General features: G+C 63.8%; 55 protein-coding genes (1 of these 55 running past the window's edge). 18 read left to right on the top strand and 37 right to left on the bottom strand.

Annotated features, from left to right (window positions below):
- Positions 1–194 carry the beginning of a glycerol-3-phosphate 1-O-acyltransferase PlsY gene (plsY, locus tag AB6Q56_RS15055; protein WP_434513895.1) on the bottom strand. The gene continues 400 nt to the left of window position 1, outside the view, so only the first 194 of its 594 coding nucleotides appear in the window; the start codon lies at positions 192–194; its stop codon lies off the left edge, out of view.
- Between the two features lie 69 nt (positions 195–263).
- Between plsY and AB6Q56_RS15050 the strand changes: the two genes are divergently transcribed.
- Complete coding sequence (locus AB6Q56_RS15050; protein ID WP_434513894.1) at positions 264–614, top strand: dihydroneopterin aldolase; 351 nt, start codon at positions 264–266, stop codon at positions 612–614.
- A 46-nt stretch (positions 615–660) separates the two neighbouring features.
- Here the strand turns inward: AB6Q56_RS15050 and AB6Q56_RS15045 are convergent, their stop codons facing one another.
- The 9 genes from AB6Q56_RS15045 to AB6Q56_RS15005 all read right to left on the bottom strand — a co-directional run bounded on the left by AB6Q56_RS15045 (position 661) and on the right by AB6Q56_RS15005 (position 9047).
- Positions 661–1101 (bottom strand): CBS domain-containing protein, encoded by a 441-nt coding sequence (locus AB6Q56_RS15045; protein WP_434513893.1) that lies wholly within the window; start codon positions 1099–1101, stop codon positions 661–663.
- A gap of 92 nt (positions 1102–1193) precedes the next feature.
- Positions 1194–2069: a ZIP family metal transporter gene (locus AB6Q56_RS15040; RefSeq protein ID WP_434513892.1), complete on the bottom strand. Its 876-nt coding sequence runs from the start codon at positions 2067–2069 to the stop codon at positions 1194–1196.
- 98 nt (positions 2070–2167) lie between these two features.
- On the bottom strand, positions 2168–2656 hold the full coding sequence (gene ybaK / locus AB6Q56_RS15035) for a Cys-tRNA(Pro) deacylase (RefSeq protein WP_434513891.1): 489 nt from the start codon (positions 2654–2656) through the stop codon (positions 2168–2170).
- A complete protein-coding gene (locus tag AB6Q56_RS15030) occupies positions 2653–4503 on the bottom strand; it encodes a response regulator (protein ID WP_434513890.1) in 1851 nt (616 codons plus the stop codon). The genes ybaK and AB6Q56_RS15030 overlap by 4 nt, the downstream gene beginning before the upstream one ends.
- 78 nt (positions 4504–4581) lie before the next feature.
- The gene (locus AB6Q56_RS15025) at positions 4582–4800 is read right to left on the bottom strand and encodes a hypothetical protein (protein ID WP_434513889.1); all 219 of its coding nucleotides are present in this window, start codon (positions 4798–4800) and stop codon (positions 4582–4584) included.
- Positions 4801–4912: 112 nt separating this feature from the next.
- A complete protein-coding gene (gene xerD / locus AB6Q56_RS15020; RefSeq protein ID WP_434513888.1) occupies positions 4913–5818 on the bottom strand; it encodes a site-specific tyrosine recombinase XerD in 906 nt (301 codons plus the stop codon).
- A complete protein-coding gene (locus AB6Q56_RS15015; RefSeq protein ID WP_434513887.1) occupies positions 5799–6296 on the bottom strand; it encodes a methylated-DNA--[protein]-cysteine S-methyltransferase in 498 nt (165 codons plus the stop codon). Before AB6Q56_RS15015 ends, xerD begins: the two co-directional genes overlap by 20 nt.
- Positions 6297–6316: 20 nt before the next feature.
- Entirely contained in the window at positions 6317–7492 is a 1176-nt protein-coding gene (locus tag AB6Q56_RS15010; protein WP_434513886.1) for an acyl-CoA dehydrogenase, read from the bottom strand.
- A gap of 298 nt (positions 7493–7790) precedes the next feature.
- The gene (locus AB6Q56_RS15005) at positions 7791–9047 is read right to left on the bottom strand and encodes a glutamate-5-semialdehyde dehydrogenase (protein WP_434513885.1); all 1257 of its coding nucleotides are present in this window, start codon (positions 9045–9047) and stop codon (positions 7791–7793) included.
- 113 nt (positions 9048–9160) lie between these two features.
- Here AB6Q56_RS15005 and AB6Q56_RS15000 point away from each other — a divergent pair, with 113 nt between their 5' ends.
- Complete coding sequence (locus AB6Q56_RS15000) at positions 9161–9409, top strand: hypothetical protein (protein ID WP_434513884.1); 249 nt, start codon at positions 9161–9163, stop codon at positions 9407–9409.
- A gap of 47 nt (positions 9410–9456) precedes the next feature.
- On the opposite strand, the gene holA is transcribed toward AB6Q56_RS15000, so the two are convergent.
- The 4 genes from holA to AB6Q56_RS14980 form a co-directional block, all read right to left on the bottom strand.
- A complete protein-coding gene (holA, locus tag AB6Q56_RS14995; RefSeq protein ID WP_434513883.1) occupies positions 9457–10467 on the bottom strand; it encodes a DNA polymerase III subunit delta in 1011 nt (336 codons plus the stop codon).
- A complete protein-coding gene (lptE, locus tag AB6Q56_RS14990) occupies positions 10467–11003 on the bottom strand; it encodes an LPS assembly lipoprotein LptE (protein ID WP_434513882.1) in 537 nt (178 codons plus the stop codon). The genes holA and lptE overlap by 1 nt, the downstream gene beginning before the upstream one ends.
- A 9-nt stretch (positions 11004–11012) precedes the next feature.
- Positions 11013–13829, bottom strand: coding sequence for a leucine--tRNA ligase (gene leuS / locus AB6Q56_RS14985; RefSeq protein WP_434517165.1), 2817 nt, complete (start codon positions 13827–13829; stop codon positions 11013–11015).
- Between the two features lie 250 nt (positions 13830–14079).
- On the bottom strand, positions 14080–14430 hold the full coding sequence (locus AB6Q56_RS14980; RefSeq protein ID WP_434513881.1) for a hypothetical protein: 351 nt from the start codon (positions 14428–14430) through the stop codon (positions 14080–14082).
- Between AB6Q56_RS14980 and AB6Q56_RS14975 the strand changes: the two genes are divergently transcribed.
- From AB6Q56_RS14975 to AB6Q56_RS14945, 7 genes are all read left to right on the top strand, one after another.
- Positions 14420–14653 (top strand): hypothetical protein, encoded by a 234-nt coding sequence (locus tag AB6Q56_RS14975; protein ID WP_434513880.1) that lies wholly within the window; start codon positions 14420–14422, stop codon positions 14651–14653. The genes AB6Q56_RS14980 and AB6Q56_RS14975 overlap by 11 nt on opposite strands.
- A 176-nt stretch (positions 14654–14829) precedes the next feature.
- Positions 14830–15594, top strand: a complete 765-nt coding sequence (locus AB6Q56_RS14970) for a hypothetical protein (RefSeq protein WP_434513879.1) — start codon at positions 14830–14832, stop codon at positions 15592–15594.
- A 218-nt stretch (positions 15595–15812) separates the two neighbouring features.
- Positions 15813–17960, top strand: a complete 2148-nt coding sequence (locus AB6Q56_RS14965) for a UvrD-helicase domain-containing protein (protein WP_434513878.1) — start codon at positions 15813–15815, stop codon at positions 17958–17960.
- 25 nt (positions 17961–17985) lie between these two features.
- A complete protein-coding gene (locus tag AB6Q56_RS14960) occupies positions 17986–18744 on the top strand; it encodes a YdcF family protein (RefSeq protein WP_434513877.1) in 759 nt (252 codons plus the stop codon).
- An 85-nt stretch (positions 18745–18829) separates the two neighbouring features.
- Positions 18830–19804 carry a quinone oxidoreductase family protein gene (locus AB6Q56_RS14955; protein ID WP_434513876.1) on the top strand — a complete coding sequence of 325 codons (975 nt, stop codon included), beginning with the start codon at positions 18830–18832 and terminating at the stop codon, positions 19802–19804.
- Entirely contained in the window at positions 19801–21126 is a 1326-nt protein-coding gene (locus AB6Q56_RS14950; protein ID WP_434513875.1) for a TAXI family TRAP transporter solute-binding subunit, read from the top strand. The genes AB6Q56_RS14955 and AB6Q56_RS14950 overlap by 4 nt, the downstream gene beginning before the upstream one ends.
- On the top strand, positions 21123–21749 hold the full coding sequence (locus tag AB6Q56_RS14945; RefSeq protein WP_434513874.1) for an AAA family ATPase: 627 nt from the start codon (positions 21123–21125) through the stop codon (positions 21747–21749). Before AB6Q56_RS14950 ends, AB6Q56_RS14945 begins: the two co-directional genes overlap by 4 nt.
- 31 nt (positions 21750–21780) lie before the next feature.
- Here AB6Q56_RS14945 and AB6Q56_RS14940 read toward each other — a convergent pair whose 3' ends face one another.
- Positions 21781–22692 (bottom strand): LysR family transcriptional regulator, encoded by a 912-nt coding sequence (locus AB6Q56_RS14940; protein WP_434513873.1) that lies wholly within the window; start codon positions 22690–22692, stop codon positions 21781–21783.
- A gap of 105 nt (positions 22693–22797) precedes the next feature.
- Here AB6Q56_RS14940 and AB6Q56_RS14935 point away from each other — a divergent pair, with 105 nt between their 5' ends.
- The 3 genes from AB6Q56_RS14935 to AB6Q56_RS14925 all read left to right on the top strand — a co-directional run bounded on the left by AB6Q56_RS14935 (position 22798) and on the right by AB6Q56_RS14925 (position 24969).
- Entirely contained in the window at positions 22798–23505 is a 708-nt protein-coding gene (locus AB6Q56_RS14935) for a pirin family protein (RefSeq protein WP_434513872.1), read from the top strand.
- A gap of 29 nt (positions 23506–23534) precedes the next feature.
- Complete coding sequence (locus AB6Q56_RS14930) at positions 23535–24089, top strand: flavodoxin family protein (protein WP_434513871.1); 555 nt, start codon at positions 23535–23537, stop codon at positions 24087–24089.
- Positions 24090–24168: 79 nt separating this feature from the next.
- Positions 24169–24969: a response regulator gene (locus AB6Q56_RS14925; RefSeq protein WP_434513870.1), complete on the top strand. Its 801-nt coding sequence runs from the start codon at positions 24169–24171 to the stop codon at positions 24967–24969.
- Between the two features lie 108 nt (positions 24970–25077).
- On the opposite strand, the gene AB6Q56_RS14920 is transcribed toward AB6Q56_RS14925, so the two are convergent.
- From AB6Q56_RS14920 to AB6Q56_RS14865, 12 genes are all read right to left on the bottom strand, one after another.
- Positions 25078–25626, bottom strand: a complete 549-nt coding sequence (locus AB6Q56_RS14920; RefSeq protein WP_434513869.1) for a hypothetical protein — start codon at positions 25624–25626, stop codon at positions 25078–25080.
- Positions 25623–26753 (bottom strand): exo-alpha-sialidase, encoded by a 1131-nt coding sequence (locus AB6Q56_RS14915; RefSeq protein WP_434513868.1) that lies wholly within the window; start codon positions 26751–26753, stop codon positions 25623–25625. Before AB6Q56_RS14915 ends, AB6Q56_RS14920 begins: the two co-directional genes overlap by 4 nt.
- A gap of 109 nt (positions 26754–26862) precedes the next feature.
- On the bottom strand, positions 26863–27927 hold the full coding sequence (fba, locus tag AB6Q56_RS14910) for a class II fructose-bisphosphate aldolase (protein WP_434513867.1): 1065 nt from the start codon (positions 27925–27927) through the stop codon (positions 26863–26865).
- A 42-nt stretch (positions 27928–27969) separates the two neighbouring features.
- Positions 27970–29403 (bottom strand): pyruvate kinase, encoded by a 1434-nt coding sequence (pyk, locus tag AB6Q56_RS14905; RefSeq protein ID WP_434513866.1) that lies wholly within the window; start codon positions 29401–29403, stop codon positions 27970–27972.
- A 76-nt stretch (positions 29404–29479) separates the two neighbouring features.
- Complete coding sequence (locus AB6Q56_RS14900; RefSeq protein WP_434513865.1) at positions 29480–30664, bottom strand: phosphoglycerate kinase; 1185 nt, start codon at positions 30662–30664, stop codon at positions 29480–29482.
- A 39-nt stretch (positions 30665–30703) separates the two neighbouring features.
- Complete coding sequence (locus AB6Q56_RS14895; RefSeq protein ID WP_434513864.1) at positions 30704–31735, bottom strand: type I glyceraldehyde-3-phosphate dehydrogenase; 1032 nt, start codon at positions 31733–31735, stop codon at positions 30704–30706.
- 196 nt (positions 31736–31931) lie between these two features.
- Complete coding sequence (gene gap, locus AB6Q56_RS14890) at positions 31932–32960, bottom strand: type I glyceraldehyde-3-phosphate dehydrogenase (protein ID WP_434513863.1); 1029 nt, start codon at positions 32958–32960, stop codon at positions 31932–31934.
- Between the two features lie 34 nt (positions 32961–32994).
- The gene (gene tkt, locus AB6Q56_RS14885; protein ID WP_434513862.1) at positions 32995–34998 is read right to left on the bottom strand and encodes a transketolase; all 2004 of its coding nucleotides are present in this window, start codon (positions 34996–34998) and stop codon (positions 32995–32997) included.
- Between the two features lie 225 nt (positions 34999–35223).
- On the bottom strand, positions 35224–35913 hold the full coding sequence (locus AB6Q56_RS14880; RefSeq protein ID WP_434513861.1) for a hypothetical protein: 690 nt from the start codon (positions 35911–35913) through the stop codon (positions 35224–35226).
- Between the two features lie 43 nt (positions 35914–35956).
- The gene (locus AB6Q56_RS14875) at positions 35957–36973 is read right to left on the bottom strand and encodes a class 1 fructose-bisphosphatase (protein WP_434513860.1); all 1017 of its coding nucleotides are present in this window, start codon (positions 36971–36973) and stop codon (positions 35957–35959) included.
- A 33-nt stretch (positions 36974–37006) separates the two neighbouring features.
- Positions 37007–39499, bottom strand: a complete 2493-nt coding sequence (locus AB6Q56_RS14870) for an EAL domain-containing protein (protein WP_434513859.1) — start codon at positions 39497–39499, stop codon at positions 37007–37009.
- Between the two features lie 84 nt (positions 39500–39583).
- Positions 39584–40141, bottom strand: a complete 558-nt coding sequence (locus AB6Q56_RS14865; protein ID WP_434513858.1) for a thioredoxin family protein — start codon at positions 40139–40141, stop codon at positions 39584–39586.
- 41 nt (positions 40142–40182) lie between these two features.
- Here AB6Q56_RS14865 and AB6Q56_RS14860 point away from each other — a divergent pair, with 41 nt between their 5' ends.
- The 5 genes from AB6Q56_RS14860 to AB6Q56_RS14840 all read left to right on the top strand — a co-directional run bounded on the left by AB6Q56_RS14860 (position 40183) and on the right by AB6Q56_RS14840 (position 44838).
- A complete protein-coding gene (locus AB6Q56_RS14860) occupies positions 40183–40923 on the top strand; it encodes a 16S rRNA (uracil(1498)-N(3))-methyltransferase (RefSeq protein WP_434513857.1) in 741 nt (246 codons plus the stop codon).
- A 3-nt stretch (positions 40924–40926) separates the two neighbouring features.
- The gene (gene pap, locus AB6Q56_RS14855; protein ID WP_434513856.1) at positions 40927–42435 is read left to right on the top strand and encodes a polyphosphate:AMP phosphotransferase; all 1509 of its coding nucleotides are present in this window, start codon (positions 40927–40929) and stop codon (positions 42433–42435) included.
- Positions 42432–43751 (top strand): amino-acid N-acetyltransferase, encoded by a 1320-nt coding sequence (gene argA / locus AB6Q56_RS14850; protein WP_434513855.1) that lies wholly within the window; start codon positions 42432–42434, stop codon positions 43749–43751. Before pap ends, argA begins: the two co-directional genes overlap by 4 nt.
- A 146-nt stretch (positions 43752–43897) precedes the next feature.
- Positions 43898–44170, top strand: coding sequence for an oxidative damage protection protein (locus AB6Q56_RS14845; RefSeq protein WP_434513854.1), 273 nt, complete (start codon positions 43898–43900; stop codon positions 44168–44170).
- 92 nt (positions 44171–44262) lie between these two features.
- A complete protein-coding gene (locus AB6Q56_RS14840) occupies positions 44263–44838 on the top strand; it encodes a 3'-5' exoribonuclease domain-containing protein (protein WP_434513853.1) in 576 nt (191 codons plus the stop codon).
- Positions 44839–44844: 6 nt separating this feature from the next.
- Here the strand turns inward: AB6Q56_RS14840 and AB6Q56_RS14835 are convergent, their stop codons facing one another.
- From AB6Q56_RS14835 to AB6Q56_RS14820, 4 genes are all read right to left on the bottom strand, one after another.
- Complete coding sequence (locus tag AB6Q56_RS14835) at positions 44845–45012, bottom strand: hypothetical protein (RefSeq protein ID WP_434513852.1); 168 nt, start codon at positions 45010–45012, stop codon at positions 44845–44847.
- A gap of 177 nt (positions 45013–45189) precedes the next feature.
- Complete coding sequence (locus AB6Q56_RS14830; RefSeq protein WP_434513851.1) at positions 45190–47124, bottom strand: PhoX family protein; 1935 nt, start codon at positions 47122–47124, stop codon at positions 45190–45192.
- Between the two features lie 80 nt (positions 47125–47204).
- Positions 47205–47654: a GNAT family N-acetyltransferase gene (locus tag AB6Q56_RS14825; RefSeq protein ID WP_150427092.1), complete on the bottom strand. Its 450-nt coding sequence runs from the start codon at positions 47652–47654 to the stop codon at positions 47205–47207.
- A 3-nt stretch (positions 47655–47657) separates the two neighbouring features.
- A complete protein-coding gene (locus AB6Q56_RS14820) occupies positions 47658–47897 on the bottom strand; it encodes a hypothetical protein (RefSeq protein WP_434513850.1) in 240 nt (79 codons plus the stop codon).
- A gap of 146 nt (positions 47898–48043) precedes the next feature.
- Here AB6Q56_RS14820 and AB6Q56_RS14815 point away from each other — a divergent pair, with 146 nt between their 5' ends.
- Positions 48044–49879, top strand: coding sequence for a GGDEF domain-containing protein (locus AB6Q56_RS14815; RefSeq protein ID WP_434513849.1), 1836 nt, complete (start codon positions 48044–48046; stop codon positions 49877–49879).
- A 63-nt stretch (positions 49880–49942) separates the two neighbouring features.
- On the opposite strand, the gene phoR is transcribed toward AB6Q56_RS14815, so the two are convergent.
- Genes phoR through pstC form a run of 6 tightly spaced genes read right to left on the bottom strand, consistent with a single transcriptional unit; the run spans position 49943 to position 55324 of the window.
- Entirely contained in the window at positions 49943–51235 is a 1293-nt protein-coding gene (gene phoR, locus AB6Q56_RS14810; RefSeq protein WP_434513848.1) for a phosphate regulon sensor histidine kinase PhoR, read from the bottom strand.
- A 6-nt stretch (positions 51236–51241) separates the two neighbouring features.
- Positions 51242–51928, bottom strand: a complete 687-nt coding sequence (gene phoB / locus AB6Q56_RS14805) for a phosphate regulon transcriptional regulator PhoB (protein ID WP_434513847.1) — start codon at positions 51926–51928, stop codon at positions 51242–51244.
- Entirely contained in the window at positions 51925–52614 is a 690-nt protein-coding gene (phoU, locus tag AB6Q56_RS14800) for a phosphate signaling complex protein PhoU (protein WP_434513846.1), read from the bottom strand. The genes phoB and phoU overlap by 4 nt, the downstream gene beginning before the upstream one ends.
- Before the next feature lie 13 nt (positions 52615–52627).
- Positions 52628–53407, bottom strand: a complete 780-nt coding sequence (pstB, locus tag AB6Q56_RS14795) for a phosphate ABC transporter ATP-binding protein PstB (protein ID WP_434513845.1) — start codon at positions 53405–53407, stop codon at positions 52628–52630.
- Between the two features lie 41 nt (positions 53408–53448).
- Positions 53449–54387, bottom strand: coding sequence for a phosphate ABC transporter permease PstA (gene pstA / locus AB6Q56_RS14790; RefSeq protein WP_434513844.1), 939 nt, complete (start codon positions 54385–54387; stop codon positions 53449–53451).
- 1 nt (position 54388) lies between these two features.
- Entirely contained in the window at positions 54389–55324 is a 936-nt protein-coding gene (gene pstC, locus AB6Q56_RS14785; RefSeq protein ID WP_434513843.1) for a phosphate ABC transporter permease subunit PstC, read from the bottom strand.
- Between the last annotated feature and the right edge of the window lie 73 nt (positions 55325–55397).

Raw genomic sequence — 55397 nt, 5'->3', positions numbered from 1 at the left:
GCGCCCTTCAGCGCATCGCCGATCAGGGTCATCAGCGCGGCTTTCTTGTTGCCGCTGCGCAGCACGTTGGTGGCGCCCGGGTTGCCCGAGCCGTAGGTGCGCGGATCGGCCAGCCCGAATACCTTGGAGGAGATCATCGCGAAGGGAACGGAGCCGAGAAGGTAGGCAGCAAGAATGGCGAGGGCGGTTTGCATGGGTGAAATGGCGCGCAAGAGGGGTACAATCGCGGCGAATTTTACACCTGAGCAGCGGTCGACCGTCCCATGGACATCATTTTCATCGAAGAATTGCGCGCCGAAACGTGGATAGGCATCTATCCGCGCGAAAAGGCCATGTCCCAGACGGTCGAGATTTCGCTGCAGATCGGCGTGTCGACAGCTTCGGCCGGGGCCAGCGACGATATCCGCGATACGGTCGATTACGCCGTCGTCGTCGAGCGCCTGCGCAACGACTTGGCCGGCAGCCACTTCAACCTGCTGGAAAAACTTACCGAGCACATTGCCACTTTCCTGCTCGAGAATTTCGCCGCCCAGTGGGTGCGCGTTTCCGTCGCCAAGCTGGGCATGATGCCGGGCGTCAAGCGCGTCGGCGTGATTATCGAGCGCTCGGTCTGAACCGGTCGGAAGCCGCTCGGCTTCCGACCCTACTGATTACTACGGTTCAGAGAATTTCGGTCAGCGCATCGCGCTGTCCAAGTTCCTGGAGGAAGTGAAAGGCTTCCAGCCCGAGTGCGTCGCGGGCCGACAATACGCCGATCGGGCGGCCATCGGACAACACCACCGGTAGGTGACGGAAACCGCCTTCGTGCATGAGATGCAGGGCGTGGCCGAAGGGTTTTTCGGGGCCGACCGTTTGCGGATTGGCCGTCATGATCGAACGTACGGGCGTCGTATTGGCGTCGAGCCCCGCAGCCAGCGCTTTGAAGGCCAGGTCGCGCTCGGTGCAGATGCCGAGCAGATGGCCATCGTCGGGGGCGACGACGAGCACCGCGCCCTCGCGGTTGTCGCGCATGTGGGCGGCCACCGCGCGGATGCTTTTTTCCGGCGTGGTGGTCAGGAAATGGCGATTCTGGATGATCTTGATTGCAGGTCGGTTCGGCATGCCATGTCTCCTCGGGTGGGTTGGTGCTTCCTGTCAGGAGACAAACGCTGTTTGAAAAAAGTTCGCGGCGATAAATATTCGTTCTGCCAGCATCAATAAATACCGGCCAACGCGGTCATCACGGCGAACCCGGCGGCGAGCCCGGCCGTCCCGGCGCCGATGCGTCCGGGGCGGTGCGAGGCGGGAATCATCTCGTGGCTGACCACCCACAGCATGGCCCCGGCGGCCGCGGCGAGCGCGAGCGGCAGTGCGGCGCCGGCCATGCTGCTGGCGACGACGCCGAACAGGCCGCCGAGTGGCTCGACGAGGCCGGTGCCGAGCGCGATCAAGGCTGCCCGCAACGGCGCCGAGCCCAAGGCAACCATGGCGCTGGCCACGATCCAGCCTTCCGGAATGTTCTGCAGGGCGATGCCCAGGCTCATGCCGTGGTCGGCTCCGGCGGCTGCCGCGACACCGACGGCGAGGCCCTCGGGAATGTTGTGTAGCGAAATGGCGGCGACGACGAGTGATACGTTGGGCATCATGCCGTCCGCTTCAACCGTTTCGACGTGTGCGTGCGGCAGGCGGCGGTCGAGCGTCTGCATGGCGCCGACACCAGCCAGCAAGGCGGCTGCGGTGGCGATGCCGAGCGCCCATGGCGTGCCGCTGGCGGCAACCGTCTGGACGGCCGGGACGAGCAGCGAAAAGAGGCTGGCGGCGAGCATCATGCCGCCGGCGAGCCCGAGCATCGGCGCCATCAGGCGTTCAGAGGGACGGCGCAGCATGAGCACGGGAATGGCGCCGAGTCCGGTCGCCGCGCCGGCAAGCAGGCTGGCCTCAAGGCCCCGGGCCGCCATCGGGTGGGCGCTCAGCCACTGCACCGCCTGGTCGATGCCGAAGACGATGCCGACGAGCGCCATGAGCAGCCCGACCCAGAGATGGCGGCGGGCGGCGGGTTTTTCGTAATGCTGAAGAACGATCTGGGTCATGGCGGCACTCCGGTTGAACGCTTGAGTGCCACTTTATCCAGCTGCGCGTTATAGCGCCAATCGATTGATGTAATCGTTACGATTTGTTGTGGCAATGATCAGGTCAGCGCGACTTCAACGACCTTGGGATGCAGGACGCGCAGGATGTCGTGCGGGTGAATGCCGACCAGGAAGCCGCGCCGGCCGCCATTGATGTAGATCAGCGACAGGTCGAGGATGCTTTTCTCGATATGCACCGGCATCGCTTTTTTGGTGCCGAAGGGGCTGGTGCCGCCGACCAGGAAGCCGGTGTGGCGATTGGCCACTTCCGGCTTGCACGGCTCGATCTTCTTGCAATTGATCTGGCGAGCGAGTTCCTTGGTCGATACCTTGCGGTCGCCGTGCATCAGCACGATCAGCGGCTTGGCGTTCTCGTCTTCGAAGACCAGCGTCTTGACCACGGCGTGCTCGTCCACGTTCAGCTCGCGGGCCGACACCTTGGTGCCGCCGTGTTCCTCGTAGGCGTAAAGATGCGTCGAAAAGGGAATCTTGTTGGCCTTGAGAAACTTGGTGGCCTGGGTTTCCGGGGCGTGTTCGGTTTTGCTCATGGGGTTTCGCTAACGGGAGTGAGCCACTTGAGTAGCGTGGCATAGAAATGTCCTGGCTCGAAGGGCTTGCTCATGAAGTCGTTCATGCCCGCTTCGAGGCAGCGCAGACGATCTTCGGCGAAGGCGTTGGCCGTCATGGCCACTATCGACACACTGGCACCGTTCGGGAGTTGTCGGATACGGCGCGTCGCTTCCAGGCCATCCATGTTCGGCATCTGCATGTCCATCAGGATGAGGTCGTACGTCTGTGTGGTGGCGAGGTTCACTGCCGCGATGCCGTCTTCTGCCGAGTCGACCACCAGACCTACATCCTGCAGCAGCAGTCCGGCGATTTCCCGATTGATCGATTCATCCTCGGCCAGCAGGATGCGTGCTCCGGCAAATGCCTGTCGCAGGCGGGCCTCCGACGACTCTGGCGGGGTGCCGGACAAGGGCTCGCATGTCTCGTCCCTGGCGAGCCTGGCGGTGAACCAGAAGGTGCTGCCGACGCCCGGCGTGCTGTCAACGCCGACGGCGCCTCCCATCAGTTCGGCCAGCTTGCGGTTGATGGAGAGGCCGAGGCCGGTACCGCCGTATTTGCGGGTTGTGCTGCTGTCGGCTTGTTCGAAGGCGCTGAATAGCTTGCCCTGGGTGTCCACCGGAATACCGATGCCGGTGTCGCGGACCTCCAGGCGCAGCAGCACGGCATCGCCCAGATTCTGCGCGACGCTGGCGCGCAGCGTGACGCTGCCGTGCTCGGTGAATTTGATGGCGTTGGTGGCGTAGTTGAGCAGTGCCTGCTGCAGGCGGGTCGGGTCGCCGCGCAGCCGCCTCGGCAGCTCCTCATGGCTGACCAGGAGTTGCAGGTTCTTGGCGCTAGCCCGGTCGTGCAGCATGGCGGCCACGTTGTCGAGCAGGGTTTCGATACAGACCGGGGATTCTTCCAGCGTCAGGCGGCCGGCCTCGATTTTCGACAGGTCGAGGATGGCATTGATGACGTCGAGCAGGTGGTAGCCGGCAGCTTCCAGCTTGTCGAGTTGTTCGTGCTGGGCCGGGGATAGTTCGCCGCGCCGGATCAGATGAGCCAGGCCGGTGATGGCTGTCAGCGGGGTGCGAATCTCGTGACTCATGTTGGCGAGGAAAGCTCCCTTGGCCAGGCTGGCACTCTCTGCCGCCGCCTTGGCTTGCACCAGGTCGGCCGTGCGTTCGGCGACCAGGTCTTCCAGATGTTTGCGGTGGCGCTGCAATTCGTTCTCGAACAGCATGCGTTCGGTTACGTCGCGGGAAATACCGAAGGTTCCGATGATCTTTCCGTCGCTATCGAGCAGCGGGCCTTTGGTGACATAGAAGGTTTTGCGGCCGCCCGGCGTGTCGAGATGTTCATAGCGATTCTCGATGACGCCATTGGCGATGATCCGGCGGTTGGTGTCGAGCAATTCCCTGGCCTGATCCCTGGGGAAGATGGCGAAATCGTCATGACCGATCACCTCCTTGGCCGGCTTCCCGACGAACTTGCAGGCGGCGCGGTTGAATACCAGATAACGCCCTTCGATATCCTTCGCAAAAATGGCGTCGATCGAGCTATCCGAAACGGTTTCAACCAGCTTAAGCGTATTGAATTGCTCCGCAATTGCCTTGCTGTACTGCCCCCAGTAGCGGCTGAGCAGAAAATAGAGCAACAGGGAGGTGACCGCGACAAAGGCCCAGCCCTTGAGCGTGCTGATCCGGAGCATCTCGTCCGGGTCGGCCGTGACCAGCAGGATAGCCTTGTCGGAAAACAGTATCCAGGCAGCGGCAAAGGCGGCGTAGATCAGTACGATCTTGATTACGCTATGCCATTTGTCCTGTCGAAGTGAATTCGTGGGCATCGAGATATTGCCTGGCAGTTTGGACGGAGAATAGAAATGCTGCCGCATGGGATTCGACAAGGCTATTGTGGCAAACCCTCAGCGATTTGGCGCTGGCGGGTTCGCTCGGCCGGTCAGGACGAGCAGCAGGCAGAAACACCCAAACACCATGCCGCCGATACCGATTTGGAGCAGGGTGATGGTTTCGAAGCCCATCAGCCAGTGCTGGCCGGCCAGGCGGAGGGCGCCGGCGAACAGGCAGATCAGCAGGCCGGCGATGCCAGCGAGGGTGCCGAGCGAGCGTAGCGTGTTAGGCATGGCGATTTCCTCCGGTAGGCCACGATGACCTTGATGATAGGTGGAAGCCGAGGGTGAGGGAAGCGGGGGGGGGCTGACGTTGCGGTTGCGATTCTGTATGCCGTGCCTGCGGCTAGCCGCGAGGATGGTGTTCGGCGTGCAGGCTTTTCAGGCGTTCGCGGGCGACGTGGGTGTAAATCTGGGTGGTTGAAATGTCGGCATGGCCGAGCAGCAACTGCACCACGCGCAGGTCGGCACCGTGGTTGAGCAGGTGGGTGGCGAAGGCGTGGCGCAGCACATGCGGCGATAGCCTGGCCGGGTCGATACCGGCGATAAGGGCATAACGCTTGATCAGCTGCCAGAAGGCCTGGCGGGTCATGGCGCCGCCCCGGGCGGTGACGAACAGGGCATCGCTCTGCTGGCCGCGCAGGATTTCCGGGCGGGCTTCGTGCAGGTAGCGGGTGATCCAGTCGACGGCCAACTGGCCGAGCGGCACCAGGCGTTCCTTGCTACCTTTGCCCAGCGCGCGCAGCACACCGTCGGCCAGCCCCACTTCATGCAGCTTCAGGTTGACCAGCTCCGAGACGCGCAGCCCGGTGGCGTACAGGGTTTCCAGCATGGCGCGGTCGCGCAGGCCGAGCGGGGATTCGAGATCGGGGGCATCGAGCAGCGCTTCGACCTGCTTTTCCGACATCACCTTGGGCAGGCGTGACGGCAGGCTGGGGTTGGCCAGTTTCAGCGTCGGGTCGTTGACGAGGCGCCCGCGACCGACCTGCCAGCGGTAGAAGCGGCGCAGTGTGGACAGGTAGCGGGCCTGAGACGTGGCGCGTGTTTGTTTCGCCAGGTGGGCGATGAAGCCGGTCAGCGTGGATTCGCGGATGTCGAGCACGGGCTCGTGGCCGTGCTCGGCCAGCCACCCGGCCAGGCGGCCGAGATCGGAGCGATAGCTGTCGAGCGTTGCCTTGGCCAGACCGTCTTCCAGCCACAGGGCATCGCAGAAACCGTCGATTTCGGCGAGATCAGCCGGCCGAGGCGGCACCGCTACCTTCGTGCTGGAGCAGCCAGCGCTTGACGTCGAGCAGGAAGCCGCCGCGCTCGCGGGCGAAGCCGCCCAGTCCGCCGCCGGTGGCGACGACACGATGGCACGGCACGACGAGCGGGTAGGGGTTCGAGCCGCAAGCCTGGCCGACGGCGCGCGGCGCATTTTTCAGGCGCTTGGCCACGTCGCCGTAGGTATGCGTCTGGCCGGTCGGGATGGCCGAGATCTGTTCCCAGACACGACGCTGGAAGGCGGTTCCGGCTGGGCGCAGCGGCAGGCCGAAGGCAAAGCCGGGATCGGCGATATAAGCCTTGAGCTGACGGACGGCTTCGGCGGCGAGCGGCGTCGTGGCGGCGACTTCCGGGCGCGGTTCGAGGAAGTCGATACCGGTGATTTCATCATCGTTACACTGCACGCCGAGGCAGAAACCGGGGGCGGCGACGACGGCCTGGTAGGTCTGGTTGGGGCGTGTTTGCATGGGTAAGACTCCTGAAGAACCTAGAAAGCCGAAATCCCGGTTTGGGCGCGGCCGAGGATCAGGGCATGCACATCGTGCGTGCCTTCGTAGGTGTTGACCACTTCGAGGTTCACTAAGTGCCGGATGACGCCAAAATCGTCGGATATGCCGTTGCCGCCCAGCATGTTGCGTGCCGTGCGGGCGATGTCGAGCGCCTTGCCGCAGCTGTTGCGCTTCATCATCGAAACGATTTCCGGCGTCGCGCTGCCATCGTCCATCATGCGGCCGAGGCGCAGCGCCCCCTGGATGCCAAGGGTGATTTCGGTCTGCATGTCGGCCAGCTTCTTCTGCACCAACTGGTTGGCGGCCAGCGGCTTGTCGAACTGCTTGCGGTCCAGCGTGTATTGCCGCGCCGTGTGCCAGCAGGCCTCGGCGGCGCCGAGCGCTCCCCAGGCGATGCCGTAGCGCGCCGCGTTGAGGCAGGTGAACGGACCCTTGAGGCCGCTGACACCGGGCAACAGGTTCTCTTCCGGGGCGAACACGTCGTCCATGACGATCTCGCCGGTGACGGCGGTGCGCAGCCCGACCTTGCCGTGGATGACTGGTGCTGACAGCCCGGCCATGCCCTTGTCGAGAATGAAGCCGCGGATGGCGTTGGCGTCGTCCTTGGCCCAGACCACGAAGACATCGGCCAACGGCGCGTTGGAAATCCAGTTCTTGCTGCCCGACAGCTTCCAGCCGCCCGGCACGGCGCGGGCGCGGGTCGCCAGGCTGCCGGGGTCGGAGCCGGAATTGGGTTCGGTCAGGCCGAAACAGCCGATCCATTCGCCCTTGCCGAGCTTGGGCAGGTATTTCTGTTTTTGTTCGTCGGAACCGAAGGCGAAGATCGGCAGCATGACCAGTGAGGATTGCACGCTCAGCATGGTGCGGTAGCCGGAGTCGATGCGTTCGATCTCGCGGGCGATCAGCCCGTAGGACACGTAGTTCAGTCCGGCGCCGCCGAAGCGCGGCGGCAGCGTCGGGCCGAGCAGACCCATGTCGCCCATCTCGCGGAAAATCGCCGGATCGACCGTCTCGTGCCGGAAGGCGTCGCGCACCCGCGGCCGCAAGGCTTTCTCGGCAAAGCTGCGCGCCGCATTGCGCACCTGGCGCTCGTCGGCCGCCAACTGGCTGTCGAGCAGCAGTGGGTCTTCCCAGTTGAAGGTGGCTTTGGACAAGCGGCTCTCCTAAGTAAAGCTGGTAAGGAAAAGAGTGACCCCGAATACGATGCAAACCGCAGCGATTAGCCAATAAGGGCGTAGGGGGGCTGGAGACAGCCCCCGCCATGTCATTAGTTGGTCTTGTTCGGCTTGCCGTTCGGGAGCGACTTGGCCGATCAACGCCTCATGTGCGCGCCGTTGTTGGTAGGGGTTGCCAGAAAGCACGTTGGAGGCATGAATCAGAATAATGACGAGGCCAATGAGAATCCCTCCGAGCAAGAGTTGCCAGATTGACATCGCTTGGCCTTGATTCCGTTCAGGCCCGGACGTGCCCGTCGCCGAGCACCACCCACTTCTGGCTGGTCAGCCCTTCCAAGCCGACCGGGCCGCGGGCGTGGATCTTGTCGGTGGAGATGCCGATCTCGGCGCCCAGGCCGTATTCGAAGCCGTCGGCGAAGCGCGTCGAGGCGTTGATCATCACCGAGCTGGAGTCGACCTCGCGCAGGAAGCGCATGGCTTTCGGGTGATTGTCGGTGACGATGGCTTCGGTGTGCTTGGACGAATACTGGTTGATGTGAGCAATGGCCTCATCGATGCCGGAGACGACCTTGACCGAGATGATCGGCGCCAGGAACTCGGTGTAGTAGTCATCCTCGCTGGCCGGGACGGCTTCCTTGACCAACGTGCAGGTTTCCGGGCACCCACGGATTTCGACGCCCTTGCCGGTGAGCATGGCGGCGATGGCCGGTAGCTGGGCGGCGGCGACGGAGCGGGCGACGAGCAGCGATTCGGCGGTGTTGCAGGTACCGTAGCGCTGGGTCTTGGCGTTCTCGACGATCTTCAGCGCTTTGGCCGGATCGGCGTCGTCGTCGATATAGACATGACAGTTGCCGTCGAGGTGCTGGATCATCGGCACGCGGGATTCGGCGAGCAGGCGGGCGATCAAGCCCTTGCCGCCGCGCGGCACGATGACGTCGACGAATTCGCGCATGGTGATCAGTTCGCCGACGGCGGCGCGGTCGGTGGTGTCGACGACCTGCACGGCATCGGCCGGCAGCCCGGCGGCCTGTAGCGCTTCCTGAACCAGGCGGGCGATGGCGCGGTTGCAATGGATCGCCTCCGAGCCGCCGCGCAGGATGGCGGCGTTGCCCGACTTCAGGCACAGCGCGGCGGCATCGGCGGTGACGTTCGGGCGCGCTTCGTAGATGATGCCGATGACGCCGAGCGGCACGCGCATCTTGCCGATCTGGATGCCGCTCGGGCGGAATTTGAAGTCGCTCATTTCGCCGATCGGATCGGGCAGCTTGGCGACCTGCTCGACGCCTTCGGCCATGCTGTCGACGCCCTTGTCGGTCAGCGTCAGGCGATCGACCATCGCCGGCTCCAGACCGGCGGCGCGGGCGGCGTCGAGATCCTGGGTGTTGGCGGCGAGGAGCGCCGCCTTATCGCGGCGGATGGCGGAGGCCAGATGCATGAGTGCGGCATTCTTTTCAGCCGTCGAGGCCGAGGCCAGGCGACGCGATGCAGTGCGGGCCTGACGGCCGACGGTCTGCATGTATTGCTTGATATCCATCGTAGTCATCGTGCGAGGTAAAGGAGCATTATAGCCAGACAAATTAGAGGGAACTTCTAGAACCGGGTAAACTCTTACCCGCAACAAATTTGGGGTTATCCATCGAGGAACAGATGGCAGAAAAATTGATACTGCCGACCGAGGTCAAGGTCTGCGCAACGTGCAGCTACTGGGATGGCGAACGCCAGGTGGATGCCGAAATGAAATTGGTGGTCGTTTCCGACGAATGCGAGGGTGAATGCCTGGTCCAGGAGAAGACCAAGCCGGGCCTGCACGACGTGCGTCGGGAATGTTCCTGCATCTGGGAAGATATCGAGCCGGACGTGCCGGCCGAACCATCCGCTCCGCAGCCCGAGCGGTAAGCTGCCGCAACAGGCTTTTCCGGCCGGGTGACGCCCGGCTTTTTCGCTTAGATTCGTGCCGTCGTGAGCCGCAGTCCGAGGCGCAGGAATTCCTCCCACACATTGCCGTGACCGATGCCCTTGACCAGGCGGTCGATCTTTCCGGCATGCTTGAGCGCGGCTTCGAGTGCGGCGCTGTTCAGCCGTTGCAGGGCTTTCTTGACCGGTACGGTGCGCGGCCCCCAGACCTTGGCATCCTTGAGCAACTGATCGACCGGTCGTCCGGCATCCATTCCAGCGCGGATGACGGTCAGGGCGCGGATTTCCTCGCTCATCGCCCACAGCACCAGCGGCGGCGCCTCGCCTTCCTGCATCAGGCCGTCCAGTGTGCGGGTGAGGCGGCCGATGTCGCCGGCGAGCAGGGCTTCGCGCAGGCCTTCGATGTCGTAGCGGGCGACATTGAGCACGGCGTCGCGAATCTGCGCCATGCTTAGCTGGCCGGCCGGGTAGAGCAGGCCGAGTTTCTGGATTTCCTGGTGGGCGGCGAGCAGGTTGCCCTCGACCCGTTCGGCGACGAATTTCAGGCTTTCCAGGTCAGCGCTCTGCTGCTGGCGGCGCAGTCGGCCGGCAATCCAGCCGGGTAGTTCTGCCAGCGGCGGCGCATTGAGCTTGAGGGCGATGCCGGCGTTGACCAGTGCCGTGAACCAGGCTGCCTTTTCCTCGCGCCAGTCGAGTTCGGGCAGGGTGATGAGCAGCATGTTGTCCGGTGACAGGTTCTGGCACCACTGCTGCAGCGCCGCACTGCCTTCCTTGCCCGGCTTGCCGGTCGGGATGCGCAGGTCGATCAGTTTCTTGTCGCCGAACAGGGACATATTGCCGCCGACGGCCAGCAGTTGGCCCCAGTCGAACTGCGGCAGAACAGTCAGTACCTCGCGCTCGCTGTAGCCCTGCTGGCGAGCTTTGGCGCGGATGGCATCAGCCGCTTCAAGGACCAGTAGCGGCTCGTCGCCATATAGCACGTAGAGCGGGCGCAACTCGCGTTCGAGGTGCGCGGCGAGTTGGTCGCCCTTTAGCAGCATTACTGCTCGTCTTCCTCAGCGTCCGGGTTCTTCGGCTTGATGATGCTCAGCCGGCGCATGATCTGGTTGACCAGGTCATTGTTCATGTCGCGCCAGAGCAGGCCTTCTTCCAGATCCTTGGCCAGCACGTTCGAGTCGTCGAAGGTGATGTCGCGGGTCAGGTTGATTTCGTTGGGCGGCACCAGGATTTGGCCCTTCTGGTTGACCACGCGGAAGCGGTAGTCAAGCTGCAGGCGGTATTCGCGCACACGGCCCTGTGCATTGACGCTGAGAATGGTCTTCTGCCGCGTGTCGCTCAGTTGCTGGAATACGGCGTCGGCCGACTTGGCATCGTCGACGATGGTCGTACTGCCGCTGGCCTTGATGTAGCGTTGCAGCCAGATGTTCACTTCGGCCGTTTCGGGCAGCGCGATATGCATCGTGTTGTAGGGCAGGTTGCCGCTGCCCACGCCGCGCAGATGGAAGCCGCAGCCGGTGAGGGCGAAGGCGAGGATCAGGGCGACGATGGGACGCAAGAGCGGGCGCAACAGCGGCATGGCGCTTCCTTACACGACGATATTGACCAGGCGGCCAGGGACGACGACGACCTTCTTCGGCGCCTTGCCTTCCATGAATTTCTGCGCCTCCGGATTAGCCAGCGCGGCGGCTTCGATGCTCGCCTTGTCGGCCTCGGCCGGCACGCGGATCGAGCCGCGCAGCTTGCCGTTGACCTGGATGACCAGTTCGATCTCGTCCTGCTTGAGGGCGGCCGGGTCGGCCTTCGGGAAGGCGGCGAGGCCGGCGTCGGCGCCCGGCTTCAGCTCGGTATAGAGCGCCTGGCCGATGTGCGGCACGATGGGGAAGAGCAGCAGCGTGGCGCTTTCCAGCACTTCCTGGGCCAGCGCGCGGCCGGCTGCGTCGGCCAGATCGCACTTGTCGTAGGCGTTGAGCAATTCCATGACTGCGGCGATGGCGGTGTTGAACTGCTTGCGGCGGCCGTAGTCGTCGGCGACCTTGCCCATGGTCTGGTGCAGCTTGCGGCGCAGGTCGGCCTGGGCGGCACTGAGGCCATCGCTGCTGGCACAAGTGGCGACCAGGCCTTGTTGGACGTGGTCATGCACCAGCTTCCACAGGCGGCGCAGGAAGCGGAAGGCGCCTTCGACGCCGGCATCCGACCATTCCAGCGACTGGTCGGGCGGCGAGGCGAACATGATGAACAGGCGGGCGGTGTCGGCGCCGTACTGGTCGATCAGCGCCTGTGGGTCGACGCCGTTGTTCTTCGACTTCGACATCTTTTCGGTGCCGCCGATCACCACCGGCTGGCCGTCGGCCTTCAGCGTGGCGCCGGTGGGGCGGCCGCGTTCGTCGGTGACGACATCGACATCGGCCGGGTTGATCCACTGCTTCTTGCCGCCTTCGAGTTCGCGATAGAAGGTCGGGGCGACGACCATGCCCTGGGTTAGCAGGTTGGCAAACGGTTCGGAAAGTGGCTCTGGAATCAGGAGTGCCGGATCGTTGGAGATTTGCGCAAGTTTGGCGTTGAGTCGCCTAATTTTCAGTACTTTTTCATAGCTGTCTGGTTCGTCAAACAGGCTGCAGAATTGGTCTTCGTTTGCCGGAACAACCCAGCCCTCGCCGTCGATCTCCGGGTGAGGCAGCGCAGGAATGTTTTCGGGAGATTTGGTCTTGAACAATTGTGTGTCGCGCATCAGTTTGGTGAAGAAGCGCGAATAGAGCAGGTGCAGGATGGCGTGCTCGATGCCGCCGATGTACTGGTCGATGCCGCCCTTGCACCAGTAGGCGACGCGCTCGTCGACCATGGCCTTGGCGTTGTCCGGGCAGGCATAGCGCAGGAAGTACCAGGACGACTCGAAGAAGGTGTCCATGGTGTCGGTTTCGCGCCGGGCGTTGCCGCCGCACTTCGGGCACTTGCACTCGTAGAACTCGGGCATGCGGGCCAGCGGCGAACCGGCGCCGGTGATCTCGACGTTTTCGGGCAGGACGACCGGCAGTTGGTCGTCGGGCACCGGCACGTCGCCGCAGGTCGGGCAGTGGATGATCGGGATCGGGCAGCCCCAGTAACGCTGGCGGGAGATGCCCCAGTCGCGCAGGCGGAACTGGATTTTCTTCTCGCCCAGGCCCTTGGCGGTGAGGTCGGTAGCCACGGCGTCGACGGCGGCTTCATAAGCCAGACCGTCGTACTTGCCGGAATTGACGCAGGCACCCTTCTGCTTGTCGCCGTACCACTCCTGCCAGCCGTCGAGGCTGAAGGTTTCGCCTTCGGCGGCGATAACCTGCTTGATTGGCAGATCGTATTTCTTGGCAAACGCGAAATCCCGCTCGTCGTGCGCCGGCACGGCCATCACGGCGCCGTCGCCGTAGCTCATCAGCACGTAGTTGCCGACCCAGACTTCGACCTTTTCGCCGGTCAGCGGGTGAGTGACGTAGATGCCGGTGGGCAGCCCTTTCTTTTCCATCGTGGCGATGTCGGCCTCGGCGACGCCGCCTTTCTTGCATTCCTCGATGAAGGCAGTGAGTTCCGGGTTGTTGGCGGCTGCACGCGTGGCCAGCGGATGCTCGGCGGCGACGGCAACGAAGGTGACGCCCATGATGGTGTCGGCGCGGGTGGTGAAGACCCAGAGCTTGTCGTCCGGAGTACTGGCAAATTCGTCGGCCAGCGGGAAGGCGAAGCGCACGCCGGTGCTCTTGCCGATCCAGTTTTTCTGCATCAGGCGTACCTGCTCCGGCCAGCCCGGCAGATTGTCGAGCTCAGCCAGCAGTTCCTCGGCGTACTCGGTGATCCTCATGTAGTACATGGGGATTTCGCGTTTTTCGATCAGCGCACCGGAACGCCAGCCGCGGCCGTCGATGACCTGTTCGTTGGCGAGCACGGTCTGGTCGACCGGGTCCCAATTCACGGTACCGAGCTTCTTGTAGACCTTGCCCTTTTCGTAGAGGCGGGTGAACAGCCACTGCTCCCAGCGGTAGTACTCCGACGTGCAGGTGGCCAGTTCGCGGCTCCAGTCGATTGCGAAGCCGAGCGACTTGAGCTGGGTTTTCATGTACTCGATGTTCGAGTAGGTCCAGCCGGCTGGCGGTACGTTATTTTGCAGTGCAGCATTTTCCGCCGGCATGCCGAAGGCGTCCCAGCCCATCGGCTGCAGCACGTTGTAGCCCTGCATCTTGTGGAAACGGGAGAGCACGTCGCCGATGGTGTAGTTGCGCACATGGCCCATGTGCAGTTTCCCCGACGGATACGGGAACATCGACAGACAGTAGTACTTGGGCTTGGTGGCGTCTTCAACGGCGCGGGCGGCACCGGTCTGATCCCAGTGTTGCTGGGCGGCACGCTCGATGTCGGCCGGGGAGTATTTGTCCTGCATGGGCATGGCGGAATTCATTCGCTGGAAATCGGGGAATAACCACGAATTATACCGTCTGATAGCGTATGCCCGGTCGGTGCCGGCAAAACTGTCGGAGGGCGCCCGGGTCGGGCTGTCTTCAGGCAAAAACGCGGGCTTTTCGCGAGCCGATGAGGTATCGGGCGCGATGCGCCGTGACAGGAAGGACCGGGGGGCGGTATTCGCGGCGCCTGCACGCGCTGCGAATACCTGGGGTTTTAGCGCCGCCCGGTCAGGCTACTTTTTTTTGCGGGTACATGTTGTCCCAGGTGTTCTGCCAGTAGCGGTAGGCGTTCTGCGCTGCCACGATGGAAAGCATGGACATGCGGCTCTGGTGGCGCCACATCCAGGACATTTGCGGGGCCGGGGTCAGGTTGTAGGACGGGGTGTTGCCGACTTCATCTTCGACAATGGACAGGAAGCGCTCGACGCTCAGGCCCCAGAATTCGGAGCCTTCCGACTTGCCGGTGAGGTATTCCGCCTCGCTGGCTGCCCGGCGCCACAGCTTGAGGGCCAGTTCGTCGGAAATCCCCGCCTTTCGGGCGATCCAGGGCAGGATCATGGGGGCGTTCATGCTGTTCATTACTACTCTCCTTTTACGTTGCGGCGGTAACCGCTTGCTAACTAAGACTGCCTTGTGGGCAAAAAGTTTTGTGCACTGCAATATTTTCTTGAGTATAAATCCGCGCTTTGTTTTTTTGCGTGAAATATTGCAAAGAAGCGCCGGATTCGTTGCCGGGTTGTCGTTTTTTTTCGACGCAATGCCGGGAATCGTTTTTGGAGGGGCTTGGATATTGCAGATTTGAAGAATTTTCGCTGCGCTGACACTTGTTGTTGTTTTTTGACTTTTTCCTGACGGTTTCCTGACGATTTTTGATGCCGCTTGCGCTAGAGTGCTCCGCGGTAGTTAAGAAAATAATTAGGGGGTTATATGCGAATGTTTGGAATGCGTTGGGTAGCGTGCGGGTTTTTGAGTTTGTGCATGGCGGGCCCCGTTGCCGCTCAGGGGGTTCAGGCCTCCAAGCAAGGCGTTGTCCAGGTAAAGGGGGATTCCGTCGGGCGTCGCCTTGAGTTGGCGGATGATCTGCTGGAGCAGACGCAGCGGGTCTTCCGGCTGTATGTGCAGATACTGCTGGATGTCGAAGCGGAGAAGTCGCGTCTTCGCAAGGCAGAGGCGGTTGCGCTGGTTTCGGGAAACATCGACCGCTTGAGCAAGGAGCCCTTGGCGCCTGCTCAGCAGGCATTGTTGGCGGAGTTGGATGCCACTTGGTCTGACATGCTGCGACAGGTTAGCTCGACGCCAAGCAAGGAGGGGTTGGCCGCATTGCTGCCGAAGAATGACAAGCTGTTGGCGACCTCGGAAAAATTGGCGGATTCGCTGGCCTCCGATCAAAAGGGAAAGGCCGACGTGATTCACCTGATCGGACGCCAGGAAATGCTGATCCAGCGAATCGCACGCAATTACTTTGTTTATCACGCGGGATACAAGTCGGCGGCCGTCAAGACGACCTTGCAATCGCTGCTCGACCGTTTCGTGATGGTCGAGGAGCAGATGTCCGAATTTGGTTCGTCCAATCCCAAGTTCAAGCAACAGATCGAGTTGGCCAATGTGCAGGTCATCTTCCTGAAGAATCATGTGGCGGGGCTGGACAGCGCAGGCAAGGCGGAATGGGAAAGTATGTCGCGCCTGGCAACGCGCTTGCGGGAGGCAATGCACGAACTCCGCCAGGTGGTCGAGAAAGGCTGATTGCTTTCGGTGCGAGGCAGTACCGTCTCCTCCGGACCTCGGGATGATATTTGAGTGAGTAGCCAACAGAAGGCGCGGCGTGATTTGCGCCTTCTGTCTTTGTGCGGGGGCGGCAACGGCTCATGCTTTCGCCGGGTGGCTGCGTGCTTCGGGTGCGGGGGCTGGTATCCTTCGTCCTTCTGTCCGCACCCTGACGGCAGCCCCCTAGTTCATCCAATATGTCCGATCTGCTGAATAATCTGAACCAACCGCAACTACAGGCGGTCACCCTGCCGTCCGTCCATGCGCTGATCCTTGCCGGAGCCGGGAGCGGCAAGACCCGCGTGCTGACCACCCGCATCGCCTGGCTGATTTCGACTGGCCAGGTCGGGCCGCACGGCATCCTGGCTGTGACCTTCACCAACAAGGCGGCCAAGGAGATGACGGCGCGCCTGTCGTCGCTAGTGCCGATCAATGTGCGCGGCATGTGGATCGGCACCTTCCACGGCCTCTGCAACCGCCTGCTGCGGGCTCATTATCGCGAGGCGGGGCTGCCGCTGACCTTCCAGATTCTTGACTCGGCCGATCAACTGGCCATGGTCAAGCGCCTGCTCAAGAACCTGAATATCGACGACGAGAAATATCCGCCGCGCGAACTGTGCCATTTCATCAATGCCCACAAGGAGCAGGGTATCCGCGCCGGGCAGGCCGAGGTGTACGACAACTACACGCAGAAACGCGTCGAGATCTATGCCGAGTACGAGGCGCAATGCAATCGCGAGGGGGTGGTCGACTTCGCCGAGCTGCTCCTGCGCTGTTATGAGTTGCTGCAGCGCAACGAGCCCTTGCGGGCGCACTACCAGCAGCGCTTCCGCCATATCCTGGTCGACGAGTTCCAGGACACCAACGTGTTGCAGTACGCCTGGCTGAAGTTGCTGGCCGGTGGCGGGGCGAATGTCTTTGCCGTGGGCGACGACGACCAGTCGATCTATCGTTTCCGGGGCGCCGAGGTCGGCAACATGCGCGATTTCGAACGGGAGTACGCCGGCCCGAACATCATCCGCTTGGAGCAGAACTACCGCTCGCAGGGCAATATCCTGGCCGCCGCCAATGCCATCATCAAGAACAACCGCGAGCGCCTGGGCAAGAACTTGTGGACCGATGCCGGCGAAGGCGAGCCGATTCGCGCCTTCGAGGCCTACTCCGACCTCGACGAGGCGCGTTTCGTGGTCGAGGAAATCCGCGAGCTGGTACGTGACGGCGTGTCGCCGACGCAGATTGCCGTGCTCTATCGCTCCAATGCGCAGTCGCGGGTGATCGAGAACGAGTTGTTTACCAAGAGCGTGCCTTACAAGGTCTATGGCGGCTTGCGCTTCTTCGAGCGCCAGGAAATCAAGCATGCGCTGGCCTATCTGCGCCTGCTGGGCAATCCGGATGACGACACGGCCTTCCTGCGCGTCGTCAATTTCCCGACCCGCGGCATCGGCGCCCGCTCGCTGGAAAACCTGCAGGCCGTGGCGCATCAGTGCAACAGCAGCCTGTACAACGCGGCGGCTTCGCTGACCGGCAAGGCCGGACAGACGGTCGGCGCCTTCATCCGGTTGGTCGAAACCCTGCGCCAGGAGACCGAGGGGCTGCCGTTACCGGAAATGGTCGAGCATGTCATCGAGCGCTCCGGCCTCGCCCAGCATTACCGGACCGAGAAGGAAGGCCAGGATCGCCTGGAAAACCTCGACGAGCTGATCAATGCCGCCGCCACCTTTGTCGATGACGAAGGTGCCATTGGCGAAGGCGGCGCGCTGGTCTCCTTCCTCACCCTCGCCTCGCTGGAGGCCGGCGAGCACCAGGCCGGCGAGGGCCAGGAGGCGGTGCAGCTGATGTCGGTGCATGCCGCGAAGGGACTGGAGTTCGACGTGGTTTTCATCACCGGGCTGGAGCAGGGCCTGTTCCCGCACGAGAACTCGGTCAACGAAGGCAAGGACGGGCTGGAGGAAGAGCGCCGGCTGATGTACGTGGCGGTGACCCGGGCGCGGCAGCGGCTCTACGTGTCCTGCGCGCAGACCCGTATGCTGCATGGCCAGACCCGCTACTGCATGCCGTCGTCGTTCCTCGACGAAATTCCGGAAGGTCTGATGCGCAAGCTGAACAAGAAAGCCGAGGCGGCCTCGTCGGTGCCGGCCTACGGTTCATTCGGCGGCGGTTATGCTGAACCGGCAGCGGCATCCGGTCTGCGTGTCGGCCAGACGGTCGAACACGCCAAGTTCGGCGTCGGCGTCATCGTGTCGACCGAGGGGCGCGGTGCCGACGCGCGCGTGCAGGTCAATTTCGGTGGTGCGGCCGGCATGAAGTGGCTGTCGCTCGAATACGCCAAGCTGACGCCGGTGTGAGGCAGCTGCCGGTGTGGAGCAGGCGATGACGCTTGCCGGGTTCCTGAAAATGCTGCTTTCCAGCCTGCTGCTGCCGCCGGGCAACGGCTTGGCCTTGCTAGGCCTGGCCTGGCTCGGGCGTCGCCGGCGCTGGGCATTGGCGCTGGCCGTGCTGGGCGCCCTCCTGCTCCTGCTGCAATCGCTGCCGCCGGTCGGCACGGCCTTGATGGGCACGTTGGAGGATCGCGCCGGCGCCTGGTCGCCGGAAACTGCCGGGGCACAGGCGATTGTCGTGCTGGGCAGCGGTGTGATTCGACCCGTCGCCGAATTCGGCGGCGAAACCGCCAGCGAGCGCACGCTGGTGCGTATCCGGCGCGGCGCACAGCTGGCCCGCGACACGCAATTGCCGGTACTGGTCAGCGGCGGGCGTCCTCTCCCGGCGGAGTCATCCGAGGCTGCCGCGATGGCTGCCATCCTCGAGAATGAATTCGGCGTGGCCGTACGCTGGCGCGAAGAGGACAGCCTCGATACGGCGGGCAATGCCGCGCTTTCCGCGCGGATGCTCGTCCCGGAAGGTATCAAGCGCATCGTGCTGGTGACCCAGGCCTTTCACATGCCGCGTGCCCGGTTGTTGTTCGAGGCGCAAGGATTCGAGGTGATTCCGGCGCCGACGCATTTCGTTTCAAAAAATGGCACCGGGTTCGAGGCAGGCAGCCTCTTCCCGTCCGCATCGGCGCTGCATAACTCCTATTACGCCCTGCACGAGTGGTTGGGCATCCTCTGGGTGCGCATTTCCGGCAGCTGACAGCACTTGCCGTCCGCGGCGTTGATGGTGGATGGATGGTCGGCGCGGTGATAACCTCGCACTCTCGACTTCAGCGGAGATAGCCATGCCCCACGCCATACGTATCCACCAGACCGGCGGCCCCTATGTGCTTTCCTGGGACGCGGTCGATCTCGCCGCGCCGGCACCCGGCGAGGCACGCGTCCGCCACCATGCGGTGGGCCTGAATTACATCGACGTCTATCATCGCACCGGCCTCTACCCCGTTCCGCTGCCTTCCGGCATCGGCCTCGAGGGGGCGGGCATCGTCGAGGCGGTGGGCGAGGGCGTGGACGAGGTCCGCGTCGGCGACCGGGTCGCTTATGCCGGCGGACCGCTTGGTGCCTATGCCGAGGTGCGCAACATTCCGGCGCACCGCCTGCTGCGCCTGCCCGACGGCATCGGCTTCGAAACCGGTGCAGCCATGATGCTGCAGGGGCTGACGGCAGCCTACCTGCTGCGCCGTACCTTTCGCGTCCAGGCTGGCGACGCGGTGCTCATTCACGCCGCCGCTGGCGGCGTCGGCCTGCTGGCAACCCAATGGGCCAAGGCGCTCGGTGCGCTGGTCATCGGCACCGTCGGCTCGCCGGCCAAGGCCGCGCTGGCCCGAGCACACGGTTGCGACCATGTGATCAACTACAGCACCGAGAATTTCACCGCCCGGGTGCGCGAGATCACCGGCGGCGAGGGGGTGGCGGTGGTGTACGACGGGGTCGGCAAGGACACGTTCGCCGGTTCGTTGGACAGCCTGCGGCCGATGGGCATGATGGTTTCCTACGGCAACGCCTCCGGGCCGGTGCCGCCGCTCGACCTGATCCAGCTGTCGCAGAAGGGCTCGCTGTTCGTTACCCGACCGACGTTGATGAGCTACACCGCGAAGCGCGCCGACCTGGTGGCTCTTGGCGATGAGCTGTTCGGCGTGGTCGGCTCGGGCCAGGTCCGGGTCGAGGTGCATCAGTCCTACGCCCTGAAGGAGGCTGCTCAGGCCCACCGCGATCTCGAGGCGCGCAAGACGACCGGCTCAACCCTGCTCCTTCCATGATGGCCAAGATCAAAGCCGGACTCCTGTCGTTGCGCGACCTGTTTGCCACCGCTTGGTGGATCATCCTGATCGTCGGTGTTGGCTTCGTCGTCGCCTTCCAGTTCGTCGAGCCGGCGCCGCCCAAACGCATCGTCATCACGACCGGCGGCCAGGCCGGCGCCTACTACCAGTTTGCCCAGCGCTACGCGGCGATTCTGGCCAAGAACGGCATCACGCTTGAGGTCAAGGCCTCCGCCGGGTCGCTGGAAAACCTGGAGCGCCTGAAAAAGGACGAGGCGCAGATCGGTTTCGTCCAGGGCGGCGTCGTCGAGCCGAAGAGCGATCCGGATGCCGAGGACGATTCGGGTCTGCTATCGCTGGGCAGTGTCTTCTACGAGCCGGTGTGGGTTTTCTACCGGAGCGACAAGGAAATGACGCGGCTGACCGACCTACGCGGCAAGCGCATCGCCATCGGCCAGGAGGGCTCGGGCGTTCGCCAGCTGGCCCAGCAGCTGCTGCAGGCGAACGACATTCCGGCCGGCGACCATCTGGTGCCGCTGTCCGGTCTCAAGGCGGCGGAAGAGTTGCAGCAGGGGCGCATCGATGCGGCCTTCATCATCGCCGCCGAGCACGCGCCGGTCGTCCAGGTGCTGTTGCGTTCGCCGGGCGTCAAGCTGATGAGCTTTTCCCAGTCCGGCGCTTATCAGCGGCGTTTCCCCTTCCTGACCAAGCTGACTTTCCCGCATGGCGTGGCCGACCTGGTGCGTGACTTCCCGCCGGAAGACATCAAGGTGCTGGCCCCGACGGCCAACCTGATCGTCCGCGACGACCTGCATCCGGCGCTGCAGACGCTGCTCTTGCAGGCGGCCACCGAGGTGCACGGCAAGAGCGGTTTTTTCCAGGATGCGGGCGAATTTCCGGCCTACAAGGACCCGATGCTGCCGCTTTCTCCGGATGCGGCGCGCTACTACAAGTCGGGACCGCCCTTCCTCCAGCGCTATCTGCCGTTCTGGCTGGCGGTTCTTGCCGACCGCCTGATCGTCCTGCTGGTGCCCATCTTCGCGTTGCTCATTCCGCTGCTCAAGGTGGCGCCGGCGATCTATACCTGGCGCGTCCGTTCCAAGGTGTTCCGCTGCTACGGTGAGCTGAAGTTCCTTGAAGACGACCTGAAGAGTCACTTCGATCCGGCCAAGCTGGACGACTACCGGAGCCGTCTCGACGCGCTCGACGAAGAGGCCGCCGAGCTGCACGTGCCGCTGGGTTTCACCGACCTTGTCTACACGCTGCGCGAACACGTCAATCTGGTGCGCGGCATCCTGCAAAAAAGGGAATCGCAGGCATGAAAGCCTTTCTCGTCGCCAACCCCAAGGGGGGCTCCGGCAAAAGCACGCTGGCCACCAACCTGGCCGGCTATTTCGCCAACCAGGGCCATGAGGTCATGCTCGGCGACATCGATCGCCAGCAGTCGTCGCGCGAATGGCTGGGTATCCGGCCATTCGAGTTGCCGACCATCGACACCTGGGAGATCGGCCACGACAACATCGCCCGCCCGCCCAAGGGGACGACCCATGTCGTCCTTGATACCCCGGCCGGGCTGCACGGCAAGATGCTGGAACGGGTGCTCAAGTTGTCGACGCGGGTCATCGTGCCGGTCCAGCCGTCGATGTTCGATATGTTGGCGACCCGCCATTTCCTGACCGAATTGCTGTCCGAAAAGGCCGTGCGCAAGGGCAAGGCCGATGTCGCGGTGATCGGCATGCGGGTCGATGCGCGGACCCGCGCCGCCGGCGAGCTGGAACGCTTCTTCGCGACCTTCGAGCTGCCGGTGCTGGCCTATCTGCGCGATACGCAGGTTTACGTCCAGGCGACGGCGGCCGGCATGACCTTGTTCGACCTGCCCCGTTCGCGGGCCGAGCGTGACCTGGAGCAATGGCAGGCCATCATCGACTGGGCCGAGGCGACCTAGGCGTCGATCTCCGGCAGCATCGACCGAAGGTTTACAGCTGATAAGTCAGCTGCTGCATCGTTGTTTCCTCGCCCAGTTTTTCCAGAAACCAGGTTAGCGCGAGCCCTTCCTGCCGGTTACGCCAGGCGATATTGATCGGCAGTTCGTGGCGCGGATCGGCCAGTTGCTTCTCCACCAGGCGGCCGGCGGCAATCTCGGGGGCCGCGATCCAGCGCGGCAGGTGGCCGACGCCCAGTCCGGCGATCTGGGCGCTGGCCTTGGCGCGGATGTCCGGGACGCGCAAGGTGTCCTGTCCCTCGATCAAGCCGACGGTCCGGGCGTCGAGCTCGCGCGACGTATCGGCGATGACCACGGCGCGGTGGCGCAGCAGTTCGTCGTGCGGAATGGGGCCTTCCCAGGCCGCCAGGGGGTGTTTCGGTGCAATCGCGAAAACGAATTCCGTACGCCGTATCAGCGGGCGGCTCGATATGCCGCTGATCGCCGGCCGATCGCCGGGGGCGCCGATGGCCAGGTCCGCACGCCCCGTCATCAGTGCGTCCCAGGTGCCGGCCAGCACTTCCGAATTGATCCGGATCTGCGTCGGCTGGCCCGCTGCATAAAATTCTTCAAGTAACGGGAACAAGCGCTCGACCGGGATGATCGCATCGAGCGCGATGCGCAGCTCGGCCTCCCAGCCGTCGGCAATGCGCTGGATGCGCCGTTCGAGATCGCTGGCGGCGCGCAGCAGGTGGCGGCCGTCTTCGAGCAGGGTGCGGCCGGCCGGGTTGAGCGTGGCACGGCGGCCCTGACGCAGAAATAGCGTAACACCCAGTTCGTCTTCCAGCTTGGCAATGGCGTGCGACAGCGCCGATGGCACGCGATGCAGGGCGGCTGCCGCCGCCGTGAAGCTGCCGTGGCGTTCGATGGCATCGAGTATTTGCAGGAGTTCGAAAGAGATTTTCATGTGAAATTTATTGAACGATAGTGCCTAAATTATTCGCTTATATGGATAGAACTCTAGGCCTATTATGGAAACAAAGCTATACGATCAATTCACAAAGGAATTTTCATGATCCTCGTGCGACCTTCTGAGCAACGCGGCCAAGCCGACCACGGCTGGTTGCGGGCAAAGCACAGCTTTTCCTTCGCCGACTACTACGACCCGGCCGAGATGGGCTGGGGTACGCTGCGCGTGATCAACGAAGACCGCGTCGCGCCGGGCACGGGCTTCGGGCGCCATGGCCATCGTGATATGGAAATCGTCACCTACATTCTCTCCGGATCGCTCGAGCACCAGGATAGCCTGGGCAACGGCGGGATCATCCGGCGCGGCGAAGTGCAGCGCATGAGCGCCGGCAAGGGCATCCTGCACAGTGAATTCAACCCCTCGCCGAACGAGGAAACCCACCTGCTGCAGATCTGGATCGAACCGGCGGCGCTCGGTACTCCGGCCAGCTACGAGCAGCAGGCGCTGCCGGTCGAGGCGATGCGCGGTCGCTGGCGGCTGGTCGCGTCGCCGGATGGCGCCGACGGCAGCACCACCATCGGCCAGGATGCCCGGCTATGGGCCAGCGTGCTGTCGGCCGGACAAACGCTCGTCGCGACGCTCGGCCCGAAGCGACTGGCCTATGTGCAGGTGGTCAGTGGCCGCCTCGAACTCAACGGCCAGGCCCTGGCCAGCGGCGATGGTGCCAAGATCGCTGATGAAAGCGAACTGCGCTTTGTCGCCGAAGAAGAAGCGGAAATCCTGTTGTTCGACCTTCCCCCCAACGATTAACCCCCTAAAGTTTCCCGAAAGGAATTGCCATGAGCAAAACAGTTGTCGTCTATCACTCCGGTTACGGTCACACCCAGCGCGTCGCCCAGTTCGTCGCCGAAGGGGCGGGTGCCGAACTGCTCGCCATCGATGCCGAAGGCAATCTGCCTGAAGGCGGATGGGACAAACTGAACGCCGCCGACGCCATTATCTTCGGCACACCGACCTACATGGGCGGCCCGAGTTGGCAGTTCAAGAAATTCGCCGATGCCTCGTCCAAGAACTGGTACGTCCGTGCCTGGCAGGACAAGGTTTTCGGCGGCTTCACCAATAGCGCCAGCCCGGTTGGCGACAAGGGGGCGACGATGATCCAGTTGCAGACCCTGGCCTCCCAGCATGGCGGCCTGTGGGTTAGCCTCGGCATGCTGCCGTCCAATACCAAGGCGGCGACCCCCAGCGACAGCAACCATTTGGGCGGCTCGGTCGGCCTGTTGGTGCGTTCGCCGTCCGATGCCGGTGTCGACGAGGTGCCGCAGGGCGATCTCGATACAGCCAAGGCCTATGGTCAGCGTGTTGCGGCAATCGCTGCCCGACTGCGCGCTTGATCACCCCACGCCCCATGGCATGAAATGCCTTGGGGCGCTGCTATAGTGCGATCATTCCCTTTAGCGTCGGAGTGGTCGCATGGCAATGATTACCTCACTGGCCGAATTGTCCGTCCTGCTCGTCGAGCCGTCGTCCATGCAGGCCAACTTGGTGCGCCGCATGCTGGCGCATCAGGGCGCCCGCCAGGTCCGGGTTGTCGAGACGGCCAGCGCGGCCTTGGCGGCCTTGCGCGCCGAACACGAAGGGACTGTGGTTATCAGCAGCCTCTACCTGCCCGATCTGGCGGGAACGGAGCTGGTGATGGCGATGCGCGCCGAATCGGCGCTGGAATCCGTCCCCTTCATCCTCGTTTCCAGCGAGACCCGGCCGCAGGTACTGGAACCGGTGCGTCAGTCCGGCGCCTGCAGCATCGTGGCCAAACCTTTCAATGAACAACAGTTGTCCCGCGCCCTGTATGCGGCGGCCGATTACCTGAGCCCGCCCGAGGATATCGACACCACGGAAATCGAGAGCCTGCGCGTGCTGTTGGTCGATGACAGCCTGGCCTCGCGCCGCCACTTGCGTCGCCTGCTTGAGGAATTGGGTATCGAACGCATCAGCGAGGCGACGAACGGCAAGGAGGCGGTGGAATTGCTGCAGGCGACGATGGTCGATCTGGTTATCACCGATTACAACATGCCGGAAATGGATGGCCGCGAACTGACCGAGTACATCCGCACCCAGAGCTGGCAGGCGGCGGTGCCGATCCTGATGGTGACCAGCGAGCAGAACATGGGGCGTCTGGCGGCGGTGGAACGGGCCGGCGTTTCCGCCGTCTGCGACAAACCTTTCGAAGCCGGCAGTATTCGCCGCCTGATCAGCGAGGCGCTGACGCGCTAGGGTGCGCTAACAAAATACCCTCGGCGTCATGGGGCTGCCTTGCCAGGGCCGCCGAGCTTCATTTCGTTGGTGTTGCGAAGAGCGGCTGGCGGCAGCGGACAGGCGCCTTCAGCGCCGTCTGGCGGCCATGATCCGCACGATCCACTGCCGCGCGACAACCGTCGCAGCCAACAGGATCAGCAGCGGGTCGAGCAGGGCGTCCCACAAGTTGGCGAAGACGCCACCGGCGTAAGCCAGCAAGTCGAGCGCCAGGATGAGCAGCCAGGTATCGAGACGTTTCCACCACAAGACCAGGCCGAGCGGCAGCAGCGCCGCAACCAGCGGTGCAGGGCGGTAGCCGAGGGCATGCGGATCGACCGCTCCCCAGCCGAGCGCCGTCAGCAGGAAGGGAATGGCGAAGGCCAGCAGGCACAGGGCCGGGCGATACGACAAGGGCGACGGCGTGCGGTTAGCCAGTTGCAGTAGTGCCAGCAGCAAAAGCGTCAGCGACGGCGGGCCGAAGATGGCCAACATGAAGGGGGCGATACCGACCAGCAGCGCGCTGGCGGTGGCGGCCAGCGCGGCGCGTGGGCGCAGCGGGCCGAGCGGCAGCAAGGCGGCCAGGGCGCCGAACACCAGAGCGTGGGCAAGCAGGCCGTAAGCAGCGCTCAGATTCACGGGCGCCCCCCGTTCAGCCAGGCTTCGTTGAAGGCGGCATGGCGGATGGCTTGGCGCCGCCACGTGTAACTTAGGTGGATACGCCCATCCCGGGATTGCAGCAGGCTGGGAAATGCGAATTCGGCACCGCCGTCGGCCGCCGCTTCGACCGATCCCGCCGGTCGCCAGGTTTTTCCGTCGTCGCCGGATGTCCATAGCTGCAGGGCCTCACGGCCTTCCCGTGGGTTGCCGGCGAGGAGCAGATTGCCGCCGTTCAGGCGGAGCAGCGCAACCGGTGCATCCGGGTTGGGCAGATCGGTGCGCGGGACGGATCGCCAGCTTTCCCCGCCGTTGTCGGTGTGCAGGCTGGCGCGCCCCGACTCGCCGGCATTTTCCCGAACGATGGCCAGCGCCCGGTGCTCGTCGAGTGCGGCGATGGCGGGTTGCCGATTGGCATGCTCGTTCGCCAGCCGGGCCTTGGCGTCGATGGTGCCGGTCGCCGACAGGCGGAGCCAGGTACTGGTGCCGCCCGCCAAGCGTAGGTCGCCGGGCAGTCCGATTCCCCCGTCGGCCAGGGGAAGGGGCGAACCGCCCAGGCCGCTGCCTAGGCCGCCGAGCGGCGAGGTGGCGAGTCGCTCAATGTGTCCCCAGCTTCGGCCGCCATCGGTCGACGTCGCATGCACGATGCTGCCCCCCGCCCACGCACCGAGAGGCAGCGCTTCGACCCACAAGTGCAGCCAGCCGCCTTCGGCATGAAGCACCGGGCGGCCCAGGCGGTTCAAATGCATGAAGGTGGCGGCCGCGACGTGCTCCCGGGTGAGTGCCCTGCTCGGGGGACTCCAGCCGTCGCGGCCCAGTGTCGACAGCCAGATTGCCGCCGCCGAATCATCGTCATCCGGGCCGCCCAGCCAGGCGATGGCGATGCGTCCGTCGGCCAGCTGCGTCAGGGAGGATGGGCCGGCCGTCGCCGCGGCAACCGGCAGTGCGCCGGGCTGCGGAGGCATCGGTACACCGTCGCCCGTCTTTTGTGCCGGGATGAGGAAAGCCGTTGGCGCCGGGGCTGGCGAGCGCCAGAGTACGGCGAGCAGCGCTGCCAGGAAGAGGGCGGCTGCTATCCGGCGCAAGTGCGGGTCGGAAATCCGGATCATGCGGCGACGTGGCGCATTGGCAAGGGTATTGGCAACGGGAATGTCGGTCGGCGGTGTTGCAAGAAAAAGGCCGCATGCAGCGGCCTTTCCATGGTGGGTATGCCCCGGCTTAGCGAACGATCTGGTTCAGTTCGCCTTTCGCATAGCGCTCGGCCATCTTGTCGAGGCCGATTGCCTTGATCTTGCTGGCGTTGCCGGCGGTACCGAAGGCTTCGAAGCGGGCTACGCAGATTTTCTTGGCGGCTTCGCGGGCCGGCTTCAGGAAATCACGCGGGTCGAACTTGTCCGGATGCTCGGCCAGGTAGCGACGGATGGCGCCGGTCATGGCGAGGCGGATATCGGTGTCGATATTGACCTTGCGCACGCCATGCTTGATGCCCTTGACGATCTCCTCGACCGGCACGCCGTAGGTTTCCTTCATGTCGCCGCCGAATTCGCGGATTTCGGCAAGCAGTTCCTGCGGCACGGAGGACGAGCCGTGCATCACCAGGTGGGTGTTCGGGATGCGGGCGTGGATTTCGGCGATGCGGTCGATGGCGAGGATGTCGCCGGTCGGCTTCTTGGTGAACTTGTAGGCGCCGTGGCTGGTGCCGATGGCGATGGCCAGCGCGTCGCAGTTGGTCTGCTTGACGAAATCGGCGGCCTGCTCGACGTCGGTCAGCAGGTCTTCGCGCGTCATGTGGCCTTCGGCGCCGTGTCCGTCTTCCTTGTCGGCCTTCATGGTTTCGAGCGAGCCGAGCACGCCCAGTTCGCCTTCGACGGAAACGCCGATGGAATGAGCGAATTCGACGACCTTGCGGGTCACTTCGACGTTGTACTCGTAGCTGGCGACGCTTTTGCCGTCAGCCTGCAGCGAACCATCCATCATCACGGACGAGAAGCCGGACTTGATCGCGGCCATGCAGACGGCCGGCGACTGGCCGTGGTCCTGGTGCATGACGATGGGGATGTGCGGGTAGGCTTCGAGGGCGGCCAGGATCTGGTGGCGCAGGAAGGGCTCGCCGGCGTATTTGCGGGCGCCGGCCGAGGCCTGCATGATGACCGGGGCGTCGACCTGGTTGGCCGCTTCCATGATGGCCCAGACCTGTTCCATGTTGTTGACGTTGAAGGCGGGCAGACCGTAGCCGTTTTCGGCGGCGTGGTCGAGCAGTTGGCGCATGGAAACGAGCGGCATGGGAACTCCTGTGCAGTAATGTCTATCTGTGAATTATCTATTTTAGTTGATTTGGTGCTCGCCGACGCGGACGATCTTCAGCGTGTTGGTGCCGCCGGCGGTACCGATCGGTTCTCCGATGGTGAGCACGATCAGGTCGCCTTTCTCGACGACGCCGCGGTCGATCAACAGTTGCTCCGCCTCGGCCAGCAGGCGGTCGCGGTCGCTATGCTGCTGGGTCATCTGCAACGGACAGACCTCACGGTACAGCGCCATGCGGGCAACCGCGTCGGCATCCGGGGTGAGCGCGTAGATCGGCACGCCACAGTTGATGCGGCTCATCCACAAGGCGGTCGAGCCGGACTGGGTCAGCGACGCGATAGCCTTGACCTTGAGGTGGTGAGCGGTCCAGATGGCCGCCATGGCGATGGACTGGTCGATACGGGTGAATACGCGGTCGAGGAATTCGCGGTCGAGGGTAACCTCGGCGGAGCGTTCGGCCTCGATGCAGATGCGGGCCATCGATTCGACGGTGTCGACCGGGTACTTGCCGCTCGCCGTCTCCGCCGACAGCATCACCGCGTCGGTGCCGTCGAGAACCGCGTTGGCGACGTCGGAGACTTCGGCGCGGGTCGGCACCGGCGACGAGATCATCGATTCCATCATCTGCGTGGCGGTGATGGTGAGCTTGTTACGGTCGCGCGCCATGCGGATCATCTTCTTCTGCAGGGCCGGGACGCTGGCGTCACCGACTTCGACCGCCAGGTCGCCGCGGGCGACCATGATGCCGTCGGAGGCATCGAGGATTTCGGACAGGTTGGTAATGGCCTCGACGCGCTCGATCTTGGCGATCAGCACGGCGTGGCTGCCGGCGGCGCGCAGCAGCTGGCGGGCCATGTACATGTCGGCGGCGCTCTTGGGGAAGGAGACGGCGACGAAATCGACGCCGATCTGCGCCGCGGTCTTGATGTCGTCCATGTCCTTGGCGGTCAGCGCCGGCGCGGTCAGGCCGCCGCCCTGGCGGTTGATGCCCTTGTTGTTCGACAGGTCGCCGCCGACCAGTACGCGGGTGTGGATTTCGTTGCCATGGACGACCAGCACCTCGAGCTTCAGGCGTCCGTCGTCGAGCAACAGGATGTCGCCGCTGGCCACGTCCTTGGGCAGGTCCTTGTAATCGAGGCCGACGCGCTCCTGGTTGCCGAGCGGACAGGCCGCGTCGAGGATGAAGGAGTCGCCGATGCCCAACGTGATCTTGTTGTTCTCGAACTTGCCGACCCGGATCTTCGGACCTTGCAGGTCGCCGAGGATGCCGACGGTCCGGCCGTACTTGGCCGCGGCAGCACGAATGCCTTCGGCGCGTGCCCTATGGTCCTCGGCCGTACCGTGCGAGAAGTTCATGCGGACGACATCAATGCCGGCTTGCACCAGACGTTCGAGAACATCCTGGGACGACGAGGCGGGGCCGAGCGTGGCAACGATCTTGGTATGGCGGGACATTTTTGTCTCCCTGCTGGGGTTTGCTTATGATTTTTTCCCGGCCGGCCCCGATGGATAGGGGCGGCCGGGACATTCCTTACTTCGCCGCGCGTTCTTCCAGGATGGCGATCGCCGGCAGGGTCTTGCCTTCGAGGAATTCGAGGAAGGCGCCGCCGCCGGTCGAGATGTAGCCGACGTCGTCGTGGATGTGGAACTTGGCGATGGCTGCCAGCGTGTCGCCGCCGCCGGCGATCGAGAAGGCCTCGGAGTGGGCGATGGCGGAGGCCATCATCTTGGTGCCGCCGGCAAACTGCGGCAGCTCGAAGACGCCGACCGGGCCGTTCCACACGATGGTGCCGGCGTTGGCAATGATCTCCGCGAGCTTGGCGGCGGTCTTCGGGCCGACGTCGAGAATGCGGTCGTTGGCGTGAACATCATCGACGGAAATCTTGTTGGCGCGGGCCAGGGCGGAGACTTCGTCGGCGACGACCACGTCGGTCGGCAGCGGCACTTCGGCGCCGCGCTCCTTCATGATGTCCATGATGGCATGGGCTTCCTTGACCAGGTCCGGCTCGGCCAGCGACTGGCCGATGCGCTTGCCGTCGGCGAGCAGGAAGGTGTTGGCGATGCCGCCGCCGACGATTAGCTGGTCGACCTTGTCGGCCAGCGACTTGAGGATGGTCAGCTTGGACGACACCTTGGAGCCGCCGACGATGGCGACCAGCGGGCGCTTCGGATTGTGCAGGGCCTTGGACAGGGCATCGATCTCGGCACCCATCAGGATGCCGGCGCAGGCGACCGGGGCGTACTTGGCGATGCCGTGGGTGGTGGCTTCGGCGCGGTGCGCGGTACCGAACGCGTCGTTGACGTAGATGTCGCACAGCTTGGCCATCTTCTGGGCCAGTTCGTCGTTGTTCTTCTTCTCGCCCTTGTTTACGCGGCAGTTTTCGAGCAGGACGACTTCGCCCGGCTTGACCTCGAAGCCGCCATCGACCCAGTCGGTGATCAGGCGCACCGAGGTGTGCAGCATCTGGCCGAGGCGTACGGCAACCGGCATCAGGCTGTCTTCGTGGGTCAGTTCGCCTTCGGTCGGGCGGCCGAGGTGGGAGGTGACCATGACGGCGGCGCCCTTTTCCAGGCAGTACTTGATCGACGGCAGCGAGGCGCGGATACGGGTGTCCTCTGTGATGTTGCCGGCTTCGTCCTGCGGCACGTTGAGGTCGGCGCGGATGAAGACGCGCTTGCCGGAAACATCGAGGTCGGTCAGCTTGATGACGTTCATGGGTTATCTCCTGAGTTTTGGTTAGGTTGGATTCTGTGGTCAGCGCGTTTGCCAAAGTCGCGACCAATGGCCGGCCACTTCGAGCATGCGGTTGGCGAAGCCCCATTCGTTGTCGAACCAGACGAAGAGGTTGACCAGATGGGTGCCGGCGGTACGCGTCTGGCTGCCGTCGACGATGGCCGAATGGGGGTCGTGGTTGAAATCGATCGAGGCGTGCGCCGCCTCGGAATAGGCGACCAGGCGCTTGAGCGGGCCGCGCGTGGCATTGGCCAGCAGCTGGTTGATGCTGTGGGCCGAGACCGGACGCTGCGTGCTGATGGTGAGGTCGATGGCCGAGACGTTGGTGGTCGGCACGCGGATCGCCTTGGCTTGTACACGGCCGGCCAGTTGCGGCAGCAGGCGCTCGACGCCGCGGGCCAGGCCGGTCGATACCGGAATGATCGACTGCATGGCCGAACGTGTGCGGCGCAGGTCGTCATGGTGGTAGCCGTCGATCAGCGGCTGGTCGTTCATCACCGAATGCAGGGTGCTGAGCAGGGCCTGCTCGATACCGACCTCGCGGTCGAGCAGGTCGAGCAGCGGGACAATGGCGTTGGTCGTGCAGGAGGCGGCCGAAACCAGTTTTTCATCGCCGGTCAGGCTATCCTGATTGATGCCGGCAATGATCGTCGCGTCCACGTCGTCGGCGCTGGCGCCCGGGTGCGACAGGAGCAGGCGGGGGGCGCCGGCATCGACGAAGCGGGTCAGTTCGTTGCGCCGGCCATAGGCGCCGGAACATTCGACGACGAGGTCGATGTCACGCCAATCGACTTCTTCCGGCGTCCGGGCGTGACTGACCCGGATGGCGTGGTTGTCGATCAGCAGCTTGCCGTCCACCGCCTCGACGAGGCCGGGAAAACGGCCGTGCGTCGAGTCGTAGCGCGTCAGGTAGGCCATGCTGTCAAGGTTGGCCGGCTCGTTGATGGCAACCACCTGCAGTGGGTGCGCGACCGGGGATTCCAGCAGCGCACGCAGGAAGCAGCGGCCGATTCGGCCGTATCCATTGATGGCAAGTCGTTTCGGTTTCAGCAACTTAGTTGACGGCCTGAGCCGGCTCCTTCATGGGGTCTTCACACTTCGGCAATGTTGGGCGCCTTTCCGGTCGAGCAGCTCTTGTCGCGGCCGAAGCCGAAGGGGCTGATGTCGATGCGGCCGGCAGTTCTGGTGCTCTCCGGCTTGAAACGACTCGCCCCGCAATGGCGGGGCGAGGGGTGCTGCTTATGGTTTGTTACTTGGCTGCCATCCAGGCGCGGGCAGCGTCGAGCATGCGGCAGGAGTAGCCCCACTCGTTGTCGTACCAGGCCAGGACCTTGACCAGCACGGAGCCGTCTTCGCCTTTAATTACACGCGTCTGCGTGGCGTCGAAGGTCGAGGAAACGGTGGTGTGGTTGAAGTCGGACGACACCAGCGGCTCGTTATTGACGTCGAGGATGCCCTTCAGCGGGCCGTTGGCAGCGGCGGTCATCAAGGCGTTGATTTCTTCCTTGGTGGTGGCGCGTTCGGCGGTGAAGGTCAGGTCGACCAGCGAGACATTGATGGTCGGCACGCGCAGGGCGAAACCGTCAACCTTGCCGACCAGTTGCGGCAGTACCAGGCCGACGGCCTTGGCGGCGCCGGTCTTGGTCGGGATGATGTTGGCGGCGGCGGCGCGGGCGCGGCGCAGGTCCTTGTGACGGACGTCCACGGTTACCTGGTCGTTGGTGTAGGCGTGGATGGTGGTCATCAGGCCTTGCTTGATGCCGACGTTGTCGGCCAGGATCTTGGCGACCGGAGCCAGGCAGTTGGTCGTGCAGGAGGCGTTGGAGACGACGGTCATGTCGGCCTTCAGCGCGCCTTCGTTAACACCCATGACGATGGTGGTGTCGACATCGTCGCCGCCCGGGGCGGAGATCAGAACGCGCTTGGCGCCCTGGTCGAGCAGTGCCTGGGCCTTGGCCTTGGTGGTGTAGGCGCCGGTGCATTCGAGCAGGACGTCCACGCCGTGGTCGGCCCAGTTAACGCCCTTCGGGTCCTTGGTCGAGTAGAAGGCGATCTTCTTGCCGTCGATGATGATGCAGTTTTCACCTTCGGTTTCCACGGAGGTACGGAAGCGACCGTGGGTGGTGTCGTACTTCAGCAGGTGGGCATTGGTCGTCAGGTCGCCGGAGGCGTTGATGGCGACGACTTCGAATTCGTTCTGCAGGCCCTGCTCGTAGATGGCGCGCAGTGTGCAGCGACCGATACGACCGAAACCGTTGATTGCAACCTTGATAGCCATGGGTGTTTTTCCTCTCTGCGTTTGAAGTCTGAAATCAGGACAGAAGCGCCTTGGCCGTCTTTACGACGTTGGCGACGTTGAAGCCGAACAGGTCGAAGAGCTGGCCGGCCGGGGCGGATTCGCCGAAACGGTCGATGCCGATCACGGCGCCATGCAGGCCGACGTACTTGCGCCAGAAGTCGGAGTGCGCTGCTTCGATGGCGACGCGCGGGATGTGGCTGCCCAACACGGCGATACGGTATTCCTTGCTCTGGCGGTCGAAAACGTTGGTACAGGGCATCGACACGACGCGCACGGCGATGCCTTCGGCGGCCAAGGCGGCCTGGGCGTCGAGCGCCAGCTTGATCTCGGAGCCGGTGGCGATCAGCACGGCCTTCGGCTCGGCGGCATCGGACAGGATGTAGCCGCCCTTGGCGATGTCGGCGTCGGCGACCTTCTGGGTGACGGTCGGCAGGTTCTGGCGCGACAGGGCGAGCACGCTCGGGCCGTCGGCGCGCTCGACGGCGGCGGTCCAGGCGATGGCGGTTTCGGTCGCATCGGCCGGGCGCCAGACGTCGAGGTTCGGGATGATGCGCATCGACGGAATATGCTCGACTGGCTGGTGGGTCGGACCGTCTTCGCCTAGGCCGATGGAGTCATGGGTGTAGACCATGATCTGGCGCTGCTTCATCAGCGCCGCCATGCGGATGGCGTTGCGGGCGTAATCCGAGAAGACCAGGAAGGTCGCGGTGTAGGGCAGCAGGCCGCCGTGCAGCGCAATACCGTTGGCGATGGCGGTCATGCCGAATTCGCGCACGCCGTAATAGCAGTAGTTGCCGCCTTCGGTGCGGGTGACGCCCTTGCTGCCCTTGACGAAGGTCAGGTTGGAACCGGCCAGGTCGGCCGAGCCGCCGAAGATTTCCGGCACGGCCGGGACCAGCGCGGCGATGGCGTTCTGCGAGGCCTTGCGGGTGGCGATGTTCTCGGCCTTCTCGCGGCAGGTGGCGATGTAGGCGGCCTTGGTGGCTTCCCAGGTGGCCGGCAGCTCGTTCTTGATGACGCGGCGCTCGAACTCGGCGGCCTCGACCGGGAAGGCGACGCGGTAGGCGGCGAAACGCTTGTCCCAGTTTTCTTCGAAGGCGGCGCCGGCCGGCTTGCGGTTCCAGGCGGCATAAACGTCGCCCGGAATCTCGAAGGGGGCGTGCGGCCAGCCGATGTATTCGCGGGCGGCGGCGATCTCGTCCTTGCCGAGCGGGGCGCCGTGGCAGTCGTGCGAACCCTGCTTGTTCGGCGAACCCATGCCGATGGTGGTCTTGCAGCAGATCAGGGTCGGCTTGTCGGTCGCGGCCTTGGCAGCGAGCAGGGCCTTTTCGATGGCGTCGGCGTCATGGCCGTCGACGGCAGGAATGACGTGCCAGCCGTAGGACTCGAAACGCTTCGGAATGTCTTCGGTGAACCAGCCCTCGACGTGGCCGTCGATGGAAATGCCGTTGTCGTCCCAGAAGGCGATCAGCTTGCCCAGGCCGAGGGTGCCGGCCAGCGAGCAGGCTTCGTGCGACACGCCTTCCATCAGGCAGCCGTCGCCGAGGAAAACGAAAGTGTGGTGATTGACGATCTCGTGGCCCGGTTTGTTGAACTCGGCGGCCAGTACCTTTTCGGCCAGCGCGAAGCCGACGGCGTTGGTGATGCCTTGGCCGAGCGGGCCGGTGGTCGTCTCGACGCCCGGGGTGTAGCCGTATTCCGGGTGGCCCGGCGTCTTGGCGTGTAGCTGGCGGAAATTCTTGATGTCGTCGATCGAGACGTCGTAGCCGGTCAGGTGCAGCAGCGCGTAGATCAGCATCGAGCCGTGGCCGTTCGACAGCACGAAGCGGTCGCGGTCGGCCCACTGCGGGTTGGCCGGGTTGTGGCGCAGATGGCGGCGCCAGAGGACTTCGGCGATTTCGGCCATGCCCATCGGGGCGCCCGGGTGTCCGGAATTCGCCTGCTGGACGGCGTCCATGGCGAGGGCGCGGATGGCGCCAGTCAAGGGTGAAAACTTGGGAGTGTTGCTGACGCTCATGTTCCGGAAATCCAGCCTGCTGAAAAGCCTAAATTATCCGGGAAAACCCTTTTTTTGGGTAGGGCGCAAGGCCGATAAGGCAGGCTTTTGGCGCTTGCCTTCGATCAGACTTTCTGAATTCCGAGATCAGCATGAGTCGCTGCCGGGCGGCATGGCCATGACATGCGCCGTTCGTGGCAGTGCCGCAACCAGACCCTCGGGGTTCTGGTTGCGGCGGCGGCTTGCTTACCGGTAACCGGTATCCTTGTCGTTGTGGATGATCCAGGTCAGGTAGAAATCCGTGCCGAAGCCCGCATTCTGCGAGAAAATCAGCCGGCCTTTGCCCTTGTAGGACATTTCCCAGCGCGCCCGGTCGCTGCCGAAATAGAACGGAATCCAGGCCTTGCCGGTGATGTAGGCACCCTGATCGGTTGGCGGGCCGGCTGTGTCAATGGCTTGCTGGCGCGACATGCCGATGCGCAGCTTGGTAAATGTGGTGCCGGCAGCCGGAATGCCCGTGATCTCGCCTTCCCATTCGCGTTCTCCCTTGACCATCGTGCCCTGGCCGGACTGGACCTGGCTGATGTCGGTCACCGGCTTGTTGGCGGAAATGTCGTAGGGGCCGTGCATCAGCCGGCCGGCACGCGCGGCGGGAGCGGCAGCAGCCGGTGCCGCAGCTGCCGGCTTGGCCGGCTCGCAGTCGACCGGCTTTTCCGCAGTTTTGTTCTTGGCGCTCTTGGATTTGTCGGTTTTCTTTTTTGATTTGGGCTCTTCCGGCGGGCATTCGGGTTTGGCCGGTGCTGGGGCGGGCGCCTGCTGTTGTGCCGCTGCGGGTGCCGACGCCGCGGCTGCTTCTTCGGGCTTGGGTTCGTTGCTCTTGCAACCGGCGGCCAATGTGCCGGCAGCGAAGATGAGCGCGAGGGTGGTTTTGTTCATCGCGGTCGTCCTATGACGTTGGGGAAGGTGTGACTGTAGCAGTTCAGGCGGTGTGATAGCCAGTGACCCGGTAGACCTCGTTTTTCGAGCCGAGGATGACCGGCACGCGCTGGTGCAGACTGTCCGGCTGGATGTCGAGAATGCGCTGGCGCCCGGTCGTGGCTGCGCCACCCGCCTGCTCGATCAGGAAGGCCATGGGGTTGGCTTCGTACATCAGGCGCAACTTGCCGCCCTTGTCCTTGAGTTTGCTGTCCATCGGATACATGAAAATGCCGCCGCGGGTCATGATGCGATGTACGTCGGCCACCATCGAGGCTACCCAGCGCATGTTGTAGTCCTTGCCGAGCGGGCCTTCCTTGCCGGCTTGCATTTCGGCGACGTAGCGCTGGACCGGCGCTTCCCAGAAGCGCTGGTTCGACATGTTGATGGCGAATTCCTTGGTGTCGGCCGGAATCCGCACGTTTTCCTGGGTCAGGATGAACTGGCCCTGCTCGCGGTCGAGGGTGAAGACGACGACACCGTCGCCGACGGTCAGCACGAGCAGCGTGGTCGGGCCGTAGACCGCATAACCGGCGGCGACTTGCGTGGTGCCGGGCTGCAGGAAGGCCTGTTCGGCGGCTTCCGGCGTGCTCAGATCGGCGCCTTCCGGGCATTTCAGCACCGAGAAGATGGTGCCGATGGAAACGTTCACATCGATGTTGGACGAACCGTCGAGCGGGTCGAAGGTGAGCAGGTATTCGCCCTTGGGGAAGCGATGGGGGACGAGATGCGGCAGGTCCATTTCCTCGGAAGCCATGGCGGCGAGATGGCCGCCCCATTCGTTGGCATCGAGCAGGATGTCGTTGGACAGCACGTCGAGCTTCTTTTGCGCTTCGCCCTGGATGTTGTCGCTGCCGGCTTCACCGAGCACGCCGCCGAGGCCGCCCTTGCCGATGGCGATGGAGATGGCCTGGCAGGCGCGGGAAACGATGTCGATCAGCAGCTTCAGGTCGCCGGTGATGACACCCTTGTTGCGTTGCTCTTCGGTGAGATAGCGCGCCAGCGTGCGTTGCTGTGCCATGAGAACTCCTGCGTCCGTGACAAAGGCGCGATTTTACTCCGGGACGTGGCTGGCGTGCAGGAAGGCAAATGCCGCGGCGGCGTTCAGAGGCCGGCTGAGCAGGTAGCCCTGGACTTCGTCGCAGCCGTTGGCGCGCAACAGGTCAAGTTGGTCCTCCGTTTCCACGCCTTCGGCAATCACCTTGAGACCGAGCGAGTGGGCTAGCGCGATGGTGCCGAAGGCGATGGCGCGGTCGTTGAGGTCGTGCTCGATGTCGGAAACGAAGGAGCGGTCGATCTTCAGGTGGTCGATGGGGAAGAGCTTGAGATAGGCGAGCGATGAGTAGCCGGTGCCGAAGTCGTCGATGGCGAGGGTGACGCCCATGCGGCCAAGGCGTTCGAGAATCAGGGTGGCCTCCTGCGGGTTTTCCATCACCGAGCTTTCGGTGATTTCCAGTTCGAGCAGTTCCGGCGGCAGCTGCGAGGTGGTCAGTGCATTGGCGACGGTTTCGCAGAAGTCGCGGCGGCGCAGCTGGCGGGCCGAGACGTTGACCGCGACGCGCATGGGGCGCAGTCCGGCGTTGATCCAGCGGGCCATTTCCCGGCAGGCGGTATTGAGAACCCAGTCGCCAATGTCGTTGATCAGGCCGGTTTCCTCGGCGACCGGGATGAAACGGGCCGGCGAGATCAGGCCTTCGGTCGGGTGGTGCCAGCGCACCAGCGCTTCGACGCCGATCGGCGCGCGGTCGGTGGCGTTGAACTGGGGTTGGTAATCAAGGTTCAGTTCGTTGCGGGCAATGGCGTGGCGCAACTTGCGTTCGATATGCAGGCGCTCGGCGGCGGAGTGGTTCATCTCTGCTGCAAAGAACTGGTAATTGTTTCGGCCGGCCGCCTTGGCGTGGTACATCGCGGTGTCGGCGTTTTTCAGGATGATGTCGGCATCGGCGCCGTCGTCCGGGAAGATGCTGATGCCGATCGACGGGCTGGTATGCAGTTCGTGGGCGTCCGTTTCGATGGGGCTGGATAGCGCGGCCGTTACCTTGCTGGCAATGCTGGCGGCATCGGCTGGCGAGTTGATGGCGGGCAGGATGATGACGAACTCGTCGCCGCCGATGCGGGCGACGAAGTCGGTTTCGCGGACCAGCCGGGACAAGCGGCAGGCCACCTCGCGCAGTAACTCGTCGCCAACCTGATGGCCGAGGGTGTCGTTGATGATCTTGAAGCGGTCAAGGTCGAGGAACATCATCGCCACCTTCCATTGGTGGCGACGGGCGTCGGGCAGTATCTGGGCCAGACGTATGAGCAGGGCGAGACGGTTGGGCAGGCCGGTCAGGGCATCGGTCTGGGCGATATGGCGCATGCGGTCCTCGGCCTGCTTGCGCTCGGTAATGTCGGCCAGAATCCAGACGTAATGGGCGGGCATGCCGCTTTGCGGGTCGTCGACCCGGTTGACGCGGGTGCCGACGGGCAACGATGAGCCATTCTTGTGATTGACCGTGAGTTCCCCGCTCCACGAGCCGCGCTGCGCCAGTTGTGCCTGTAGCTCGTCGGTATTTTGTCCCGGTTCGAGATTGAGCAGACCAAAGACGGTCTGGCCGATCAGTTCGAACGTTTCATAGTCGGTCATCTGGGTGGTAGCCGGATTGATCGACAGGATACGGTGGGCGTCGTCCGTAAAGATGATGCCGGCGGGCGTGTGGCTGTAGACTTTTTGGGCCAGTTGCTCCCGCTCGGCGCTATGGCGGCGCTCGGTAATGTCGGTATAGATCGTCACGAAGCCGCCTTCGGGAAGCGGTACGCCACGAATTTCAAGGATATCCCCGTTCGGACGGGTGCGTTCAAAATTGTGTGAAGATGGATTCCGCGCGCGTTTCATCAGGGACTGAACGATCGTTTCCTCGTCGCCCGGCCCATACTCCCCACGCCGGGCATTGAAGCGGAACATGTCTTCGATCGGTGTTCCCGGCCGGGTCAGCTCCGGCGGAAAATCGAGGAGACGCTGGAATTCGGCGTTGCACAACTCCAGATGCGTATCGGCGCTGAACAGGCTGACGGCGCTGGGAATGCTCTCGATGATGGTGTGCAGTTGGGAATGCTGCTTGCGCAGCGTCGTTTCGGCGGCCTTGCGCTCGGTGATATCGGTATAGGTGGTGATGAAGCCAACCAGCTGGTTGCCCATGTGGAGCGGCTCGCCCTGAACCAGGTGGGTGGTGCCTCCCGGGCGGGTACGTTCGAAGCAGTGCGCTTCGAACTTCATGGCCAGCGCCGTGATTCGTTCGACGTGGGCTTCGGGATCGCCGGGGCCATATTCGCCACGGCTGGCGGGAATGCGGATCAGGTCGGAGAACAGGGCGCCGACGAATACCGTTTCCGGGGGAAGCCCCAGCACACTGAGCAGTCCTTCGTTCCAGATGCGCAGGCGCAAACTTTCGTCGAACACGCTGATGCCTTGCGGCATGCTCGACACGACGGCCTGCAGGTAAGCCAGTTGGCGCTGAATATCGTCGGCAGGAGGCGGAGGAGCGTCCGGAGACATCGATAAGGTCATTCAGTCGGTGGATTCATGCCAAATGATAGCGCAGCACCAGGAAGAATATAGCAAAAATGTTGATTTTTTTAATTGCGGCAGATGCTATGGACTGCGCCATTTGATTGAGCAACCGATGGATGCCGCCTGCTGCTCGGGGCCTTGCCCGCTGCGCGCAATCTCGGCCATCGCCGCAAACAGCTCGCGCGGCGCATCGGTTGTTGCCGGGTTGCGGCCCGAGGCATCGAGTCGGCCACGGTATTGTAGCCGCAGGTCGGCGTTGTAACCGAAGAAGTCGGGCGTGCATACGGCGCCAAAGGCTCGGGCGACCGCCTGGCTTTCGTCGTAGAGGTAGGGAAACGGAAAATCGAGTTGGTCGGACCATAACCGCATCTTGTCCGGAGCGTCGTCCGGATAGGCAGCGATATCGTTGCTCATGATGGCCACGCAGCCGATGCCGTGATTGGCCAGCTCCCGGCAATCGCGGATCAGGCGGTCGATGATCGCCTTGACGTAAGGGCAGTGATTGCAGATGAACATCACCAGCAGGCCGTTGGGGCCACGGCAATCGGCCAGCGTGTGGCGTTGGCCATCGACGCCGGGCAGGTCGAAATCGGGGGCGGCTTGGCCGAAATCGCACACAGGCGGGTTCAGGGCGACCATGATTTTCCACTCCAAAAGGCATTTCGCCCATAATAGCATCGATGAATTTACCTCGTTTTTACTGTCGTGAAGCGCTTTCGCCGGGGGCGCACGTCGAACTGCCCGAGCCGGTGGCACGTCACGCCGTGCGCGTGCTGCGTCTGCCGCCGGGCGCCCCGATGATCCTTTTCGATGGCCGGGGCGGCCAGTATCCGGCGCGCATCGAGCGTATCGAGCGCGATCGCGTTCATGTCGAGCTGTCCGCCTGGCAGGATGTGGAATGCGAGTCGCCGTTGTCGGTCACGCTGGTGCAAGCCTTGCAGGCCGGTGACAAGATGGACTTCACTATCCAGAAGGCGGTCGAGCTGGGGGTGCGCGATATCGTTCCGGTGGAAGGCCGGCGCAGCGTGCTTCGCCTGGCCGGGGAGCGGGCCGGCAAGCGCGTGGCGCACTGGCAGGGCGTGGTGGCGTCGGCCTGCGAACAGTGTGGGCGAAATCAGGTCCCGCTGGTGGCGCCGGTGGAGAAGCTGGAAAACTGGCTGGCCCGTCCGGCAGCTGATGGCGTTCTGCGCCTGATGCTCGATCCGGAGGCGGATGAGCACTTTGCATCGATCCGCCCGACGGGGCCGGTGCAGTTGTTGATCGGTGCCGAAGGGGGGCTCGATCCGCAGGAAATGATTGCTGCCCGGCAGGCCGGTTTTCGGGGCGTGCGCCTGGGGCCGCGCGTGCTGCGCACGGAGACGGCTGGCCTGGCAGCCTTGGCTGTCATGCAGGCGATGTGGGGTGATTTCAGGGGGGAGTAGATCATGTTTGAATCGGCGGAACTGGGCCACAAGGTCGACAAGGACACCTTCAAGCGCGAGGTGCCGAAACTGCGCGCCGAATTGCTCGACGCGCAGTACGACATGCTGCAAAAGAAGGAGTTTCCGGTCGTCATCCTGATTTCCGGGGTCGACGGCAGCGGCAAGGGCGAGACGATCAACCTGCTGTATTCGTGGCTAGACCCCCGTCACATTTCGACGCTGGCCTTCTCGGCGCCGAGCGACGAGGAGTCGTCGCGACCTTACATGTGGCGCTATTGGCGTGCCCTGCCGCCCAAGGGCAAGGTGGGTATCTTTGCCGGCTCCTGGTATTCGCAGCCAATCACCGATCGCATCAATGGCGAGATGCGCCGCTCGGAGCTGGATGGGCGGCTGGACGACATCAACCGCTTCGAGACCATGCTGGTCAACGAAGGGGCATTGGTCCTTAAGTTTTGGTTCCATCTCTCCAAGGAAGGCCAGAAGACCCGCCTGAAAGCACTGGAGAAAGATCCACGCACGGCGTGGCGGGTGACCAAGGAGAGTTACGAGCGCCTGAAGACCTACAACAAGCTGCAGCAGGTGGCCGGCCATGTGCTGCGCGTGACCAACACGGCGCATGCACCGTGGATCATCGTCGAGGGCACAGACGATGAATATCGCTCGCTGACCGTTGGCCGCATCGTGCTCGACGCGATGAAGCGCCGCCTGAGCCAGGAAGGGCTGCAGCGCGTGCCGGTGGCGCCGCCCATCATGCATCCGATCGACGAGAAGAACGTGCTCAGCGAACTCGATCTCAAGCAGAAGCTGGACAAGAAAACCTACGAGGTGCAGTTGGCGAAGTACCAGGCGCGGCTCTCCGAACTGGTGCGCGATCCGCGCTTCGTGGGCAAGCGTTCGCTGGTGCTGGTTTTCGAGGGGTCGGATGCGGCCGGCAAGGGCGGCAGCATCCGCCGCGTCGCCGCATCGATGGATGCCCGGCAATACCAGATCGTGCCGATTGCCGCGCCGACCGAGGAAGAGCGGGCGCAACCCTATCTCTGGCGTTTCTGGCGCCACCTGCCGCGCACCGGCCGGGCGGCGATCTTCGATCGTTCGTGGTACGGCCGCGTGCTTGTCGAGCGGGTCGAGGGTTTCTGTAGCGAAGCGGACTGGCTGCGCGCCTATGCCGAGATCAACGACTTCGAGCACCAGTTGTCCGATGCCGGCGCGGTGGTCGTGAAATTCTGGCTGCAGATCAGCGCCGACGAGCAGTTGCGCCGCTTCAAGGAGCGCCAGGATACCGAGTTCAAGCGCTTCAAGATCACCGACGAGGATTGGCGCAACCGCGACAAGTGGGACGACTACGTGTCTGCGGTGTGCGACATGGTCGACAGAACGTCAACCGGGCTGGCGCCCTGGACGTTGGTTGAGGCCAACGACAAGAACTTTGCCCGGGTTAAAGTGCTGAAAACCATTTGCGAGCGCCTGGAAGCGGCACTCAAGGACGACGACGGGAAAACCACCGAAAAATGAGCGATACCCCTTACGACGAGCATTTCGTCTCCTGGTTCCGGGCGGTCACGCCCTACATCAACGCCTTTCGCGGCAAGACCTTCGTCATCGCCTTCGGCGGCAAGGCGGTCGAGAGCGAATTCGCCAAGACCCTGGCCTACGACGTCAATCTGCTGGTCAGCCTGGGCATTCGCCTGGTGCTGGTGCATGGCGCGCGGCCGCAGATCGAGGAAGAGTTGCGCGAAAAGAACCTGGAGTCGATCTACCACCGCGGCTACCGGGTGACCGACGCGGCGGCGCTCGACTGCGTGCTCGACGCGGTGGGCAGCGTCTACCTGGAAATCGAGGCCATGCTGTCGCAGGGCCTGCCCAATACGCCGATGGCCAACAGCCGCATCCGCGTCATCGGCGGCAATTTCATTACCGGCCAGCCGATCGGCGTGCTCGACGGCATCGACATGCAATACGCCGGCAAGGTACGCAAGGTTGACGCCGAGGGCATCAACGCCCAGTTGGGGCTGGGCAACATCGTCCTGCTCAACTGCGAAGGCCCGTCGCCGACCGGCGAAATCTTCAACCTGCAGATGGAAGAGGCTGCCGAAGCGGTGGCAACGGCGATCAAGGCCGACAAGCTGGTTTATCTGACCGACAGCCTTGGGGTGACCGACAAGCAAGGGGAGCTCCTCGACGCCATGACCGCCGACGAGGCCTCGCAGATGTTGCGCGATGCCGAGTGGCTGACGACCGATATCAAGCGTTATCTGCCTTGTGCCGTACGGGCCAGCCGCGCCGGCGTCGGCCGGGTGCACCTGATCAGCTTCGAGCAGGACGGCGCCTTGCTGCGCGAACTGTTCACCCACGACGGGGTCGGGACGGTGGTCACCCGCGAATCGCTGGAAAACATCCGCGAGGCGAAGCCGGACGACATCGCCGCGTTGATCGCGCTAATCGAACCGATGGAAGAGGAAGGCATCCTCGTGCATCGGCCGCGCGAACTGCTCGAGCGCGAAATCGACCATTTCTCGATCATGCTGCACGACGGCATCATCGTCGGTTGCGCGGCGCTTTATCCGCATTCTGAAGAAGAGGCGGAGCTGGCCTGTCTGGCTGTCAGCCATGAGCATCGCGAGTGGGGCTACGGCGAGCAGTTGATGAAGCGCATCGAAAAGCGCGCCCGCAAGGCCGGCATCAAGCGCCTGTTCGTGCTGACCACGCGCACCGAGCACTGGTTCGTCGAGCGCGGTTTCAAACTGGGCACGGTGGACGACCTGCCTGCCGCCAAACGGGATATGTACAACTATCAGCGGCGGTCCAAGGTCCTGTTCAAGACCTTGTGATCCTTGGAAACCGCAGTTGACCGCTTGTCACCGCCCTGAAAGCCGGACGAATCCACGCCCTGTCACCCCGGCGCTGCATCTTCCGAAGGGTGCGTCCAACCGCGGTTTCTAGGATAATCCAGCCCATCAACCCCACGGAGTTTCACATGGCACGTACCGTCAATTGCGTCAAACTCGGCCGCGAGGCCGATGGTCTCGATTTCCCGCCGTATCCCGGTGCCCTCGGTCAGCGCATCTTCGAGAATGTCTCGAAGGAGGCCTGGCAGCAGTGGATCAAGATGCAGACCATGATCATCAACGAAAACCGCCTGAATCTGGTCGATGCCAAGCATCGCAAGTACTTGGCCGAGCAGGTCGAGAAGCATTTCTTCGGCGAAGGCGCCGACCAGATCCAGGGCTACGTTCCGCCCAAGGCCTGATCCCGGCCGATTCAGCAAAAACCCGCTACGGCGGGTTTTTTCTTTGGGGCGCGGTGCTTGGCAGGCGGCGGGACAAGGCCAATAATCCCGACATGACCGGAAAGACCACCCTCCCCGAAATCTACGTCAGCACCGATATCGAAACCGATGGCCCGATACCGGGACGTCACTCCATGCTGAGCATCGGCTCGGCGGCCTACACCGCCGACAAGACGCTGCTCGCGACCTTTTCGGCCAATCTGGAGTGCGAGCCAGGCCTCGTTGCGCACGAACATACCATGCGGTGGTGGGCAACCCAGCCGGAGGCCTGGGCGGCGTGTCGCCAGGATACGGAAGTGCCGGTGGTGGTGATGCGCCGCTATGCGGCCTGGCTCAAGGCGCTACCGGGACGGCCGGTGTTCGTGGGTTATCCGGCCGCCTTCGATTTTCCCTTCGTCCTCTGGTACCTGGAGCGCCATGCCGATGAAAATCCCTTCGGCTATGCGGTCATCGATATCAAGACCTACGCCATGGCCGTGCTGCGCCAGCCATATCGAGCCTGCGGCAAGCAGGCGATGCCGGAAGGCTGGTTCGATCCGGTGCCACATACGCATGTGGCGCTGGACGATGCGCAGGAGCAGGGGGCGCTATTCTGCAACATGCTGGCGGCCAACCTGTCCCGGCCCTGAAAGCGCTTAGAAAAGGCGATTCAGTGTGGCTAGGACGAACAGTGAGCCCGGGACCGCGACGGCAAGAGCCAGCATCGCACTGGTGCGCTTCAGGCCGGAGGCCTGTTCCTCGATGAACTGCTCCATGCCGTCGAATAGTTCGGGAAAGGCGGCGATGTCGTTGCGCTTTTCCATGGGGTCTCCTAGTGGTTTGCCCCGCAGATGGCGGAACAAAATGAAAGCGAGGGATTTACTTCGCTGGCCGGGCGCGAACCACCGCACTGGCCGCTGCGGTTGCGAGGGTGAGCGACAATGCCTGCGGGGCAAATATACGTTTTCATGTTTCGTTGTCCGTAGGGGCGGCCACGCGCGTTAGCCGGTGACGGGCTTGCCGTCGAGGCGGGTGATAACGATGGTGGCCGAGCGTGGGCGGCCTCCGGTCGCCGTGGGAAACTGGTTGGCCGGCCAGGCCGAGATTGCGGTCGGTGCGGCCGGATCGGAGCGCTCGCTGGCCGTTTCGCCGGGGTGCTGGATGTTGACGAACAGCGTCCGGCCATCCGGGGTCGCCGTGATGCCGGTCAGTTCGCAGCCTTTCGGACCGGTCAGGAAACGTCGGGTTTCACCGCTCTTCACGTCGGCGACCAGCATCTGATTGTTGCCGAGCCGGGCGTAGTCGCCCTGGTTCAGCACGCTGGTCGACACGTCGGTCTGTATCCACAGGCTGCCGTTCGGGGCAAACCACAGGCCGTCCGGGCTGCCGTAGGCATCGCCCTTGACGGTGCCGCGCTTGCTCTCGTCGGGTGCTTGCGGGTCGCCGGCGAGGGCGAAGATATCCCAGGCGAAATGTTCGGCGGCGGCGTCGTGGCCATTTTCTCGCCAGCGGACAATGTGGCCGAAGACGTTGGCGGCGCGGGGGTTGGCGGCATCGGTGCCGGGTGAGCCGTCGGTGCCGCGCTTGCTGTTGTTGGTCAGCGTGACATAGACCTCGCCGCTTTGGGGGGGGACGGCGATCCATTCCGGGCGGTCCATTTTCGTCGCCCCGGCGATGTCGGCTGCCTGCCGGCAGCGAATGGCAACGTCGCCCTGGTCGGCGAAGCCGTTTGCCGCGTTGAGCGCTCCTCCGGGGTAGGACTCGCCGTGGCGTAGCGGCAGCCAGCGTCCGGAGCCATCGTTCTCGAAGCGGGCGACGTACAGCGTGCCATGGTCGAGCAACGTGGCGGTGTCGGTCTTGCCGGCGACATAGCGGTCGCGGGAGACGAACTTGTAGATGTATTCGAAACGTTCGTCGTCGCCCATGTAAACCACGATGCGGCCATCCCGGGCCGAGGTGACGGTGGCGCCTTCGTGCTTGAAGCGGCCGAGGGCGGTCCGCTTGACCGGCGCGCGTTCCGGATGCCAGGGGTCGATTTCGACGACCCAGCCGAAGCGATTGGCTTCGTTGGGGTGTCGCCCGAGATCGAAGCGCGCGTCGTGCTCGTGCCAGCGAAAGCCGAAGCCCGATGCGGTAAAGCCGTAGCGTTTCTGGTCGGTGGTGAGCGGGGGCGGGGCCTTGAAATAGCCGTTGAAATTCTCTTCGCAGGTCAGATAGGTGCCCCACGGGGTATGGCCCATGGCGCAGTTGTTCAGCGTGCCGAGAACGACTTCGCCGCGCGGATCGATGGCGGTGCGCATGGCCGGGTTGCCGGCGGCGGGACCGGCGATCCGGCACGGTGTGTCGGCCGTGATGCGGCGCCCCCAGCGCGAGGGGCGGACGACCTGCCAGCCGTCCTGCGCCTGCCTGACTTCGATCACCGATACGCCATGCGCGGCCTGCGACTTGGCGACCTTGGCGGCACTCCATTCCTGCATGCCGCCGGCGTGGAGGAGGCCGTCGTCGGTGTACTCGTGGTTGATGCACATCAGGCCGTGTGTCGACGAAGGCTTGCCCTGTTCGACGAAGGGGAAGAAATGCATGCCGTCGTGATGCATGCCGGCCTGCTGCTGTTGTGCTGTCGCATCGTCGGCGGCATCGGCGGAAGCCGCCGGCCCGGTGGAAACCGGGTCGCCCCAGGCGTAGAGCAGGCTGGCGGCGTGCCCGGGCGCCACACGCACCTCATCGGCGGTGGATACGGCCAGCGAAACGAAATCGGTCAGCGCACCGGAAGCCCGCCCGGCACTGGCTGCCAGCGCAGGCAGGGGAACGCCTGCGGCGGCCAGGGCGCCTCCGGCCGTGCTCAGGATGGCCGCGGAAAGCAGGCGGCGGCGGAAAGGATCGGCCAGCGTATCCTGTGCATGGTCGTCAGTGGGGTCGTAGCAGGCGTTGTGCATGGTGTTCGGGGGGTGATGTCGTAACGATAGACAAACTATCGCCAGTCAATGTTTCAGGGGCGTGACGATTTTCCGGGGGGCTAAAAGCGACATAGCATCAGATGCTTGCCGTCGATGTGGCCGTTGCGCAATTCGCGGAAGCCCAGGTCGCGGAAACGCCGGGCCTTGCTTGCCGAAACGAGGATGCGCCCCGACTTGAAGGTGGCTTTCAGCCAGTCGAGGCGCGCCTTGATCAGCGCCCGGCCGATGCCTTGTCCGCGCTTTTCCGGAGCGACGGCGGAGAGGTAGAGGATGTGCGTCCGCGAGGCCCAGTCGGCGGCCTTGACGCCGCCGAGGGCGATGATCTGGCCGTTTTCGACGGCGATGAAAAAGCGCCGGTAGTACACCGGATCGTCGCAACGCAGTTCGCGACGGATGCGCTCAAGGTTGTAGCGCTCGGGGTCGGCAAATGTGTTGGCGATCAGCGTGGCGCAGGTGTCGAGCAAAATCTCGCTGCTGGTGTCCAGCGTATCGATGCGGAACTTGGCCATGCTTCAGCCGCTGGCTTGTGCGTATTGCCGCAGGCGTCGGGCAAAGTCGGCCGACCGGTTCGCCGCTTCATGATTGATGCGGGTCTGCTCCTCGCCGAACGCATCGCGTTCGCGCCGGCTGCGCACGGCTGCCTCTATGCTGCGTACGCAGCGCCAGCGTTGCCCCTGACGGGTCGGGAACAGGCGCATCTGGTCAATCGGATGGTGGGCGCGACAGCAATAGCAGAACTTCATTTCCGGCATTGCAAGCTCCTTGGCGAAAGGGTCACAGGACGTGAGTCCGAGGATGCTGTTGCATTGTTACGCCAGGATGACGCCGGCGGAGTCCTTGTCATGGCGCTGAAATCAAGCCTGCCTAAACTGAATGCTCAGTTTTTTCGGGATGACTCATGAGTGGTGTGATGGATGACGAGCGGGCCGAGTTGCAGCGACTCCTCGACGAGGAGCTTCTCAAGCCGGTGTTTCAGCCGATTCTGGATTTCCGGGTGCGCGCCGTGCTCGGCTACGAGGCCTTGATCCGCGGACCGGAAGGCAGCAGCCTGGCCCGTCCGGACCAGTTGTTCGCCGCCGCCGCGCGGCATGGTCTCTCGCGCAGTCTCGAACATGCCTGCCGCGAGGCCAGCCTGCGTGCCTTCGCCTGTCAACGCCTGGCCGGCAAACTTTTTCTCAACGTGACGCCGGACTGCCTGCTCGATGTCCGCCTGCTCAACGGCCATACCCGCGAACTGCTGATAGAGCTTGGCATTGCCCCGAACCGGGTTGTCCTCGAATTGACGGAAAACCAGCAGATCACCGACATGCCGGGCATCTTGGATGCCTTGCTGCATTACCGGGGGCGGGGCTTCCAGATCGCCATCGACGATCTGGGTGAGGGGTTCGCCAACCTGCGCTTGTGGTCGGATCTGCGTCCGGAGTTCGTCAAGATCGACAAGCATTTCGTCCATGGCATCGCCGACGACCGGATCAAGTTCCACTTCGTGCGCGCCATGCAGGATCTCGCCGAGATCGGCAATGCCTCGCTGGTCGCCGAAGGGATCGAGCGCGAGGAAGATTTTGTCTGTATTCGCGATATGGGCATCGCCTGTGGCCAGGGCTATTTCATCGCCCATCCGGAATCCAGCCCGATTCGGCAGCTCTCCCGGCGAACCCTGTCGGCGCTGGATCAGCAGTCGCTGGCCTTGTCGCCGATGACCGGCGGTCCCGGGCGTCTGCCGACGGCCCGTAGCTTGCTCAAGGCCATCGTTCCGGTTCCCATGCATGCCAGCAACGCCGAGGTGATCGAGCGCTTCGAGGCCGATCCCTCGCTCGATGTCTTGCCCGTTGTGCAAGGCAACCAGGCGGTGGGCATGATCAACCGGCACAGCATGATCGACCGCTTTGCCCGGCCGTTCCGTCGCGAATTGTTCGGGCGCAAGAGTTGCGAGCTGTTCATGGATCAGGCACCGCTGATCGTCGACCAGCACGCCACCATTCAGGAGCTGGCCATGATGCTGTCGCTGGCGCCGCGTCATTACCTTCTGGATGGCTTCATCGTCACCGGCGATGGCGAATATCTGGGTGTCGGCAGCAGCCACGACCTGATGGGGATGATCACCGAAATGCAGATCAGTGCGGCGCGCTACGCCAATCCGCTGACCCAGCTGCCCGGCAACGTGCCGATCAACGAGCATGTTGACCGCATGCTCGCCGCCGGCAGCCCTTTCGTCGCGGTCTATGTCGATATCGACAACTTCAAGCCCTTCAACGACACCTACGGTTACCGGCGCGGGGATGACGTGATCCAGACGCTAGCCCGCCTGCTTTGCGAACAGGTCGATGAGCGCCTGGATTTTGTCGGGCATATCGGCGGCGACGATTTCTTCGTGGTTTTCCGCAGCGCGGACTGGGAAATCCGTTGCTGGGAAATCATCTCTCGCTTTGCCGAGGCAATCGCCAACTTGCTGGGTATCGACGAACGTTTGCGCGGCGGCTACATGGCGGAAAACCGGCGCGGCGAACTCAGCTTCCAGGCGTCGCCGACACTGTCGCTGGGCGCGGTTCGTGTCGCCGCGGGCGAGTGCGAATCGCATCGCGAGGTCGCCGCTGCGGCGTCGGCAGCCAAGAAACAGGCGAAAAAACGCGCGCGGATGACGGATGCCGAACCCTCGGGAGGCAGCCTCTTCATCGAGCGGCGGCGCCTGGGCGAGCCCATGGCGGTCGGCCTTCCCCGGCCGTTGATCAACTGAAGCGGCTGCCGGCAGGCGGAGTTGTCGCCTGCCGGTGATCGAAGCAAAGGCGCCGCCGCTAAGTCAGCTATTGGCAACCCGGCTGGCCGGGAAGCGGGCGGCAAAGCGGCTGCCGACGCCCAGTTCGCTCTTGATGTCGAGCTGGGCCTGGTGGCGATTCAGCGAGTGCTTGACGATGGCCAGTCCGAGGCCGGTACCGCCCGAGTCGCGCGAACGGCCTCGGTCGACGCGGTAGAATCGTTCGGTCAGGCGGGGGATGTGCTTGGCGTCGATGCCCGGGCCGGTATCCTGCACCGCGAACTCGGCGCCTTGCGGCGAAGTCTTCCAGCTCAGCGTGATCTTGCCGCCAGGGGGCGTGTAGCGCACGGCGTTGGTCACGAGATTGGCCAGCGCGCTGATCAATTCGGGCTCGGAACCGCGCAGGTCGCCGTTGCCGTCAGTCTCGACGAGGATGCTGTGGCGGCCGGCGGAGAGCGCTTCGGCGTCGCGGCGCAGCTTGTCGATCAGGCTGGCCATGTCGACGACGTCGTTGTCCGGCGGCGGCGCTGATTCGATCGACGACAGCGTCAGCAGGTCCTGCACGATGGACTGCATGCGGTCCGACTGGTCGGCCATCATCGCCAGGTAGCGCCGACGCTCCGCGTCGTCCAGTTCGATTTCCTGCATGGTTTCGAGGAAGCCGGCGAGCACCGTCAGCGGTGTGCGCAATTCGTGCGAGACGTTGGCGACGAAGTCGCGGCGCGTCTGGTCGAGGCGGTCGGCCTGTGTGATGTCCTTGATCTGCATGAGCCGGCGGCTGCCGGCATAGGGAATGACGTGGATGGCGTAGACGCGGTCCTTGTAGCGTTCCGGGCGCAGGGTCAGCGGGCGGCTGAAGTCGAGGGCCTCGAGATAGGCGACGAATTCGGGCTGGCGGACGAGATTGAGGATGGATTGTCCCTGGTCGGCATCCAGCTTCAGGCCGAGCTGGGTTTCCGCCGTGGTGTTGCAGAACATGATGTTGTTCTGCAGGTCGAGCATCACCACGCCGTCGGTCAGCGCCTGGGTGGCGGCGCGCAGCAGCTTGATCGTCTGCTCGCGCTGCTCGATCTGCGCACGCAGCTCCTTTTCGTGGCGATACAGGCGACCGAATATGTCGTCCCAGGCGCCTTCGCCTTCCAGGCTGGCGTCGACCACCGGCTTGCGTGTCCACCGGTCGAGACGGGAAAAATGGCGGAAGTGGATCAGTTGCTGCAAAACGAGGCCGACGCAGAAGACGGCCCAGCCGTGCCAGGGGCGGGAAAAGAGACCGACCGGAATGGCGATGGCCGCCGCGACGGCGGCCAGGATCACGGCGCGGATGACGAGTGAGGTCAAGAGCGGTCAGGCTCCCCGGAAACGGTAGCCGGTACCGCGCACGGTTTCCACCCGCTCGTGGTGGCCGGAGGCTTCCAGCGCGGCGCGCAGGCGGCGGATATGCACATCCACCGTCCGTTCTTCGATGAAGACATGGTCTCCCCAGACTTCGTCGAGCAGTTGGGCGCGTGTGTAAACCCGCTCGGCGTGGGTCATGAAGAAGAACAGCAAGCGGAATTCGGTCGGCCCCAATTCGATCGGCTGGCTACCGGCGAGTACGCGATGAGTGGCCGGGTTGAGCGACAGGTCGCCGACCTCGACGGCCTCGCCGGCGAGGTGCGGGGCGCGGCGGCGCAGCACGGCGCGCACGCGGGCGACCATTTCCTTGGGCGAGAAGGGCTTGGTGATGTAGTCGTCGGCGCCGGCTTCCAGGCCCTGTACTTTGTCCTCTTCATGGACGCGGGCGGTGAGCATGATGATCGGCAGTTCGCGGGTGCGTTCGTCGGCGCGCAGCTTCTTGGCCAGCGCGACGCCGGATTGGCCGGGCAGCATCCAGTCGAGGAGCACCAGGTCGGGCAGCGCGGCGCGGATGGCCGATTCGCCTTCCTCGGCACTGCCGGCGCGAACGACCAGGAAGCCGGCGTGCTTGAGGTTGATCGCCACCAGTTCCTGGATCGCCGGCTCGTCCTCGACGACGAGAATCGTCGGCGTCACTTGGCTTGCCCCTTGACGTGGCGGATGTCGCGGCCTTCGACAACGAATACCACTTGCTCGGCGACATTCTTGGCGTGGTCGCCGATACGCTCGATGGCGCGGGCGATGGAGATGATTTCGATCGAGGTCGTGATGGTGCGCGGGTCTTCCATCATGTGCGTGATCAACTGGCGGATGATGGACTTGAACTCGGTGTCGACATCGCTGTCGGCGCGGATGACTTCCTGTGCCTGGGCGGTGTCGAGGCGGGCGAAGGCGTCGAGTGCCTGGCGCACCAGGTTGAGCGCGGCTTCGGCCAGGTGGCGGATGCCGATGCCGTACTGGGCCGGCAGATGGCCGGCTTCATAGATGCGGCGGACGCCCTTGGCAATCTTCTTGGCCTCGTCGCCGGCGCGCTCCAGGTCGGTGACGATCTTGCTGATGCCGAGCACCAGTCGCAGGTCGGAGGCGGTCGGCTGGCGCTTGGCAATGACGTGGGCGCAGTCGTCGTCGATGGCTTTTTCGAGGTCGTTGATCTTGCGATCAGCTTCGACGATCGATTTGATGCTGGCGACTTCGCCCGAACTGTACGCTTCGATGGCCGAGGAAACCTGGGTTTCGACCATGCCGCCCATCTGCAGGACGTGGGTGCGAAGGCGGCCGAGCTCTTCGTCGAACTGGCTGGAGAGGTGTTGGCTTTCGTTCATGTCGTGTGCTCCCTTAGCCCATGCGGCCGGTGATGTAGTCTTCGGTGCGCTTGTCGTTCGGCTTGATGAAGATTTCGTCGGTCTTGCCGAATTCGATCATCTCGCCCAGGTACATGTAGGCAGTGTAGTCGGAGACACGCGCTGCCTGCTGCATGTTGTGGGTGACGATGAGGATGGTGACGTGCTTCTTCAGCTCATGTACCAGTTCCTCGATGGCGCCGGTGGCGATCGGGTCGAGCGCCGAGGTCGGCTCGTCGAACAGCAGCAGTTCCGGATCGGTGGCCAGGGCGCGGGCGATGCACAGGCGCTGTTGCTGACCGCCGGAAAGGTTGGAGGCGAGATCGTTCAGGCGGTCCTTGACCTCATCCCACAGGGCGCCGCCCTTCAGGGCCTGCTCGACCTTGTCGTCGAGAACGCGCTTGTTGTTCTCGCCGCGCACGCGCAGGCCGTAGGCGACGTTTTCATAGATGCTCTTGGGGAAGGGGTTCGGTTTCTGGAACACCATGCCGACGCGCATGCGCACTTCGATGGGGTCGACATCGGGCGACAACAGGTTGGTGTTGTCCGGGTAGAAGCGAATCTCGCCTTCGTAGCGATTGCCCGGGTAGAGGTCGTGCATGCGGTTGAAGCTGCGCAGGTAGGTCGATTTGCCGCAGCCGGACGGGCCGATCAGCGCGGTGACCTTCTTGTCGTAGATCGGCATGTTGATGTTCTTGAGCGCCTTGGCTTCGCCGTAATAGAAGTTCAGGTTGCGGGCTTCGGCCTTCAGTGCCGGTTGATCATGAATCTGCATGGATAACTCCGTTCGATATTCGGTTCGGGCAGCGTCGTCGCTTACCACTTGATGTTCTTGCGCATCTTGTAGCGCAGCCAGATGGCGATGGCATTCATCGACAGCACCATGACCATCAGCACGAAGCCGGCGGCGGCGGCGTTGATTTCGAAGGCCGGGTCGGGGCGCGACGTCCAGTTGAAAATCTGGATCGGCATGACGGTGAAGGGCGACATCAGCCAGTCGAACAAGCCTGCATTGACGCCGGCGCTCACTTCGGTGAAGGGGGCGGGCGGCAGGAAAGCGATGAAGGTCAGCGCGCCGATGGTGATGATCGGGGCCGTTTCGCCGATGGCGCGGGCCAGCCCGATGATCACGCCGGTCAGGATGCCGGGCATGGCGTAGGGAATGATGTGATAGCGGCAGGTCTGCCAGCGGGTGGCGCCGACCGCCATCGAGCCTTCGCGGATCATCGCCGGGATGGCGCGGATCGCTTCGCGGGTGGAGACGATGACGATGGGCAGGATGAGCAGGGCAAGCGTTAGGCCGGCGGTCAGGATGCTCTGGCCGAAGCCGAAGGCATAGACGAAGATGCCGAGCGACAGCAGGCCATAGACGATGGATGGCACGGCGGCCAGGTTGGTGATGTTGATCTCGATGATCTCGGTTACCCAGTTGCGCTTGGCGTATTCCTCCAGATACACGCCGGCGGCGACGCCGAGCGGCACGGCGGCGAAGGCGGTGACCGTCATCACCAGCAGCGAGCCGACCCAGGCCGACAGGATGCCGGCATTGGCGGCGCGCCGCGAGGCGAAGTTCATGAAGAAATCAAGATTGAGCCGTTCGGCACCGCGCAGCACCATGTCGCCGACGAGCAGGAAGATGACGATCAGGCCGATGCCCAGAAAGAAGATGCCGAGTGCCTGGAAAAGGGTGTCCTTGAGCTTGCCCTTGGCGATCAGCGCACGGACCTGCTCGGCCGTCAGAGTGGAATGTTGCATGTTAGTAGTTCTCCCGGAACTTCTTGCGCAGCCATTGGCCGAGGATGTTGAAGCAGAGGGTGATCAGGATCAGGGTCAGGCCGGCGGCGAAGATGGTCTGGTAGCCGATCGAGCCGTGCGGCAGGTCGCCCAGCGCCACCTGCACGATATACGAGGTGATGGTGGCGGCCGGTTCGGTCGGGTTCCAGGTCAAGTTCGGCTGCATGCCCGCGGCGACGGCGAGGATCATCGTCTCGCCGACGGCGCGCGAGATGGCCAGGATGTAGGAAGCCGCCAGGCCGGAGAAAGCGGCCGGGACGACGACGTGGATGGCGGTGTACAGCTTGGTTGCGCCCATGGCGTAGGAGCCTTCGCGCAGGCTCATCGGCACGGCGCGCATGGCATCCTCGGACAGCGAGGCGATGTAGGGCACGATCATGATGCCCATGACCAGGCCGGCGGAGAGCAGCGAGAAGCCCGGCAGCTCCGGGAAAATCTTCTGCAGCAGCGGGGTGACCATGAGCAGCGCGAAATAGCCGAAAACGATGGTCGGAATGCCGCCGAGCAGTTCGAGCACCGGCTTGGCGACTTCGCGGATGCGCGGCTTGGCGAATTCAGAGAGATAAATGGCGATCACCGTACCCATCGGGATGGCGACGGCCAAGGCAACGGCGGACGACACGACGGTGCCGGAGACGAGGACCATGATGCCGAAGTGGGCATCGTCGAACAGCGGGGTCCATTGGGTATCGGTCAGAAAGTCGACGATGCTGACGTTCTGGAAGAAATTGATCGACTCGGAGACGAGTACGTAGACGATGCCGACCGTGGTCAATACGGAGACGGCGGCAGCAGCGAAAAGCAGCATCTCGATGACGCGCTCGCTGACATTGCGCATGGCGTTCTTGGCCAGGCGGTCGCTGACCGTGGGGTGGTCGGAAGCGGTGTTTGCGGACATGGCGTGTGAATTCACGAACGGAATTCCCTATGATAAAAGCCCGACCCGGTTCGGGGCGGGCTTTTGTGGGACG

Source organism: Dechloromonas sp. ARDL1 (assembly GCF_051122455.1).
Lineage (GTDB): Bacteria > Pseudomonadota > Gammaproteobacteria > Burkholderiales > Rhodocyclaceae > Azonexus.
The sequence above is the reverse complement of the archived record's forward strand: the minus strand, read 5'-3'. Positions and strand labels throughout refer to the sequence as shown.

What these genes read in the sequence shown, in the direction of transcription:
- AB6Q56_RS14845 (WP_434513854.1), top strand. Translation starts at nt 43,898, where the DNA reads ATGGCACGTACCGTCAATTGCGTCAAACTCGGCCGCGAGGCCGATGGT.
- pstB (WP_434513845.1), bottom strand. Translation starts at nt 53,407, where the DNA reads ATGCAGATTCATGATCAACCGGCACTGAAGGCCGAAGCCCGCAACCTG.
- pyk (WP_434513866.1), bottom strand. Translation starts at nt 29,403, where the DNA reads ATGTCCCGCCATACCAAGATCGTTGCCACGCTCGGCCCCGCCTCGTCG.
- AB6Q56_RS14860 (WP_434513857.1), top strand. Translation starts at nt 40,183, where the DNA reads ATGAATTTACCTCGTTTTTACTGTCGTGAAGCGCTTTCGCCGGGGGCG.
- AB6Q56_RS15045 (WP_434513893.1), bottom strand. Translation starts at nt 1,101, where the DNA reads ATGCCGAACCGACCTGCAATCAAGATCATCCAGAATCGCCATTTCCTG.
- gap (WP_434513863.1), bottom strand. Translation starts at nt 32,960, where the DNA reads ATGGCTATCAAGGTTGCAATCAACGGTTTCGGTCGTATCGGTCGCTGC.
- AB6Q56_RS14960 (WP_434513877.1), top strand. Translation starts at nt 17,986, where the DNA reads ATGACGCTTGCCGGGTTCCTGAAAATGCTGCTTTCCAGCCTGCTGCTG.
- ybaK (WP_434513891.1), bottom strand. Translation starts at nt 2,656, where the DNA reads ATGAGCAAAACCGAACACGCCCCGGAAACCCAGGCCACCAAGTTTCTC.
- AB6Q56_RS14935 (WP_434513872.1), top strand. Translation starts at nt 22,798, where the DNA reads ATGATCCTCGTGCGACCTTCTGAGCAACGCGGCCAAGCCGACCACGGC.
- AB6Q56_RS14970 (WP_434513879.1), top strand. Translation starts at nt 14,830, where the DNA reads ATGGCGGGCCCCGTTGCCGCTCAGGGGGTTCAGGCCTCCAAGCAAGGC.
- AB6Q56_RS14880 (WP_434513861.1), bottom strand. Translation starts at nt 35,913, where the DNA reads ATGAACAAAACCACCCTCGCGCTCATCTTCGCTGCCGGCACATTGGCC.
- pap (WP_434513856.1), top strand. Translation starts at nt 40,927, where the DNA reads ATGTTTGAATCGGCGGAACTGGGCCACAAGGTCGACAAGGACACCTTC.
- AB6Q56_RS14875 (WP_434513860.1), bottom strand. Translation starts at nt 36,973, where the DNA reads ATGGCACAGCAACGCACGCTGGCGCGCTATCTCACCGAAGAGCAACGC.
- pstA (WP_434513844.1), bottom strand. Translation starts at nt 54,387, where the DNA reads ATGCAACATTCCACTCTGACGGCCGAGCAGGTCCGTGCGCTGATCGCC.
- AB6Q56_RS15050 (WP_434513894.1), top strand. Translation starts at nt 264, where the DNA reads ATGGACATCATTTTCATCGAAGAATTGCGCGCCGAAACGTGGATAGGC.
- AB6Q56_RS14815 (WP_434513849.1), top strand. Translation starts at nt 48,044, where the DNA reads ATGAGTGGTGTGATGGATGACGAGCGGGCCGAGTTGCAGCGACTCCTC.
- AB6Q56_RS14925 (WP_434513870.1), top strand. Translation starts at nt 24,169, where the DNA reads ATGGCAATGATTACCTCACTGGCCGAATTGTCCGTCCTGCTCGTCGAG.
- fba (WP_434513867.1), bottom strand. Translation starts at nt 27,927, where the DNA reads ATGCCGCTCGTTTCCATGCGCCAACTGCTCGACCACGCCGCCGAAAAC.
- AB6Q56_RS14950 (WP_434513875.1), top strand. Translation starts at nt 19,801, where the DNA reads ATGATGGCCAAGATCAAAGCCGGACTCCTGTCGTTGCGCGACCTGTTT.
- AB6Q56_RS14965 (WP_434513878.1), top strand. Translation starts at nt 15,813, where the DNA reads ATGTCCGATCTGCTGAATAATCTGAACCAACCGCAACTACAGGCGGTC.
- AB6Q56_RS14975 (WP_434513880.1), top strand. Translation starts at nt 14,420, where the DNA reads ATGCTGTTCATTACTACTCTCCTTTTACGTTGCGGCGGTAACCGCTTG.
- AB6Q56_RS14870 (WP_434513859.1), bottom strand. Translation starts at nt 39,499, where the DNA reads ATGACCTTATCGATGTCTCCGGACGCTCCTCCGCCTCCTGCCGACGAT.
- AB6Q56_RS15030 (WP_434513890.1), bottom strand. Translation starts at nt 4,503, where the DNA reads ATGCCCACGAATTCACTTCGACAGGACAAATGGCATAGCGTAATCAAG.
- lptE (WP_434513882.1), bottom strand. Translation starts at nt 11,003, where the DNA reads ATGCCGCTGTTGCGCCCGCTCTTGCGTCCCATCGTCGCCCTGATCCTC.
- leuS (WP_434517165.1), bottom strand. Translation starts at nt 13,829, where the DNA reads ATGCAGGACAAATACTCCCCGGCCGACATCGAGCGTGCCGCCCAGCAA.
- AB6Q56_RS14820 (WP_434513850.1), bottom strand. Translation starts at nt 47,897, where the DNA reads ATGCCGGAAATGAAGTTCTGCTATTGCTGTCGCGCCCACCATCCGATT.
- AB6Q56_RS14840 (WP_434513853.1), top strand. Translation starts at nt 44,263, where the DNA reads ATGACCGGAAAGACCACCCTCCCCGAAATCTACGTCAGCACCGATATC.
- AB6Q56_RS15005 (WP_434513885.1), bottom strand. Translation starts at nt 9,047, where the DNA reads ATGGATATCAAGCAATACATGCAGACCGTCGGCCGTCAGGCCCGCACT.
- phoU (WP_434513846.1), bottom strand. Translation starts at nt 52,614, where the DNA reads ATGAACGAAAGCCAACACCTCTCCAGCCAGTTCGACGAAGAGCTCGGC.
- AB6Q56_RS14900 (WP_434513865.1), bottom strand. Translation starts at nt 30,664, where the DNA reads ATGAACGTCATCAAGCTGACCGACCTCGATGTTTCCGGCAAGCGCGTC.
- argA (WP_434513855.1), top strand. Translation starts at nt 42,432, where the DNA reads ATGAGCGATACCCCTTACGACGAGCATTTCGTCTCCTGGTTCCGGGCG.
- AB6Q56_RS14945 (WP_434513874.1), top strand. Translation starts at nt 21,123, where the DNA reads ATGAAAGCCTTTCTCGTCGCCAACCCCAAGGGGGGCTCCGGCAAAAGC.
- pstC (WP_434513843.1), bottom strand. Translation starts at nt 55,324, where the DNA reads ATGTCCGCAAACACCGCTTCCGACCACCCCACGGTCAGCGACCGCCTG.
- AB6Q56_RS14930 (WP_434513871.1), top strand. Translation starts at nt 23,535, where the DNA reads ATGAGCAAAACAGTTGTCGTCTATCACTCCGGTTACGGTCACACCCAG.
- tkt (WP_434513862.1), bottom strand. Translation starts at nt 34,998, where the DNA reads ATGAGCGTCAGCAACACTCCCAAGTTTTCACCCTTGACTGGCGCCATC.
- AB6Q56_RS15000 (WP_434513884.1), top strand. Translation starts at nt 9,161, where the DNA reads ATGGCAGAAAAATTGATACTGCCGACCGAGGTCAAGGTCTGCGCAACG.
- AB6Q56_RS15015 (WP_434513887.1), bottom strand. Translation starts at nt 6,296, where the DNA reads ATGCAAACACGCCCCAACCAGACCTACCAGGCCGTCGTCGCCGCCCCC.
- AB6Q56_RS14865 (WP_434513858.1), bottom strand. Translation starts at nt 40,141, where the DNA reads ATGGTCGCCCTGAACCCGCCTGTGTGCGATTTCGGCCAAGCCGCCCCC.
- AB6Q56_RS15025 (WP_434513889.1), bottom strand. Translation starts at nt 4,800, where the DNA reads ATGCCTAACACGCTACGCTCGCTCGGCACCCTCGCTGGCATCGCCGGC.
- AB6Q56_RS14830 (WP_434513851.1), bottom strand. Translation starts at nt 47,124, where the DNA reads ATGCACAACGCCTGCTACGACCCCACTGACGACCATGCACAGGATACG.
- AB6Q56_RS14980 (WP_434513881.1), bottom strand. Translation starts at nt 14,430, where the DNA reads ATGAACAGCATGAACGCCCCCATGATCCTGCCCTGGATCGCCCGAAAG.
- AB6Q56_RS14940 (WP_434513873.1), bottom strand. Translation starts at nt 22,692, where the DNA reads ATGAAAATCTCTTTCGAACTCCTGCAAATACTCGATGCCATCGAACGC.
- AB6Q56_RS14955 (WP_434513876.1), top strand. Translation starts at nt 18,830, where the DNA reads ATGCCCCACGCCATACGTATCCACCAGACCGGCGGCCCCTATGTGCTT.
- AB6Q56_RS14835 (WP_434513852.1), bottom strand. Translation starts at nt 45,012, where the DNA reads ATGGAAAAGCGCAACGACATCGCCGCCTTTCCCGAACTATTCGACGGC.
- AB6Q56_RS14915 (WP_434513868.1), bottom strand. Translation starts at nt 26,753, where the DNA reads ATGATCCGGATTTCCGACCCGCACTTGCGCCGGATAGCAGCCGCCCTC.
- AB6Q56_RS15040 (WP_434513892.1), bottom strand. Translation starts at nt 2,069, where the DNA reads ATGACCCAGATCGTTCTTCAGCATTACGAAAAACCCGCCGCCCGCCGC.
- holA (WP_434513883.1), bottom strand. Translation starts at nt 10,467, where the DNA reads ATGCTGCTAAAGGGCGACCAACTCGCCGCGCACCTCGAACGCGAGTTG.
- AB6Q56_RS14825 (WP_150427092.1), bottom strand. Translation starts at nt 47,654, where the DNA reads ATGGCCAAGTTCCGCATCGATACGCTGGACACCAGCAGCGAGATTTTG.